This window comes from Hominilimicola sp. (assembly GCF_046972485.1).
Taxonomy (GTDB): Bacteria; Bacillota; Clostridia; order UBA1381; family UBA1381; genus Hominilimicola; species Hominilimicola fabiformis.
Map to the genome: position 1 here is coordinate 1 of NZ_JBKVWU010000009.1, position 45,893 is coordinate 45,893.

39 protein-coding genes, 1 tRNA gene and 1 other RNA gene are annotated in these 45,893 nt (G+C 36.8%); 28 read left to right on the forward strand and 13 right to left on the reverse strand.

The window, feature by feature from the left end; genetic code table 11:
* Positions 1-42: 42 nt before the first annotated feature.
* The 8 genes from ACLTU0_RS02180 to rnpB all read left to right on the forward strand — a co-directional run bounded on the left by ACLTU0_RS02180 (position 43) and on the right by rnpB (position 6,287).
* Positions 43-807: a ParA family protein gene (locus ACLTU0_RS02180; RefSeq protein ID WP_412321210.1), complete on the forward strand. Its 765-nt coding sequence runs from the start codon at positions 43-45 to the stop codon at positions 805-807.
* 30 nt (positions 808-837) lie between these two features.
* The gene (locus ACLTU0_RS02185; protein ID WP_412321211.1) at positions 838-1,722 is read left to right on the forward strand and encodes a ParB/RepB/Spo0J family partition protein; all 885 of its coding nucleotides are present in this window, start codon (positions 838-840) and stop codon (positions 1,720-1,722) included.
* Between the two features lie 2 nt (positions 1,723-1,724).
* Positions 1,725-2,231: a DUF4446 family protein gene (locus tag ACLTU0_RS02190; RefSeq protein ID WP_412321212.1), complete on the forward strand. Its 507-nt coding sequence runs from the start codon at positions 1,725-1,727 to the stop codon at positions 2,229-2,231.
* Complete coding sequence (locus ACLTU0_RS02195) at positions 2,224-2,667, forward strand: hypothetical protein (RefSeq protein WP_412321214.1); 444 nt, start codon at positions 2,224-2,226, stop codon at positions 2,665-2,667. The genes ACLTU0_RS02190 and ACLTU0_RS02195 overlap by 8 nt, the downstream gene beginning before the upstream one ends.
* An 18-nt stretch (positions 2,668-2,685) precedes the next feature.
* Entirely contained in the window at positions 2,686-3,957 is a 1,272-nt protein-coding gene (serS, locus tag ACLTU0_RS02200; RefSeq protein ID WP_412321216.1) for a serine--tRNA ligase, read from the forward strand.
* A 536-nt stretch (positions 3,958-4,493) separates the two neighbouring features.
* Complete coding sequence (locus ACLTU0_RS02205) at positions 4,494-5,162, forward strand: tRNA (adenine(22)-N(1))-methyltransferase (protein ID WP_412321217.1); 669 nt, start codon at positions 4,494-4,496, stop codon at positions 5,160-5,162.
* Positions 5,152-5,928, forward strand: coding sequence for a Nif3-like dinuclear metal center hexameric protein (locus ACLTU0_RS02210; RefSeq protein ID WP_412321219.1), 777 nt, complete (start codon positions 5,152-5,154; stop codon positions 5,926-5,928). Before ACLTU0_RS02205 ends, ACLTU0_RS02210 begins: the two co-directional genes overlap by 11 nt.
* 31 nt (positions 5,929-5,959) lie before the next feature.
* An RNA gene (gene rnpB, locus ACLTU0_RS02215) (RNase P RNA component class A) lies at positions 5,960-6,287 on the forward strand.
* Positions 6,288-7,071: 784 nt separating this feature from the next.
* Here the strand turns inward: rnpB and ymfI are convergent.
* Genes ymfI through ACLTU0_RS02230 form a run of 3 tightly spaced genes read right to left on the reverse strand, consistent with a single transcriptional unit; the run spans position 7,072 to position 11,435 of the window.
* On the reverse strand, positions 7,072-7,788 hold the full coding sequence (ymfI, locus tag ACLTU0_RS02220) for an elongation factor P 5-aminopentanone reductase (protein ID WP_412321221.1): 717 nt from the start codon (positions 7,786-7,788) through the stop codon (positions 7,072-7,074).
* A 12-nt stretch (positions 7,789-7,800) separates the two neighbouring features.
* Complete coding sequence (locus tag ACLTU0_RS02225; protein WP_412321222.1) at positions 7,801-9,912, reverse strand: RNA degradosome polyphosphate kinase; 2,112 nt, start codon at positions 9,910-9,912, stop codon at positions 7,801-7,803.
* A complete protein-coding gene (locus tag ACLTU0_RS02230; RefSeq protein WP_412321224.1) occupies positions 9,909-11,435 on the reverse strand; it encodes a hypothetical protein in 1,527 nt (508 codons plus the stop codon). Before ACLTU0_RS02230 ends, ACLTU0_RS02225 begins: the two co-directional genes overlap by 4 nt.
* 190 nt (positions 11,436-11,625) lie before the next feature.
* Here ACLTU0_RS02230 and dnaA point away from each other — a divergent pair, with 190 nt between their 5' ends.
* From dnaA to ACLTU0_RS02255, 5 genes are all read left to right on the forward strand, one after another.
* Positions 11,626-12,960 (forward strand): chromosomal replication initiator protein DnaA, encoded by a 1,335-nt coding sequence (dnaA, locus tag ACLTU0_RS02235; RefSeq protein ID WP_308457103.1) that lies wholly within the window; start codon positions 11,626-11,628, stop codon positions 12,958-12,960.
* Positions 12,961-13,231: 271 nt separating this feature from the next.
* Positions 13,232-14,365 carry a DNA polymerase III subunit beta gene (gene dnaN / locus ACLTU0_RS02240; protein ID WP_022229281.1) on the forward strand — a complete coding sequence of 378 codons (1,134 nt, stop codon included), beginning with the start codon at positions 13,232-13,234 and terminating at the stop codon, positions 14,363-14,365.
* 10 nt (positions 14,366-14,375) lie between these two features.
* A complete protein-coding gene (locus ACLTU0_RS02245) occupies positions 14,376-15,005 on the forward strand; it encodes an MBL fold metallo-hydrolase (protein WP_412274912.1) in 630 nt (209 codons plus the stop codon).
* Positions 15,006-15,008: 3 nt separating this feature from the next.
* Entirely contained in the window at positions 15,009-16,460 is a 1,452-nt protein-coding gene (gene hemZ / locus ACLTU0_RS02250; protein WP_412321226.1) for a coproporphyrinogen dehydrogenase HemZ, read from the forward strand.
* On the forward strand, positions 16,453-17,436 hold the full coding sequence (locus tag ACLTU0_RS02255; protein ID WP_412321227.1) for an ATP-binding protein: 984 nt from the start codon (positions 16,453-16,455) through the stop codon (positions 17,434-17,436). The genes hemZ and ACLTU0_RS02255 overlap by 8 nt, the downstream gene beginning before the upstream one ends.
* Before the next feature lie 214 nt (positions 17,437-17,650).
* Here ACLTU0_RS02255 and ACLTU0_RS02260 read toward each other — a convergent pair whose 3' ends face one another.
* Complete coding sequence (locus ACLTU0_RS02260) at positions 17,651-17,971, reverse strand: hypothetical protein (RefSeq protein WP_022229277.1); 321 nt, start codon at positions 17,969-17,971, stop codon at positions 17,651-17,653.
* A 170-nt stretch (positions 17,972-18,141) separates the two neighbouring features.
* Between ACLTU0_RS02260 and ACLTU0_RS02265 the strand changes: the two genes are divergently transcribed.
* Positions 18,142-19,290, forward strand: a complete 1,149-nt coding sequence (locus tag ACLTU0_RS02265) for a copper amine oxidase N-terminal domain-containing protein (RefSeq protein WP_412321229.1) — start codon at positions 18,142-18,144, stop codon at positions 19,288-19,290.
* A gap of 51 nt (positions 19,291-19,341) precedes the next feature.
* Here the strand turns inward: ACLTU0_RS02265 and ACLTU0_RS02270 are convergent, their stop codons facing one another.
* The 3 genes from ACLTU0_RS02270 to ACLTU0_RS02280 form a co-directional block, all read right to left on the reverse strand.
* Positions 19,342-19,740 (reverse strand): DUF5067 domain-containing protein, encoded by a 399-nt coding sequence (locus ACLTU0_RS02270; RefSeq protein WP_412321247.1) that lies wholly within the window; start codon positions 19,738-19,740, stop codon positions 19,342-19,344.
* Between the two features lie 260 nt (positions 19,741-20,000).
* Positions 20,001-20,076: transfer RNA gene (locus ACLTU0_RS02275), tRNA-Thr, on the reverse strand.
* A gap of 133 nt (positions 20,077-20,209) precedes the next feature.
* The gene (locus ACLTU0_RS02280; RefSeq protein ID WP_412321231.1) at positions 20,210-21,196 is read right to left on the reverse strand and encodes a DnaD domain protein; all 987 of its coding nucleotides are present in this window, start codon (positions 21,194-21,196) and stop codon (positions 20,210-20,212) included.
* Positions 21,197-21,534: 338 nt separating this feature from the next.
* Between ACLTU0_RS02280 and ACLTU0_RS02285 the strand changes: the two genes are divergently transcribed.
* From ACLTU0_RS02285 to ACLTU0_RS02305, 5 genes are all read left to right on the forward strand, one after another.
* Complete coding sequence (locus tag ACLTU0_RS02285) at positions 21,535-25,323, forward strand: DNA-directed RNA polymerase subunit beta (protein ID WP_412321233.1); 3,789 nt, start codon at positions 21,535-21,537, stop codon at positions 25,321-25,323.
* 34 nt (positions 25,324-25,357) lie between these two features.
* Positions 25,358-29,161, forward strand: coding sequence for a DNA-directed RNA polymerase subunit beta' (gene rpoC / locus ACLTU0_RS02290; protein ID WP_412321235.1), 3,804 nt, complete (start codon positions 25,358-25,360; stop codon positions 29,159-29,161).
* Between the two features lie 240 nt (positions 29,162-29,401).
* Positions 29,402-30,415, forward strand: a complete 1,014-nt coding sequence (gap, locus tag ACLTU0_RS02295) for a type I glyceraldehyde-3-phosphate dehydrogenase (protein WP_022229272.1) — start codon at positions 29,402-29,404, stop codon at positions 30,413-30,415.
* Positions 30,416-30,663: 248 nt separating this feature from the next.
* Positions 30,664-32,019: an RsmF rRNA methyltransferase first C-terminal domain-containing protein gene (locus tag ACLTU0_RS02300; RefSeq protein WP_412321237.1), complete on the forward strand. Its 1,356-nt coding sequence runs from the start codon at positions 30,664-30,666 to the stop codon at positions 32,017-32,019.
* Between the two features lie 11 nt (positions 32,020-32,030).
* Entirely contained in the window at positions 32,031-32,384 is a 354-nt protein-coding gene (locus ACLTU0_RS02305; protein WP_147514782.1) for a BlaI/MecI/CopY family transcriptional regulator, read from the forward strand.
* 20 nt (positions 32,385-32,404) lie between these two features.
* On the opposite strand, the gene folE is transcribed toward ACLTU0_RS02305, so the two are convergent.
* From folE to ACLTU0_RS02335, 6 genes are read right to left on the reverse strand one after another with little or no spacing between them, the layout of a single operon-like run.
* On the reverse strand, positions 32,405-32,983 hold the full coding sequence (gene folE, locus ACLTU0_RS02310; RefSeq protein ID WP_022229269.1) for a GTP cyclohydrolase I FolE: 579 nt from the start codon (positions 32,981-32,983) through the stop codon (positions 32,405-32,407).
* Positions 32,984-33,664, reverse strand: coding sequence for a radical SAM protein (locus tag ACLTU0_RS02315; RefSeq protein WP_147514783.1), 681 nt, complete (start codon positions 33,662-33,664; stop codon positions 32,984-32,986).
* 11 nt (positions 33,665-33,675) lie between these two features.
* Entirely contained in the window at positions 33,676-34,032 is a 357-nt protein-coding gene (queD, locus tag ACLTU0_RS02320) for a 6-carboxytetrahydropterin synthase QueD (protein WP_412321239.1), read from the reverse strand.
* On the reverse strand, positions 34,020-34,691 hold the full coding sequence (gene queC, locus ACLTU0_RS02325) for a 7-cyano-7-deazaguanine synthase QueC (protein WP_308457140.1): 672 nt from the start codon (positions 34,689-34,691) through the stop codon (positions 34,020-34,022). Before queC ends, queD begins: the two co-directional genes overlap by 13 nt.
* Before the next feature lie 13 nt (positions 34,692-34,704).
* Positions 34,705-35,175: a preQ(1) synthase gene (queF, locus tag ACLTU0_RS02330; RefSeq protein ID WP_022229265.1), complete on the reverse strand. Its 471-nt coding sequence runs from the start codon at positions 35,173-35,175 to the stop codon at positions 34,705-34,707.
* Positions 35,176-35,187: 12 nt separating this feature from the next.
* Positions 35,188-36,027 (reverse strand): prephenate dehydrogenase, encoded by an 840-nt coding sequence (locus tag ACLTU0_RS02335; protein ID WP_412321241.1) that lies wholly within the window; start codon positions 36,025-36,027, stop codon positions 35,188-35,190.
* Positions 36,028-36,198: 171 nt separating this feature from the next.
* On the opposite strand from ACLTU0_RS02335, the gene ACLTU0_RS02340 reads away from it, so the two are divergent.
* The 9 genes from ACLTU0_RS02340 to rho all read left to right on the forward strand — a co-directional run bounded on the left by ACLTU0_RS02340 (position 36,199) and on the right by rho (position 45,730).
* Positions 36,199-37,065, forward strand: a complete 867-nt coding sequence (locus ACLTU0_RS02340; protein ID WP_412321243.1) for a class I SAM-dependent methyltransferase — start codon at positions 36,199-36,201, stop codon at positions 37,063-37,065.
* 60 nt (positions 37,066-37,125) lie between these two features.
* A complete protein-coding gene (locus ACLTU0_RS02345; protein WP_022229262.1) occupies positions 37,126-37,986 on the forward strand; it encodes an energy-coupling factor transporter ATPase in 861 nt (286 codons plus the stop codon).
* Positions 37,983-38,843 carry an energy-coupling factor transporter ATPase gene (locus ACLTU0_RS02350; protein WP_022229261.1) on the forward strand — a complete coding sequence of 287 codons (861 nt, stop codon included), beginning with the start codon at positions 37,983-37,985 and terminating at the stop codon, positions 38,841-38,843. Before ACLTU0_RS02345 ends, ACLTU0_RS02350 begins: the two co-directional genes overlap by 4 nt.
* Complete coding sequence (locus ACLTU0_RS02355) at positions 38,836-39,654, forward strand: energy-coupling factor transporter transmembrane component T family protein (protein WP_118446343.1); 819 nt, start codon at positions 38,836-38,838, stop codon at positions 39,652-39,654. The genes ACLTU0_RS02350 and ACLTU0_RS02355 overlap by 8 nt, the downstream gene beginning before the upstream one ends.
* A gap of 16 nt (positions 39,655-39,670) precedes the next feature.
* Complete coding sequence (truA, locus tag ACLTU0_RS02360; RefSeq protein WP_118446342.1) at positions 39,671-40,405, forward strand: tRNA pseudouridine(38-40) synthase TruA; 735 nt, start codon at positions 39,671-39,673, stop codon at positions 40,403-40,405.
* Complete coding sequence (locus tag ACLTU0_RS02365; RefSeq protein ID WP_412321245.1) at positions 40,405-41,958, forward strand: DUF5711 family protein; 1,554 nt, start codon at positions 40,405-40,407, stop codon at positions 41,956-41,958. The genes truA and ACLTU0_RS02365 overlap by 1 nt, the downstream gene beginning before the upstream one ends.
* A gap of 12 nt (positions 41,959-41,970) precedes the next feature.
* Positions 41,971-42,621, forward strand: coding sequence for a CvpA family protein (locus tag ACLTU0_RS02370; RefSeq protein ID WP_022229257.1), 651 nt, complete (start codon positions 41,971-41,973; stop codon positions 42,619-42,621).
* A 13-nt stretch (positions 42,622-42,634) separates the two neighbouring features.
* Positions 42,635-44,299 carry a dihydroxy-acid dehydratase gene (gene ilvD, locus ACLTU0_RS02375; protein WP_022229256.1) on the forward strand — a complete coding sequence of 555 codons (1,665 nt, stop codon included), beginning with the start codon at positions 42,635-42,637 and terminating at the stop codon, positions 44,297-44,299.
* Between the two features lie 120 nt (positions 44,300-44,419).
* On the forward strand, positions 44,420-45,730 hold the full coding sequence (gene rho / locus ACLTU0_RS02380) for a transcription termination factor Rho (protein ID WP_022229255.1): 1,311 nt from the start codon (positions 44,420-44,422) through the stop codon (positions 45,728-45,730).
* Positions 45,731-45,893: the final 163 nt, after the last annotated feature.

Sequence of the window (45,893 nt, forward strand, 5' to 3'; positions counted from 1 at the left end):
ATATAATAATATATAGAAATAAATTAAAAAGTGGAGATTATTATGACAAAAATAATTGCAATAACAAATCAAAAGGGTGGTGTCGGTAAAACAACCACTTCTGTTAATCTGTCATCATGTCTTGCATATGAAAATAAAAAAACTCTGCTTATAGACTGCGACCCTCAAGGTAATTCGACAAGCGGTCTTGGTATTGAAAAAGATGATTATGAATTATCAATTTATGATTGTTTTGTTGACAGTTCTAAAACAAAAGACTCTGTAATCAAGACAAAATATAATAATTTGTATGTCATTCCGTCATCTTCAGACCTTTCTGCCGCTGAAATTGAGCTTGCATATGAAGATAAGCGTGAGTTTTTCTTAAAAAATGCCATTGATATGATTAAAGAAAACTTTGACTTCATTATAATAGATTCACCTCCTGCACTCGGAATGATTACTATTAATATCATGACTGCGTCAGATTCCGTATTAATTCCGATACAATGCGAATACTATGCACTTGAGGGTTTAAGTCAGCTTATTACCACAATTAAGACAATCAAAAAGAAACTTAATCCGCAAATTGAAATTGAGGGTGTTCTCGGAACTATGTATGACGGCAGAACAAATCTTTCAATACAGGTGCTTGACGAAGTTAAAAAATACTTTCCGGATAAGGTTTATAAAACCATTATTCCGCGAAATGTTCGTTTAAGTGAATCACCGTCTTTTGGTGAGCCTATAATAAACTATGACAGAACCTCTAAAGGTGCAGACGCATATATGGCTCTGGCAAAGGAAGTTATACGAAACAATAAATAACTTAATTAATGTCAGTAAAGGAGTGAGCATATGGCTAAAAAAGGTTTAGGCAAAGGGCTTAATTCTCTTTTTAATGAAGAAGATATTGAAGAAGTTACTTCCGAAATTACTAAATCTTCAGAGGGGGACATAAAAAAAGTGCGTATGTCCCTGATTGAGCCTAACAAAAAACAACCAAGACGTCATTTTGACGAAGAAAAAATAACGGCTCTTGCAGATTCTATTAAGGAACACGGACTTATTCAACCTATTATAATAACACCATCCGACAATAATATGTATAAAATCGTTGCCGGTGAAAGACGTTGGAGAGCCGCAAAAAAGGCAAATTTAAAAGAAATTCCGGCAGTTATACGAAAATACAGTGAAGAACAGGTTGCCGAAATTGCTTTGATTGAAAATTTGCAGCGTGAAAATCTAAATCCGATTGAAGAGGCTATCGGTTATAACTTATTGATGGACGAATTTAATCTTACTCAAGAACTTATAAGTCAGAGAGTAGGAAAGAGCAGAAGTGCAATCGCCAATTCATTAAGACTTTTGTCACTTGAGGATGAAATTCAGAAAATGCTTATTTTAGGTACTTTAACAAGCGGTCACGCACGTGCGATACTTTCGCTTGACGATAAAGAACTGCGAATAGCACTTTCAAAACGTATTATCGAAGATAACTTAAATGTAAGACAAGCCGAGGCTCTTGCAAAGCAACTTCAAAAGAAAAAGCCACAGAAGAAAAAGTCTGAAAAAACGGCTTATGACATTGAAATTGAGAAGATACAAAATACGTTATCTTCTGCAATGGGTACAAAAGTCAAAATCAATCATACCGCTAAAAAAGGTAAAATTGAAATTGAATATTACGGAAATGAAGATTTAGAACGTGTTCTTGGATTTTTTAATATAAAAGGAGAATGAGAATGAATATTGATACAAATACACTTATTTTTATCGCTCTTGCAATAATGATGATACTTATAGTTATTTGTTTCATCTGCAACAGCATTAATTCATCAAAAATCAACACACTTATGGATTATTCCGATGAAGGTGATATTATAGGTGCTTTAAAAGATTACTACGATAAAGTTGATGATTTATCAAAGACTGTAAATGATACATCCGACGCGGTTTTGATGTCGCGACTTGCAAATTGCGAAAATGATTCTAATATTTCACTAAAAAAGGTAGCTATTGTTAATTTTGACGCATTTGACGATGTTACAGGCAAACTTAGCTTTGCACTTGCTATTTTAAATAACAACAACGACGGTATCATTTTAACATCGCTTTACGGACACAATTCATGCAATACATATGTGCGTGAAATTGTAGGCGGTCAGACACCTATAAAACTTCTTGATGAAGAAAATGCTGCACTTGAAAATGCAAAAAGTAAACTAAAGAGGACTGAAAACAATGGCTAATAAGAATGATAACAAATCTATGTTTCTCTACACCGCTTTAATATTTATAGTTGCGGTATTGCTGATTATTTTTTCATTTTTAGGTCAGACAAATATGCAAAAAAATCAGCCTCAAGTTAGTGAATCACCGGATAAAGAAATGAGTATTTCCGAAAAGGCATCAATACTTAGTGAAGAAAATACAGTTTTACTTGAAAACAACAATAATCTAAAAAAAGAAAATCAAGAATTATCCGAAGAAAATATACATCTTAAATCGGATAATGAATCACTTACACAAAAACAGTCACAAAATGATTTATTACTGAGTGCAAACGGTTATTTTACACTCGGTAATAATTCAATGGCACTTGAAACACTTGATAAAGTTAATTACAACGATCTTTCAAGTGACCAAAAAATTATATACGATAACATTAAAAATAATATAAATTAAAGAAAGGATAAATTTAAGATGTTAGACATTAAAGTATTAAGACAAGAACCTGAACGTATAAAGGAGGCTTTAAAAAAGCGTTTCAATCCGCTTGATATTGAACCTGCTATAGAACTTGATAAGCAAAGACGTGCAATTCTTGCAGAAGTTGAACAGAAAAAAGCTAAACAAAACGAAATTACAAAGCAAATTCCTCAAATGAAGAAAAACGGTGAAAATACAGACCAAATATTTGCCGAAATGAAGAAATTGAGTAATGATATTAAAGCTGACAATGAGAAGGTAAGGGATATTGACGAACAGTTAAGAAACTTTATGCTAAGGATTCCTAATATTCCTAATCCTGAAGTTCCGGTAGGTAAGGACGATACAGAAAACGTTGAACTTAGAAAGTTCTCTGAACCGAGAAAGTTTGATTTTGAACCAAAGGCTCACTGGGATATCGGTACAGATCTTGATATTCTTGATTTTGAACGCGGTACAAAAATTGCCGGTACTCGTTTCACAGTATATAAAGGTCTTGGTGCAAGACTTGAAAGAGCCGTTATTCAGTTCTTCCTTAATACTCACACAGGAGAATCGGGCTATACTGAAATCTTCCCACCGTATATGGTAAACAGAGCATCAATGACAGGTACAGGTCAGCTGCCTAAATTTGAAGAGGACGCATTTAAGGTTGTAAACAACGGCTTTTTCCTAATTCCTACGGCAGAAGTTCCTGTAACAAATCTTCACAGAGATGAAATTCTAAGCGGTGACCAACTTCCTATTAAATATACTGCTTATTCGGCTTGTTTCAGAGCAGAGGCAGGCAGTGCAGGCCGTGACACAAGAGGTCTTATCAGACAGCACCAATTCAACAAAGTTGAACTTGTTAAGTTTGTAAAGCCTGAAACAAGCTATGACGAACTTGAAAAACTTACAAACGACGCTGAAAAGCTACTTCAAAAGCTTGGACTTGCTTACAGAGTTGTATGCTTGTCAACAGGTGACCTTGGTTTCTCATCGGCTAAGACATATGATATTGAAGTATGGATGCCAAGCTACGGCAGATATGTTGAAATTTCTTCATGCTCAAACTTTGAAGATTATCAGGCAAGACGTGCCAATATCAAATATAAGGAAACACCGAAGGATAAGGCTCAATTTGTTCATACACTTAACGGCTCAGGTCTTGCAGTCGGCAGAACTGTTGCCGCAATTCTTGAAAATTATCAGAATGAGGACGGTACTGTAACAGTTCCTGAAGTTCTTGTTCCTTATATGGGTACAGATAAGATTTCTAAGTAATTTTGATTTTTGTAAATAGGCAAGCCATGGCTTGCCTATTATTGTATTTATCAACATTACAAAACAGTCAAAATTAATTTTTCCACGTTTGTGTTGATAACCTATATTGTGTTTGTAATATTTTTGTAACACAAGATATAGTTGTGGTATTATGTAAACTAATTTATGGTTAAATTTGACTTATCAACACCTTAATTTTACCACTTATCCACTTAAAAATGACGTAGACAAGCCATTTATTTTGAGTTATCCACGTTATCCACACAGTTATCCACACAGTGTGTAATTATTACCGTTTATAAAAAATCGCGTAAATATGCAATTTTTTAAGGTTTACATTTTAATATTATACTATTGTTACAAATATTACACAAATACGAGGAAAAAGTGTGGATAACTGATGATAACTCACCACAAATTACGGTTTTAAAGCGTTTTTTGTTGTTTATAACACCTTGAAAGTTATCCACACCGTGTGTATAACTTGTAGGATAACCGTATAAACTAATTTATTTGAATCTCGGAGGTAATTATTTATGATTACACCACGTTTAAAATGTATAATAGACCATACAAAAGGAAATAGAATCGCCGATATTGGTACTGACCACGCATATATTCCTATTTATCTTGTTAAAAATGATTTAGCCGAATACGTTATTGCAGGCGATATAAGACAAGGACCGGTTGATATTGCAAAGGCTAATGTTGAAAAGCATAAACTTTCTGATAAAATTGAGGTAAGGCTTGGCAGCGGTCTTTCAGTTATTGAAAAAGGTGAGGTTGACACCGTTATAATTGCCGGTATGGGCGGTCAGCTTATCAGTGAGATTTTAAGTGTAGATATAGAAAAGGCGAGAGAATGTAATCTTGTACTTCAACCGATGAATGCACAATATGAGCTTAGAAAGTATCTTATTTCAAACGGCTTTTCTATTACGGACGAAGATATTGCCATTGAGGGATTTAAAGTATATAATATAATGAATGTTATAAATAAACCTCAAAAGGAATTTGATAACGATATTGAATATCATTTACCGAAATATCTTGTAAATCATAAGTATTATAAAAATCTCTATGATAAAAAACATCGTGAATTTGTCAAGGTTATAACAGGTCTTGAAAATTCAAAAGACGTTGATGAGGATAAACTCAATAAATATAAATACTGGCTAAAGGAATTGAATAAATATGAAAGCTAAAGAAATAATTAAAATAATTGAGAATATATGTCCCGAAAGATTGGCGTATTCATGGGATAATGTCGGTCTTTTGTGTGGTGATGAAAATAAGGACGTAAAAAAGGTATTTGTAACGCTTGATACAAATATCAATACCGTTAAAGAGGCTATATCCAAAAATGCCGATATGATTGTTTCACATCACCCAATACTGCTTGGCGGTATAAAGAAAATTGATTATTCCACATCTGTGGGACAAATGCTTAAATTGCTTATTGAAAATAATATACCGATTTTCGCCGCTCATACTAATATGGACACAGCTAAAGGCGGTATAAATGATAAACTTGCCGAAATGTTTGAACTTACAGACGTTAAAATACTTGACCAACATACTGATGATTCTTCGGCAGGTTTGGGACGATACGGCAGACTTGAAAAAACGATTAAATTAGGTGATTTTGCAGAATATTGTAAAAAGATACTCGGCACACCTTTTTTGCGTGTTTCCGGCGATTTTGAAAAGGATATTAATACAGTTGCGGTTGCATCGGGCAGCTGCAGTGAAATTATTCCGCTTGCATATGAAAAAGGTGCGGACGTTATTATAACGGGTGATATGAAGTATCATAATATGATTGATATGACCGAACTTGGAATATGCGTCATTGACGCAGGTCATTATCCTACTGAAATATGTGTTATGGATATATTTGAAGATATTTTGAAGGATACTGATATTGAGATAATAAAATCAGAAAATAAGGATATTTTTAAACTTGTTTGACATAATTTAAAATATATTGTATAATATTTTAAGAGTAAGTCAGATAATCGCGCCGTTTACGGTGAGGAAAGTCCGGGCTTCACAGAGCAGGGTGCCGGCTAACGGCCGGTAAAGGTGACTTTAAGGATAGTGCAACAGAAAATAAATGCCTTGATTTATTAAGGTGATTGTGGAAATGTGCGGTAAGAGCGCACAGGGAAGATGGCAACTGAATTCCCGTGTAAACCCCACCTGAAGCAACTTTGGGAATGTTAAGCTTGCTCGGCGTGTTCCCTTGAAAGGCTTGAGCGTATAGGTAACTGTACGTCGAGATAGATGATTATCTAATACAGAACCCGGCTTATAGATTTGCTCATTTTAAGAAATGCCTTTAGGCATTTCTTTTTTTATTCCACCACTCTGTCACTTCGTGACACCTCTCCTCAAGGAGAGGCTTTTGTACGGCTCCCATTGAGGGGAGCCGGTGACGCAGTTGACTGTGGGGTGGCTTGTTCGCATTTTCATATGACTGTTATTTTTTATCGTATCGTTTTCCACCACTCCGTCACTTCGTGACACCTCTCCTCAAGGAGAGGCTTTTTGTACGGCTCCCATTGAGGGGAGCCGACAACGCAGTCGACTGTGGGGTGGCTTGTTCATATTTTCATATGACTGTTATTTTTTATCGTATCATTTTCCACCGCTCCGTCACTTCGTGACACCTCTCCTTAAGGAGAGGCTTTTGTACGGCACCAATTGAGGGGGAGCCGATGACGCAGTTGACTGTGGGGTGGCTTATTCGCATTTTCATATGACTGTTATTTTTTATCGTATCGTTTACCACCACTCCGTCACTTCGTGACACCTCTCCTCAAGGAGAGGCATTTGTATGGCTCCCATTGAGGGGAGCTGTCAACGCAGTCGACTGTGGGGTGGCTTTTTATAACTTTAATACGAGCTTACTTATTTTTTAACTTGTCATAAATACATCGTTCGTATGGGGACAGCACCCACGAAGTTCCTTTTTATCTAACCTTTTTCTTTCCGTAGGGGCGGTCATTGGTCGCCCCTTTTATACTTTCACACTTGGTCGGCCAATGACCGCCCCTACGATTATTTTTACTCCACGAAAAAAAAGGGATTATCGTGGATAATCCCTTTTAATCATATCACCATACCGCCGTCAACGTTGACAACCTGACCTGTTATAAAATCCGCATTTTCGCTTGCAAGAAATCTTACCGTCTTTGCAATCTCCTCCGGTTTACCGAGTCGTTCAAGCGGTGTTTCTTCACAAAGGCAATCAAAATCTTCTTTTGTCAAATGGCTGTTCATTTCAGTTTCAATAACTCCGGGTGCAACACAATTTACGCATATACCCGACGGTCCCAACTCCTTTGCAAGTGCTTTTGTAAAGCCTATGACCGCCGCCTTTGCGGCACTGTAATGAACCTCACAGCTGCCTCCAGTAACACCCCACATTGACGAAATATTAATGATTTTACCGCTCTGTTTATAAATCATATCATTAACAAAAGCTTTTGTAACGAGATACATACTTTTCATATTCACATCAAACATTCTGTCCCAATCATTTTCAGTTATATCTGTAAACAGTTTTTGTTGTGAAATACCTGCATTATTCACAATTACATCTATTTTACCGTAATTTGTGTGAATAAATTCAGCCATATCATTTACTTGTTTAGAGTCTGAAACATCTGCTTTTACTATAACCGCACCTGTTTCATTTTTTATCTTTTCCGCCTCATCACTGCTTTTGTTATAATTTAAAAACACTCTGTATCCGTTATTTGAAAATTCATATACACAAGCCTTACCTATTCCGCGACTTCCGCCTGTTATCAAAACATTTTTCATAATCTTTCCTTCTTATTCTTCTTCCGGTTTCATTTTAGGTATAAACACCCTTGACGTCTTTTTTTCAACAACCTTGTTTGCACGTTCAACAGCCTGTTCCATACAATATTCCTGACAGTCAAGTTTTTTCTTTCCGCGTCTGTCTTTTGTATAAACACCGTCATGCTGAATATGTGCACGCATTGTATCGCTAAGCTGTACATCAAGCACGTTTATAACTTCTTTCTTCAAATTTTCATCATCAATAGGGAACATTATTTCAACACGTCTGTTAAGATTTCTCTGCATCCAATCGGCACTTGCACAGAACACATTTTCTTGACCGTCATTATAGAAATAATATATTCTTGTATGTTCAAGGTATCTGCCGACAATAGAACGAACCGTAATATTTTCCGACAAATCCTTTACACCTGCTCTCAAGGCACAAATTCCGCGCACAATCAAATCAATCTTAACACCGCTGCAGCTTGCTTTATATAAAAGTTCAATAATTTTAGGGTCAACAAGCGAATTCACCTTTGCAACTATTCTTGCTTTACGTCCTTCTTTTGCGTGTTTAATTTCACGTTCAATCATTTCTTCCGTCTTTTTTCTTAGCCATAGAGGTGCAAGAATAAGTTTGTTCCAGTGTGACGGCTCTGAAAAGCCCGAAATCATATTAAAAAATGCACCGGCGTCATCACCGATTGGTTTTGAACAAGTCAAAAGTCCCATATCGGTATAGAAATTGGCGGTTATATCGTTATAGTTACCAGTTCCGAGATGAACATATCTTCTGATACCATCCTCCTCACGTCTTACTATTTCGGTAATCTTTGAATGTGTTTTAAGTCCCAAAAGTCCGTATATAACATGACAACCGGCTTTTTCAAGTTTTCTCGCCCAAATAATATTATTTTCTTCATCAAATCTTGCCTTTAATTCAACAAGTACGCTCACTTGCTTACCGTTTTCCGCCGCACGCGAAAGTGCCTCTATAATAGGTGAATTTCCGCTTACTCTGTACAATGTCTGTTTAATTGCAAGCACATTTTCATCAACTGCCGCCTGTTTTATCAAATCAACTATTGTTGAAAAACTGTCATACGGGTGATGCAGAAGTATATCGCCCTCACGGATTTTTTCAAATAAATCAACATTTTTAAGTTCAGGTCTTACCTGTGATTTAAACGGCTTATATTTATACTTGTCAAATCCGTTCTCCGAATACAGCTTATTTAAGAAAGTAAAATCAATAGGTCCGTTGATTTTATAAATATCATCATTCTTAACTTTCAATTCTTTCTTTAAAATTGAAAGTAATTCGCTTTTAACCTTACTGTCCACTTCAAGACGGATTACACCGCTTCTTTCACGTTCCTTAAGGCTCTTTTCAATTTCGATAAGCAAATCTTCACTATCGTCCTCATCAATAGGAATATCCGCGTCACGCATAACTCTGTATGAGTATGAGCAAAGCACGTCATAACCCATAAACAGCATAGGCAAAAACTCCTGTACTATTTCTTCAAGCAGAATAAATTGTTTTTTACCGTTTTCAGACGGAAGTTTTACTATACGTTTAAATACTGACGGTATCTGTACCGTTGCAAAAGCCTGCTCCTTGTTTTCCTTTTTGATAAGTGCACAAATGTTAAGCACCTTATTTTGAATAAGCGGAAACGGTCTTGACGAATCAACCGCCATAGGCGTCAAAACAGGGTATATTTCATTTTTGAAATACTTTTCAATAAACTCCTTTTGTTCTTCAGAAAGCTGATTTCTGTTTAAGATTGATATGTTTTCAACAGCCAGCTGCGGCAGAAGTAATTTTTCATATGTACTATACTGCATATCAACCATATTATGAGTTTTTTCAGATATTTTTTCAAGCTGTTCGTGAGGTGTAAGTCCGGACGCGTCTTTTTTCTTATAGTCGGAAATCTCCATATTTTTAAGTGACGCAACACGTACCATGAAAAATTCATCAAGATTTGAGCTTGTTATGGCAAGAAATTTAAGTCTTTCAAACAACGGATTTTCTTTATCCCTTGCTTCATGCAATACACGCAAATTAAAATCAAGCCAAGAAAGTTCTCTGTTTATATAGTTTTCGCTTTTATTATAGTCCTGCATAATCATTTCAATCCTTTCTTCACAAGTACAGCTTTGATACCGAACACTTCTTCAAAAAATTCCTGTGCTATGTTAAATTCACGTTCTTCAAGACTTATATCACTGTCCGTATAAGCGGTTATCGTAAGTATTCCGTTTCTTATTGATGTTTTGATTTCGTCTATTTTTTGATTGTATTCAACATCAAGTGACTTGGCAAGTGAAAGTATTGCCGCAAGTTTTGAAATAAGCAATCTTCTGTTCTTTGAATATACGTTATATTCATTAAAATCAAAAATACCGTTTTGGAACAACACCGCACCAGATATTACTTCGTGTTCCTTTTGTGACAAACCTATAATAGGATTTGATTTTACAATGTCGTATGAGTATTTGCTGTAATCGTTTATATTTATATAGTAACCCGTATCCGCAAATATTGACGCAACTTTAAGCAATACCGCGTGACGCTTTGAAAGTCCGAACTTTTTAGAAAGCGTTGCCATTATATTTACTCCGAACTCCATAATTTTAGTATAATGGCGGTGGCTTACATCATATTTGCCTGCATAATATTTTGCACTTGATATAATATCATCTGTAAATATGTGCTTTGTATGCGTATAAGCATTTTTTTCGACATATTCGACAAGTATTCTGTCAACAAGTGATATTTCAGGTGCAATGATTATCTTATTTTTGTCTTTTGACATAAACATCTTATAGAAAAGAATTGACGGCATCATCAGCTTTGCAATATCATAAGGTACTTCGTACTTGTCCTCCACATATTGCGGACCGTATTCAGATATAATCTTGTATACATCATCTATATTTTCTTCTGTTATGCTGTCCGAACTTATACCGCAGATTTTTTTGATATATCTTACTTGATTACCCATTATTACGAAATACTTATAGTTTGGATTTTTGTAGAATACATTTTTATAGTTATTGATACCTGCCTTAATAAAATCCTCAAGCACACTTGAAAAAGAGGTTGTACTGTTTTTAACCGTTGAAAGATTTTCAAGTACACGAAGTGAACCCATAGGCAGGTTTTGAGAAAATTTAAGTTTAGACTGTTCATAATGTGATACCTGCACACTTCCCGATGCAACATCGACCAAAACAGCACCTGCTTCGATAATATCGTCAAAATAGCTGTTGTTAAGTGCAAATGCCTTGTTATGCAAAAATCTTTCCTCTTCATTCGATATAATAGTGACCTTTATCCCCGTTCTTATATTAATCTGGTCAATTATATACTCACTGTTTGACGCCTCTCTTACGGCAGTAGTTGCATAACAGACGTATTCGTCAACTCCGTAGCTTTTCATTATCCTTAAATATTCTTCAAAGCAATTACATATCTTGTCCACAAGGTTATAGCTTATTTTTCCGACTGCATACGATTCTTTGCCTATCGACAAATCATATTTGACGGTATCCAACACTGAAATGCCGTTTTTCTTTGAAACTTCCGCTATCTTCATTGTTATTTCCGTAGACCCCAAGTCTATTGCCGCAAAAACTTTATATCTCGGCACATTTCATCATTCCTTCCTATAGTTTTGTATTAATTTCATTATACATAAAACTTAAAAAAATCTCAATATTTTTCTTGATTAATTTACTTAAATTTGATATTATAGAGTGTAGACTTAAATATAATGGCGATATGTTTGATTTTAATACAATTTGTTAACAATAATGAAAAAAAGGAGGAAAATAATAGATATGGATATGTTAGAGATTTGGAATCAAGTTCTTGAAAATCTTGAAGGCAATGTATCTCCTGTCGGATTTAATATACATATAAAAACAGCAGTTCCCGTATGTTTTGAAAACTCGACTTTTACTATTTCCGTAGCTACTTCTATTAATAAAAATCTTGTAGAATACCGTTACAAAAAATACATCGAATCATCACTTGAAAAAGTTACGGGTGCTAAAATTTCACTTGCTGTTTTGGTCGGTGACGCAAACGAGTTAAAGCAAGAAATCGAATCAAAACAAAACTCGGAATACGACAACAGTGAAATAATAAGCAGTGACGGTTTAAATTCAAAGTATACATTTGAAAATTTTGTACAGGGTTCTTCAAATTTATATGCGTATACCGCCGCAGAGCAAGTTGCCAATCATCCGGGTGAAAGCAATAATCCTCTTTTTATTTACGGTAACAGCGGACTTGGAAAAACACACTTAATGCAGGCAATCGGTAATAAGATTAAAGCTAATAATCCAAATGCAAAGATAATATATGTTTCAAGTGAAAACTTTATGAATGAATTTATCACATCAATCAGAGAAAAAACAGGCGATAAATTCAGAAGTAAATACAGAGCCGCCGACGCACTTTTAGTTGACGACGTTCAATTTTTGAAAAATAAAGAGGCTACACAGGACGAATTTTTCCATACCTTTAATGAACTCTTTAATTCAAAGAAACAAATTGTTTTGACAAGTGACCGACTTCCGAATGAACTGAAAACTCTTGAGGACCGTTTAAGAACAAGATTCGGACAAGGTCTTACCATTGATGTATCTGTACCTAACTTTGAAACAAGAGTTGCAATTCTTCAGCAGAAGGCTTTGGAACATAATAAAGAAATTGATGAAGACGCATTATTATATGTAGCGGAGCATATTCGTTCAAGTGTCCGTGAACTTGAAGGTGCACTTCTTAAAATCATATCAATGTCGGAATTTAAAAAATGTAAAATAACAAAAGATTTTGCGGAAGAAGTTCTGAAAAAATTAATTCCGAAGAGCGAAACAGTAACTCCTCAAAATATTATAAAAAAAGTTTCTACTTTTTATAATATTTCAGAGTCAGATATTACCGGTAAAGTTAAGACAAAAGAAATAGTAGTTCCAAGACAAATTTCAATGTACCTTTGCCGAAAGATTTTAAATATGAACGATACAAACATAGGTAAAGAGTTTGGAAAAGACCGAACAACAGTAGGACATAACATTGAAAAAATAGAGGAAAGCATCGATACTAACAGTACGATTAAATCAGATGTAAATTACATATTAAAAGACCTAAATTATAACGAGGGATAAATGTAGGGATAAGTTGTTTATAACGTGTGGATTTCTGAATAAGGAAATTTCAGTAAAAAATAAGATTTGGATTATCCAAAGTTATCCACCGCCAATACATACGGTATGTGTTGATAAAATATGGCTTGTCTATGCACTCTGAAATGACTTTTACATCAATCCACGCTCTCTACTACTACTATTATATTATATATTATTTATATATAAATATATATGAAAAACAAAATTGCAGTGATTTGTTGATAAATTTATACACAAGGAGATAATTAAAATGAAATTAGTATGCAGTAAACCACAACTTGTTGATATAATAAATACTGTTCAAAGAGCTATTGCTCCAAAGACATCTTTACCTATACTTGAATGTATTAAGATTGATGCTAACGGTGACGGTAATGTTGTGTTTACAGGTAACAATATTGATATATGTATAGAATATAATACCGAATGTACAGTTACAGAGGGCGGTACTATTGCACTTGCTTCAAAGATGTTCGGTGAAATTGTAAGAAGACTTCCTGACGGTGATGTTACTATAAGTGTTAATCCGTCTAACTATGTTACTAAAATAAAGAGCGGTTCAAGTGAATTTAATATTCAGGGTATTGCTCCGGATGAATTTCCCGACGCACCTATACTTGAAGAAAAGTTCAGATTTTCAATTACACAGGACGTACTTAAAAAGCTTATAAGAAAGACAATAGCGTTTGTTTCTCAAAATGAGGGTAAAAAGCCTGTTTTGACCGGTGCATTGTTTGAGATTAAAAACAATTATCTTAACGTTGTTGCGTCAGACGGTCACAGACTTGCTGTTGTTAAAGAAGAAATAAATGATAATGTTGAAAACAATAAACTTGTTGTTCCGGGTATGACACTCCGCGAACTTTTGAAAATTCTTAAAGATGATGAAGAAAATGTTGATATTATAGTATCGGACAGAACTGTTTTGTTTGATTTTGGATATTATCAGGTTTATTCGAGATTGCTTGACGGCGAATTTTTGAAGTATGACGCGATTATATCGGTGGTAAATACGTTAAACGTAGTTGTTGAAAAGAGTCTTATTACAGACAGCTTGGAAAGAGCGTTGCTTTTGATTAACGATGATATATCGGCAAAATCTGAAAATAAAGTTCCTGTACGTTTTAATATTGGCTATGATAAGATTGACGTTTCTTGTATAACAGGTAAGGGACAGGTTAATGACACAGTACCTGTTGAGCTTGACGGCGATAACCTTTTGATTGGGTTTAACTGTAGATTTTTGCTTGACGCATTGAGTGCTTGTGACGAAGAAAAGGTTAAGATGGAATTTTCTGCTCCGACAAGCGGTTGCTTTATAAAGAGCGTAGAGGGTGACGACTCTTATATTTATATGATTCTTCCTGTAAGACTTTATAACTAAGAGGTGCTTTATGAAGATTAAGACAGTCAATAATTATTATACAGATGAAAATACTTATATAGTTTATGATGAAAATACAAAGAACGGTCTTGTGATTGATCCGGGATATAAGTGTGACGGAATATTGAAAGCGGCTCAGGACGACGGAGTTAATATAAAATATGTGCTTATAACTCATTGTCATTATGACCATATTTCAGATATGGAACAGCTTCGTGAAAAAACAGGCGCTAAACTTGTTTCCGGCGATAAGGCAAGCATAAATATAACAGACCCGGACATTAATTTGTCGTATTCGGGACTTGGTTATGAATTGTCGGCTAAAAAGTCTGATATTGTTTTGAAAGATAATGAAGAACTTAATATTGACGGACTTAATATCAAATGTATCTATACGCCAGGTCATACAAATTGCGGCGTATGTTATTTGATAAATAATGAAAAATTGTTTACGGGCGATACATTGTTTTTAAGAAGTGTTGGCAGAAGTGATTTGCCGACAGGTGACGGGGATATTCTTGTAAAATCAATAAAGACAAGAATATATACGCTTGATGATGATACAGAAGTTTTTCCGGGACACGGCGGACAGAGTTCTGTTGGGTATGAGAAAAAGTATAATATGTATATAAAGGACTAAAAAATGTTAATTATTCAAAACGGTTATGAATGTGATTACGAAATGAAGCTTTTTTATAAGCTTTATTTTGATATGAACGAAGATATATATGTGTATTCAAACTTTGAATATAAGGATAAAGTTATAAACGTGTATACGGAGATAATCTATAACGGCGATACATATTTTGACGATTTCTATTATGATTTTGATACTGAAAATCAAAAGGCACAGTTTATAAAAAAGATATTTACTGCGTCATGTACAAAGTCGTTTTGTCACGCAGCGGAAAAAATTAAGCATATAAATCTTCCTTGGGGAGTAATGTGTGGTATTCGTCCGGCTAAAATTGTCCGTGAACTTATGGAAGAAGGACACAGTGACAGTGAAGTTGTTGAAATATTAAAGAAAATTTATGAAGTGTCCGATGAAAAGATTGACCTTGCATATAAGGTTGCAAAAAATGAAAAGATTTTGCTTGACGAAATCGGCGAAAATTCAGTAAGTATATATATCGGCATACCGTTTTGTCCGACAAGATGTTTGTATTGTTCATTTGTTTCAACAGATATACGCGTAAGCGGAAAATATATGGATTCGTTTGTGGATAAATTGCTTTTGGAGATTGATAAAACTGCGGAAGTAATTGATAAAATGGGTGCATATGTTGAAAATATATATATCGGCGGCGGAACACCGACAACTCTTGAACCACACCACTTAAAAGCAATATTTGACAGATTGAAAGCAAATTTTGATTTTTCAAAAATAAAGGAATTTACTCTTGAGGCAGGCAGACCGGATACAATAACAAAGGATAAATTGTATGAGGCAAAACAGGGCGGTGTAAACAGAATAAGCATTAATCCGCAGACTATGAACGAACAGACTTTGAAAAGAGTCGGCAGAAAGCATACTCCCGATATGGTGCGAAAATGCTTTGAAATGGCAAGAAAAATGGGCTTTGACAATATTAATATGGACCTTATAGCCGGTTTACCGGAAGAAACAGTTGATATGTTCAAGTATAGTCTTGATGAAGTAATTAAACTTGATCCTGAAAATATAACCGTTCATTCAATGTGCGTAAAAAGAGCGGCTTCACTCAGATTTTCAGATGCGGAGCTTGCAAAAGCAAATGATATGAACGAAATGCTTTCGTATACTCAAAAACATATGGAGAAAACAGGAAGAAAGCCTTATTATATGTATCGTCAAAAAAATATTTCAGGTAATCTTGAAAATGTCGGTTATGCAAAAGACGGCTGTATGAGTACATATAACATAAACATTATGGAGGAAAAACAGACTATTATTGCACTCGGCGGCGGCGGTTCTACTAAAATTGTTATGGACGACAGAATTGAGAGAGTGTTTAATTTTAAAGACCCTCTTGAATATATAAGACGTTTTGATGAAATATTGAAGAAAAAAGACGAAATACTTGATATATTGGCAGGTGAAAAAAATGGCTGACGAACAAACTTTAAACCATATAATGAATGAGTACGAAGAACTTCGTATCAGTGCGGCTAATGAAAGAAAAAAACGTATTGAAGAAGTTAATAAAAAAATTCCGCGAGTGGCTGAAATTGACAGAGAGATTTTTCAATGCGGTATGGAGAATACTAAAAGAATATTTAAAAATCCCGATAAGGCTGATGAATATAACATGGATTTTAAAGAAAATCTAAGAAAACTCGAAAATGAAAAGAGTAATCTGTTAAAAGTAAACGGAATTTCTGACGATTATAATAAATATAAATATAAGTGTGAAAATTGCAGTGATACAGGCTATGATAAAAACGGTAAAAAATGTAAGTGTTTCAAACAGAAACTTATAAATGCTGCATATTCAGTGTCAAATATAGAAGAAACAATAAAAACACAAAATTTTGATACATTTTTGTTTGATTATTATTCAAAAGATGTCGGTGAAAACGGTGTTTCGGTGTATGATAATATGACGAAGATATATAATAACTGTAAACGTTTCTGCGATAATTTTGATAATGAAACCAAAGGCCTTGTTTTTTACGGCTCGACAGGTTTGGGAAAAACATTTTTGTCAAGTGCCATCGCAAAAGAACTTATGGATAAGGGCAAAATGGTTATCTACATAAGAGCAACAAAACTGTTTTCAATAAATGAAGATTATAAGTTTGGCAGAAATACCGACAGGTCTGTTATTGATAATATATATAAGGCTGATTTGCTTATAATTGATGATTTGGGTACAGAGCCGTTTAATAAAAATAATCTTGCGTTTTTATTTGACGTTATTAACGAGCGTACAGCGAATAATAAAAAGATTATTATTAATACTAATTTGCAAATAAGCGAAATTACAAAAATGTACAGTATGCGTTTTACTTCAAGATTGTATGAATATTTTATGATGTACAAGTTTTACGGGGAAGATATACGCATACAAAAATTAAGAAGAAGCTAAGAGGATTGATAAATTGTCTGGACCGTGCATAATATTTATAATTCAATAAAAACAAAAAGCAAGCCTATCTTTGATATACGGCTTGCCTTTGCACTTTTTTTGAAAATAAACTCTAACGTACCTATGTACGCCGACGAGTTCATTTTCAAAAAATCCAAACTAATTTCTCAACCTCTTACAGTATGAAGGGACTGCTATGCAGTCCCTTTAATGATTATTTGCCGTTGTTGTTTGCGTCATTACCGCCTACGGCGTCACTTACACCCTCAGCAACATCGGCTGCTGCATCACCGACGCCTTCGACAACGTCGCCTGCCGCATCACCAACGTCTTTAACTGCGTCGCCTGCCGCATTACCTGCGTTATCTACATCGTTTGAAACATTGTTATTGTCATTTTTATTTTCGTTATCATGATTTGTATTTACCGTTGATTCCGGTGACGGTGCAGTATTGTCATTTGTATTATTCATACCGCATGATGTAAGCATTGCGGCAGAAATAAATGATAATAAAACTAATTTTATACCTTTCATTTTTATGCCTCCATTATTTATTGATACAACCTTAGTATTGTCATTATTTTTGATTTTATAAGTTTATTAATAAAAAATTCATATTTTTTTTGGAACAAAAGTGATGTTATATACGTCTAATAAATTGCAAACAGATAAATGCAAATAATAAAAAAAAGGAGATTATAAAAATGAAAAAAAATCTAATCGCAATAATTGCACTAACAGCAGCACTTGCTGCAAGTACATCTGCTTTTGCAGACACAGTACAAATTTCAGAAGAAGAACTTAATAAGCCTGTTTCGACATATGCACCGGATGCTATGCCGACACCGGAAATTCAAGGCGACATTATGCTTTTGAACGGTGAAGAAACAGACGCAGCAGCACCTGTTGAAACTGCAAGCTATATTTCTGTAGACGTAACGGTTGTAAAAACAGACAGCGACGTTGACGGAATTATCAAAACAACAACAGACGTTAATAACAAGGACGATCAAAACAATACTGTAAATCTAAAGATTACAGATGATACACTTGTATATGACAATTTGGGTAACAAAAAGGCTCTAAGTGATTTGACTGATGGTTCAAAAATTACTGTATTTACAGGCTCATATGAACCAACTCCACTTATTCTTCCTGTTCAGTACACAGCAAATGTAATTATCATCAACGGCGACCAAGAAGGTAATGTAAATATAGATACATATCTTGCTGATGAAGAAGGCTATACAAATGCCGCAAATACTTTGAAAATTGCAACAGCTGACGATACAAAGATTGTTGATAAGGATGAAAAAGAATATAAGGGTGATATAAATAAAAATGATCTTATTGTATTCTACGATGTATCAACAAAGAGTATCCCTGCTCAAACAACACCTACAAAGGTTGTAGTTCTTGGTGAAAACGAAATTGCTCTAAAGCAGATTGAAGCTGCAAAAAATGCTACTCCGGCTCCTACAGCTTCACCTAAAGTAACAGAAGCTCCGCAAGTAAGCTATGCAGGTCTTGTAAATGTTGTAATCGGTGATAAGAATGTTTCAGATGTATATGCAAAGGATAATACAACAATGGTTCCTCTAAGAGAAGTTGCAGAAGCCGCTGGTTTCACAGTAACTTGGGATGCAGAAAACAGAGCAGTTATTCTTAATGACGGTGTTTACAGTCTAAAGATTGGTGAAAACAGCTATATTAAGGGTAAAATGATGCCACTAACACTAAGTGCCGCACCTGAAATTGTTAATGATCTAACATATGTTCCTGCTGAATTTTTCGCAGAAGTAACAGAATCAGCTACAGTTGACGGTACATCACTTGTTGTAACAGCTAAATAATTTTTGAAAATATAAAAAAAGATGTTCGCGAGAACATCTTTTTTTGTTTTATTAATTGTTTTTAAAATTAAATGTCATTTGTGCATTTATTTCGCCTGTTACATTTATTAACGGACCAACTTGTACAGTTATAGGGTTTGCAGTATCTTGCAAACTGTATGCACATTCTAATGTGATAGTTCCTCCGGGTTGTACTTCCGCCAATGAAGGTTGTGCGTCCATTACATCCGGCATCATTGTAGCTACATTACATTGTACGGAATTTTGAAAAGCATTAGCACTTACAGAAGTAAGGAATGATGCGTTGGCATTACTGTTATTTGTAAAGTTATATGTTACTATAATTGCCGGATTACCTTGAAAATCTGTTGCTGTTTTGGCAGTTACTATTTCAACATCATATTTACCGCTTACGGTTCCTTTGTTTTTCTGTTTAGGCTGTTCCGACACTCTCAAAAAGGGGGTATTTTTATGGATTACATACAAATGATATTGACAATAGCTATAACAGCATTATTAATTGAATTACTAAAAACCATAAAAAATAGTCGCCCATTCCGCCAAATGAGCGACTTAAAATATTTAGTTATCTGCGGAACGTCAAAGCCATTCCTTTATTATCTAAATCATAATACATAATCAATACAAGTATAACAATAAACAAAAAGCCCCCAAACAAAGCTATATAGCCAAATTCGGGGACAATTCCTTGGAGCTAACGAGCGGAGTCGAACCGCCGACCTCTTCATTACCAATGAAGTGCTCTGCCTACTGAGCTACGTCAGCATTATTACAATACTGTATAAAATGCGTTACACACATATTTCATCTGTGTTTTAGTAACTATATTATTATATTATACAAAAAAGAGTTTGTCAATACAAAAACATTAAAAAAGGAGATTGAATTTCAATCTCCTTTACATCTTATCACGCATTATTTCTTCAAGTTCATCATAATTAATATTATTATCATCATAAACGCTCAAATCTTTTTGAGATTTATTTTTTGTCTTAAAATCTTCGTGGTCTTTCTTTGCGTCGACAATATTATGAATATTAAGTTCGTGCCAACGTTTTAAAATTGAGTTGATATATGGAAACGAGAGTTTTGTTGTCTGCATAATGCAATACTCATATGCAAGTTCAACCATATCTTCATCCATCAAAAATTTATCGTGCCACGTTTTTAGATAATTTTCTTCTGTTTTTGAAAGGTTTCTGTTTTCAATACCGAAAAGCTTTCTGATTTTATATGCGTAGCCGTTTTTCTCTTTTTCGGCTGTTATAAATTTATCGGCAGCGTCTATAGTGAATATACCGTTTTTATTCCACGATATGGCTACTTTCTCGATATAGTTCATATTTTTTTTGCCGTTTGAAACACAGTATTCAAGCAATATTGTTATAACCTCCGGTGAAAGCTGAAGTTCATCATAAAAATAATAAAGTGTTTCAATTTCACTGTTTGTAAGTGTTTTACCGAGTATTTCCTGTGCAAGTAAGCATAAATCGGCAAGTTCTTTATTTTGAGTCATAGCATTTGAAACTTGGTCTATACTCTTTTTAATTGGACTGCTTTCTGTATTTTGAATAGGCTCGGCTTGTCTTGTGGAAATGCTTACGTTCATATTTTCTTCTTTAGCGGAAAAACTGATATTTCCGCTGTCTTTATCATATTTCAAAGCACCTTTTTTATTCCAATAGTCAAATGCGTTTATAACATCGCTTTCAAGCAAATTAAGCTGACTTGCAATACTGCTTGCGGACATTTCATATCCGTAAACCGCAAGAGACAGTGCAAGCAGGTATACTTTAACATAAGCACCGTTTGCCTCAGGCATATAATTTTCTATAAAATCCACCGATACGGGGATATAATCAATATTACAACTAAATTTAAGCATAACTAAAAATCTCTCCATATAAGTTATTTGGGCTGATGAAAAACTGTCACCGGCCTTATTTATATATTATATATCAGTTTGAGTCAAAATGCAAAGATTTATGAAAAAAATTCTAAAATAATACGGTATGCCCCTTGACATACCGTATTATTTGTGATAATATAATAAACTGTATCTTAGACTTAAAATCGGGATACTATCCAATAAATTTCACATTATCATTGTATGTATTATAGCATGAATATATACAAAATGCAACCCCAATTTTTTGGAGAGAAATTTAGGATAAAAGGAAAAATACTTAAACTACTATTATGATGATGAGGTGATTTAAGAAAATGGTGCATGAAGTAGAAGTAGGAAAAAATGTGCGTCTAAGCTATTCGAAAATTAAAGAAGTTTTGGATATGCCTAATCTTATAGAGGTACAGAAAGACTCCTATAAGTGGTTTCTTGAAGAAGGTCTAAAGGAAATATTTCACGATATTTCTCCTATAACAGACCACGCCGGTAAGCTTGTACTTGAATTTTTTGATTACAGATTGGATTACAATTCAAAGTACAGCGTTGAAGAATGTAAGGAAAGGGATACAAAGTATGCCGCTCCTTTGAGAGTAAGCGTAAGACTTATCAACACTGAAACAGGCGAAATTAAGGAACAGGAAATATTTATGGGTGATTTTCCTCTAATGACAGAGCAGGGAACATTCGTTATTAACGGTGCTGAACGTGTAATCGTCAGCCAGCTTGTACGTTCACCGGGTATTTATTACGAATTTGAACGTGATAAGACAGGTAAACCGCTTTACAGTTCAACAGTTATTCCTTACAGAGGTGCATGGCTTGAATATGAAACAGATTCAAACGATGTTTTCTCGGTAAGAATAGACAGAACAAGAAAACTGCCGGTAACAGTTCTTTTAAGAGCAATGGGACTTGGTTCAAATGCCGAAATACTTGACGTATTCGGTGAGGATATAAGACTTCTTGCAACATTTGAAAAAGATACTACGGAATCAAGAGAAGAAGGACTTCTTGAAATTTATAAAAGACTTCGTCCGGGTGAACCTCTTAACGTAGAAAATGCAGAATCACTTATAATGAATATGTTCTTCGATCCGAGAAGATATGATCTTGCTAAGGTCGGAAGATATAAATTTAATAAAAAGCTTGCTATTTCGGCAAGAATTAAAGGCAAAACACTTGCAGAACCTGTTGCAGACCCGAGAACAGGCGAAATAATCGCTAATGAGGGTGACGCAATAAGTGCGGATTTGGCTATGCAAATCGAAAGAGCAGGTGTAAATCAGGTTGAATTGCTTGTTGAAGGTAAAAAGGTAAGAGTATTCTCTAACAATATGGTTTACCTTGACGAGTATGTTGACTTTGAAGTTGAAGATTTTCCTGTTAAAAAGGTTAGAAAAGCAATTATTGAAGAAATAATTGAGAATGCCGAAACAGAAGATGAAATCAAGGAACAGCTATGGGCAAGAATTGATGAACTTGCTCCTAAGCATATAATTATCGACGATATGTTTGCGTCTGTAAACTATTGTCTAAACCTTGCTAACGGTATAGGTACTGTTGATGACATTGACCACCTTGGAAACAGACGTGTTCGTTGTGTCGGTGAACTTCTTCAAAACCAATTCAGAATTGGTCTTGCTCGTATGGAAAGAACAGTAAGAGAAAGAATGTCAACACAGGAACTTGAAATTATAACACCTACATCATTAATTAATATAAGACCGATAATCGCGACAATAAACGAATTTTTCGGTTCATCACAGTTGTCACAGTTTATGGACCAGAACAACCCTCTTGCCGAACTTCGTCATAAGAGAAGAATTTCAGCACTTGGTCCGGGCGGTCTTTCAAGAGAAAGAGCCGGATTTGAAGTTCGTGATATTCACTATTCTCACTACGGCAGAATGTGTCCTATCGAAACTCCTGAAGGTCCTAACATCGGTTTGATTACATCACTTGCAACATTCGCAAAGATTAATCAATACGGATTTATTGAGGCACCTTACAGAAAAGTTGATAAGGAAACAGGTTGTGTAACAGATGAAATCGTTTATATGACAGCCGATACCGAAGATGAATTTGTAATCGCACAGGCGAACGAACCTCTTGATGAGGAAGGACGTTTTATAGATAAAAAGGTTTCTGCCCGTTACAGAGATGAAATCTTGGAAGTACCGGGTTCAAGAATTGACTATATGGATATTTCACCGAGACAGCTTGTATCGGTTGTTACGGCTTGTATCCCATTCCTTGAAAACGATGACGCTAACAGAGCACTTATGGGTTCTAACATGCAGTGTCAGGCAGTGCCTCTTTTGACAACGGATTCTCCTATCGTCGGTACAGGTATCGAACATAAGATAGCTAAAGACTCCGGTAGTGCCGTACTTACAAAGGAAGACGGTGTAGTTGAAAAAGTTGCCGCAGACCAAATCGTAATTAAGGGTGACAGCGGTATCAGACATACACACAAACTTATTAAGTTTGCACGTTCAAACCAAAGCTGTTGTATCAACTACAGACCTATCGTTAAAGAGGGCGAAAGAGTTAAGAGAAACGACATAATCGCCGACGGTCCTGCTATGGATAACGGTGAACTTGCACTTGGTAAGAATATTCTTATCGGATTTATGACTTGGGAAGGTTATAACTACGAGGACGCTGTTCTTATCAGTGAAGAACTTGTTAAAAACGACGTATTCACATCAATTCACGTTGAAGAATATGAATGTGAAGCACGTGATACAAAACTTGGCCCTGAAGAAATTACAAGAGATATTCCTAACGTATCGGAAGATACTCTAAAGGACCTTGACGAACAGGGTATTATCAGAATAGGTGCGGAAGTACACGCAGGTGATATTCTTGTAGGTAAAGTTACACCTAAGGGTGAAACAGAGCTTACAGCAGAAGAAAGACTTCTTCGTGCAATTTTCGGTGAAAAGGCAAGAGAAGTAAGAGATACATCACTTCGTGTTCCACACGGTGAACAGGGTATAATTATAGATGTTAAGAAGTTCACAAGAGAAAACGGCGATGAATTGTCACCGGGCGTAAATGAAGTTGTACGTTGTGTTATCGCTCAAAAGAGAAAGATTTCTGTCGGCGATAAGATGGCAGGTCGTCACGGTAATAAGGGTGTCGTTTCAAGAGTATTGCCGCAGGAAGATATGCCATTTCTTGAAGACGGTACACCATTGCAAATCGTTCTTAACCCTTTGGGCGTGCCTTCTCGTATGAATATCGGTCAGGTGCTTGAAATGCACTTGGGCTACGCATACAGATGTCTAAGCTTAAAGACTCGTGAACAGCTTGAAAATACAATTATTGACGATAATTTCAGACAAAACATAGTTGACGCTAAGTCAAAGGCAAGAGAAGGAAGATTTATTAAACTTGCAACTCCTGTATTTGACGGTGCACAGGACGAAGATATAAAACTTGCATTTAAAGAGGCAGGTTTAAGACCTGACTTTAAGTCAGTCGTATATGACGGACGTACGGGTGAAAAGTTTGATAACCCTGTTACAGTCGGCGTCATGTATTACTTGAAACTTCACCATCTTGTTGATGATAAGATTCACGCACGTTCAACAGGTCCTTACTCACTTGTTACTCAACAGCCTTTGGGCGGTAAAGCTCAGTTCGGCGGTCAGCGTTTCGGTGAAATGGAAGTTTGGGCTTTGGAGGCTTACGGTGCCGCTTATACATTGCAGGAAATCCTGACAGTTAAATCTGACGATATTGTCGGTCGTGTTAAGACATACGAGGCAATCGTTAAGGGTGAAAATATTCCTAAGTCAGGTATTCCTGAATCATTTAAGGTACTTGTTAAGGAACTTCAGTCACTTGCACTTGATATTAAGATTCTTAATCATAATATGGAAGAAATCGACCTTGATGCATCATTTGAAGATGAGGACGAAGGTGTTGTAAGCGAAGAACTTGTACAAACAATGGAGGACAAGGACGGAATTACAGATACTTTTGATGAAGATGATCTTAATGATGCAAGTATGGTTTTGGATGATTCAGACGAAGATGATTTCGGCGTTGATGATTCTGATGATATTGATTTCGGCGATGACGACGAAATATAATCATGACGTGTGAATAGACTATGGAGGTTTTTAGATGTTAGAATTTAACAGCTTTGAGGCAATTAAAATCGGTTTAGCTTCTCCCGAGACAATACTAAGTTGGTCACACGGTGAAGTTTTAAAGCCTGAAACCATAAACTACCGTACTCTTAAGCCTGAAAAGGACGGATTATTCTGTGAAAAGATTTTCGGTCCTACAAAGGATTGGGAGTGTCACTGTGGTAAATATAAGAAAATCAGATTTAAAGGAAAGGTCTGCGAACGCTGCGGAGTTGAAGTAACAAAAGCAAAAGTAAGACGTGAAAGAATGGGACATATTGCTCTTGCAACTCCTGTTTCACATATTTGGTATTTCAAAGGTGTTCCGTCATCAATGGGACTTATCATTGACCTTTCTCCAAGACAGCTTGAAAAGGTACTTTACTTTGCATCATATATTGTAACTGATCCGGGTACTTCAAACCTTATGCAAAATCAGATTCTTTCAGAGGCTGAATATCGTGAGGCATATGAAAAGTACGGCGATAAGTTCAAAGCAGGTATGGGTGCAGAGGCTATCAAGACTTTGCTTGAAAGAATTGATCTTGAAGAACTTTCAAGAGAATTAAAGGAAGAGCTTGACGCTACACAAGGACAAAAGAAAGCAAGAATTATTAAAAGACTTGAAATTGTAGAGGCATTCAGACTTTCGGGTAACAGACCTGAATGGATGATTATGACTGTTATTCCGGTAATTCCGCCGGAACTTAGACCTATGGTACAGCTTGACGGCGGACGTTTTGCAACATCTGACCTTAACGACCTTTACAGACGAGTTATAAACAGAAACAATCGTTTAAAAAGACTTCTTGAACTTGGCGCTCCTGATATTATTATCAGAAACGAAAAACGTATGTTACAAGAGGCTGTTGACGCACTTATCAATAACGGTCGTCGCGGAAGAACTGTAACAGGACCGGGTAACAGACCGCTAAAATCACTTTCGGATATGCTTAAAGGTAAGCAGGGACGTTTCCGTCAAAACTTGCTTGGTAAGCGTGTTGACTACTCAGGTCGTAGCGTTATCGTTGTAGGTCCGGAAATGAAGATTTATCAGTGCGGTGTGCCAAAAGAAATGGCTATCGAATTGTTTAAGCCTTTCGTAATGAAAGAACTTGTATCTCGCGGACTTGCACATAATATAAAGAGTGCAAAGAGAATGGTTGAGAGAACAAAGCCGGAAGTTTGGGACGTTCTTGAGGACGTAATTAAGGAGCATCCTGTACTTCTAAACCGTGCGCCTACACTTCACAGACTTGGTATTCAAGCATTTGAGCCAAAACTTGTTGAAGGACGTGCTCTAAAACTTCATCCGCTTGTATGTACGGCTTATAACGCCGACTTCGACGGTGACCAGATGGCTATCCACGTTCCTCTTTCACCGGAGGCACAGGCCGAGGCACGTTTCCTAATGCTTTCAGCAAATAACTTGCTTAAACCGCAGGACGGACACCCTGTAACGGTTCCTACACAGGATATGATTTTGGGTTCTTACTACCTGACAATTCAAAAGGAACATTATGACAGAATTATTGATACAATTCTTGATGATGAACCTAAAATCAATGTATTAATCGAAAGACTTTCTGATATGGAACAGGAAGAAAACGTTGTTATATACAATGAAGAAGAACCAATCAAGAGCTTTACTGATGTAAGAGAGGCTCTTAAATATATGAGAGAGTTGCCGGAAGTTGCAATGAATGAAACAGAAATTCACGCAAATCCTGTAACTTTGGTATTACCTAATAAATCACTTCAAATTTCACTAAAGAAATTAATAAGTGAGGCTAAGAAACTTGTAATAAAGAAGTATACTACATTTGATGAGGCACTTCTTGCTTATTATAATCACGAAGTAACTCTGCACGAAAGAATTCTTGTTGAAGTTACAAAGAAGATTAACGGAGTAGAAAAGTCAAAACTTATCGGTACAACTGTCGGTAGAATTATATTCAATAATAATATTCCTCAGCATATCGGTTATATTGACAGATCAAATCCTGAAAATGAATTTGACCTTGAAATCGACTTTGTTGTAGGTAAGAAACAGCTTGGTAAAATTATTGATAAGTGTATCAGAGTTTGCGGTACTTCAGAAACAGCCGAAGTGCTTGATAAGATTAAGGCCACAGGTTATAAGTATTCTACAAGAGGTGCTATAACTGTTGCCGTATCAGATATCGAGGTTCCTGAAAAGAAACAAGTTATCCTTGCTGACGCTGAAAAGCAAGTCGAAGGAATTATGCAGAAGTATCAGATGGGTCTTCTTACAAATGAAGAACGTTATCAACAGACAATTAAAATTTGGGCAAAGGCTTCATCTGATGTCACAGACGCCATGATGGAACACCTTGGTGAGTTCAACCCAATCTTTATGATGGCTGACTCAGGTGCCCGTGGTAGCGTTAACCAAATTCGTCAGCTTGCAGCTATGCGTGGACTTATGGCGGATACACAGGGTAGAACAGTCGAAATTCCTATCCGTGCTAACTTCCGAGAAGGTCTTAACGTACTTGAATACTTCATTTCATCACACGGTGCGCGTAAAGGTCTTACAGATACAGCTCTTAGAACAGCCGACTCAGGTTACCTTACTCGTCGTCTTGTTGACGTATCACAGGATGTTATCGTTCGTGAAATCGACTGCGGTACTGATGAAGGCGAATGGGTAACTGAAATCACTGACGGTAAAGAAAGTATCGAACCGCTATATGACCGTATCGTCGGCCGTACAGCTATGCAGGATGTTATTCACCCTGAAACAGGCGAAGTTCTTGCAAAGAACGGTGAACTTATAACAGACGTACAGGCTAATAATATTGTTAATGCCGGTATCGAAAAAGTATATATCAGAAGCGTACTTACTTGTAAGTCAAAAATCGGTGTTTGTGCTAAATGTTACGGTACAAACCTTGCTACAGGTGAACTTGTTAATGTCGGTGAGGCAGTTGGTATTATTGCCGCACAGTCAATCGGTGAACCGGGTACACAGCTTACAATGCGTACTTTCCACGCCGGCGGTGTTGCGTCAGGCAGCGATATTACACAGGGTCTTCCTCGTGTCGAGGAACTTTTCGAGGCAAGACGTCCAAAGGGTCTTGCTATAATCTCAGAAATCGGCGGTACAATTACTGTAACAGAATCAAAGCGTAAGAGAGAAGTTACAGTTGCCAATGACCAGACAGGTGAAGCTAAGACTTATACAATTCCATACGGTTCAAGTATTAAAGTTCATGACGGTGACGTTATTGAGGCGGGTGACGAACTTACAATGGGTTCTGTAAACCCTAATGATATTCTTCATATCAGAGGTCCTCATGCCGTTCAGGTTTATATCGCGCGTGAAGTTCAGAGAACATACCGTATGCAGGGTGTTGATATTAACGATAAGCACGTCGAAGTTATCACACGTCAAATGTTGCGTAAGGTTAGAGTTGAAGAGGCAGGCGAAACTGATCTTCTTATCGGTTCACTTGTTGATAAGTTTGAACTTGAAGAGGCAAACGAGAGAGTTAAGGAAAAGAGCGGTACTGAATTTGCAACTGCATCTCCTGTACTTCTTGGTATTACTAAGGCTTCTCTTGCAACCGAATCATTCCTTTCAGCCGCATCATTCCAGGAAACTACAAAGGTTCTTACAGATGCAGCTATTAAGGGTAAGGTTGACCCGCTTCTTGGTCTAAAGGAAAATGTTATCATCGGTAAACTTATTCCTGCCGGTACAGGTATGAGTATGTATAAAGATATTAATATTACTATCGACGGCGAAGAAGTTGACAACGAAGAAATAGAATAAAATAATTATGAACTGCTGTGAATTTTCATAGCAGTTCATTTTGTTTAAAAAAATTATATATAAAACTGATATAAATAGGCTGCTTTTTGTGCAAAAGGAAGAATTAATCATTAAAATGATATAAATTTAACATATAGGCTTGTATATTTTATAAATTTGATGTAAAATATATATAAATGGGCATATACTATGCTCACTCAAAGATAAAAAAATATATATATTTTTTAGGAGGAATTTAAAATGGCAGTTAAAGTTGCGATTAACGGATTCGGACGTATTGGACGTCTTGCATTCAGACAGATGTTCGGCGCAGAGGGTTATGAAGTTGTTGCTATCAACGACCTTACAAGCCCAAAGATGCTTGCTCATCTACTAAAGTATGATTCATCACAAGGTAAGTATGAAAAGGCTGATACAGTTTCAGCAGGTGAAGATTCAATCACAGTTGATGGTAAAGAAATCAAAATCTACGCTTTCCCTGATGCAAATAATTGTCCATGGGGCGACCTTGACGTAGACGTAGTTCTTGAATGCTCAGGTTTCTATACATCAAAGGAAAAGGCTCAGGCTCATATCAATGCCGGTGCTAAGAAAGTTGTTATTTCAGCTCCTGCAGGCAATGACCTACCAACAATCGTTTACAACGTAAACCACGAAACACTAAAGAAGGGCGACAACATCATTTCAGCTGCTTCTTGTACAACAAACTGCTTGGCTCCTATGGCAGACGCACTTAACAAGTACGCTCCAATTCAGTCAGGTATCATGTGCACAATTCACGCTTACACAGGTGACCAAATGACTCTTGACGGTCCTCAAAGAAAGGGTGACCTAAGAAGATCAAGAGCTGCTGCTGTAAACATCGTTCCTAACTCAACAGGTGCTGCAAAGGCTATCGGTCTTGTTATTCCTGAACTAAACGGTAAGCTTATCGGCTCAGCTCAGAGAGTTCCAACTCCAACAGGTTCAACAACAATCCTTACAGCTGTTGTTAAGGGTGACGTTACAGTTGACGGTATCAACGCTGCTATGAAGGCTGCTTCAAACGAATCATTCGGTTACAACACAGATGAAATCGTTTCATCAGATATCGTTGGTATGAGATACGGTTCACTATTCGATTCAACACAAACAATGGTTGCTGAAATCGGTGACGGTCTTTACGAAGTACAAGTTGTTTCATGGTATGATAACGAAAACTCATACACATCACAGATGGTTAGAACAATTAAGTATTTCTCAGAAAATTGCTAATCACAATTTGAACTTTTTTAAACAACTGCCTTTATGGCAGTTGTTTTTTTATATTTGAAATTTTCAAAAATTTCGTAGGGGCGATCATAGGTCGCCCTATTATGCTTTAAGTTTGTCAAAAATAGTTTTATCACATACAAAACCTCGTAGCGGAGATCATTGACCGCCACTTTTTTGTCTTTTATATTGACACGAATTAAAATTTAATTTATACTATTGTTATAGTAAAAAAGAAAAAGGGGATAAGTATGAAATTGCCTGAAAAATTTGAGGACAGAATGAAAAAAATGCTCGGAGATGAGTATGATGATTTTATAAAATCAATGGACGAAACTCCGATATTTACGGGAATACGCATAAATACATCAAAAGTCGGTGCAAAAGACGCAGTAATTAAGGAATTTGGTGAACTTCAGAATGTACCTTGGTGCAGCGACGGATTTTATGCAGATAAGTCTAAAATTTCAGGTAATCACCCTTATCACCTTGCGGGACTTTTTTATTTTCAGGAGCCGTCCGCAATGTCGACCGTATCGACTTTGAATATTGAAAGTGACGATTATGTACTTGATTTGTGTGCCGCACCCGGTGGTAAGGCTACTCAGGCAGGTGCATTTATCGGCAAAAACGGATTGCTTGTTGCAAATGAAATTGTAAAAAATCGTGCAAATATATTGTCTGACAATATAGACAGATTTGGTTTGACTAATGCAGTAGTCACAAATGAAACACCTCAAAGGCTGGCTGAAAAATATGTGCATTTTTTTGACAAGATTATAGTTGACGCACCATGCAGCGGTGAGGGAATGTTCAGAAAAGAGCCGCAGGCTGTGGACGAATGGAGTGTTGAACATACGGTTTCGTGCGGTGTAAGACAGAAACATATACTTGATTGTGCAATGAAAATGCTTAAAGGCGGAGGATATATTGTGTATTCAACGTGCACGTTTGCACCGGAGGAAAATGAGCAGGTGTGTGCGTATATGCTTGAAAATTATAATGTGGAACTTGTAGAACCGAATAATCTTGATATGCTGTCTAAAGGCAGAGGAGTGTGGTCGAATTCCGACTGTGATATGAGTAAAACACGAAGAATTTTTCCGCATAAAAATAACGGTGAGGGACATTTTGTGGCACTGTTTCACAGTTTGGACAATTACGAAAGTGAAGTAAGTAAGCCTAAAAAAACAAGTATGACGGACGCCGAAAAGGTATACAGACAATTTGAAAAAGAGTTTTTGAATACAGAACTTGACGGTGAATTTTGTCTGTTCGGAGAACAGCTTTACTTGAAACCGAAATGTATTGACGTTGATAAAATTAAGGTTGTCAGAAACGGTCTTAATCTCGGAATATATCGTAAAAACAGATTTGAGCCGTCATACGCACTTTGCCTGACACTTAAAAAAGAAGATTTTAAGAATACCGTTGATTTTGAATGTGACAGTGAAGAACTTAAAAAGTATCTTATGGGTAATACAGTCGAATGTGATAAAAAAGGCTGGAGTGCCGTAACCGTAAACGGTTATCCGATAGGTTGGGGAAAAGCGTCAAACGGAATACTGAAAAATCATTTTCCTAAATATTTGAGATTGAAAAGATAGGGAGAAAAATTATGAATTTGTTTGAATCTGAACGTAAGGTTATGGACGTTTTGTGGCGTGAGGGCAGTATAACCGCAGGTGAAATTGCAAAAATACTGAATATTGATATTGGATGGAACAGAAACACTACATATACAGTGATAAATAAGTGCATAAAAAAGGGTTATATATCGCGTGGAGAGGATAAATTTATTTGTACCCCTGTTATAACGAAAGATGAAGTAAAAAACGATGAATTGGAAGAATTGATGAAAAAATATTTTGATAATTCACCCGTAAAACTGTTTACTTCCGTTGTAAATTTGGCAGATAAACAGGAACTAAAGAAAATGAAGAAGATTATAAAAAATACCGCTAATCTTTAGATATTAGCGGTATTTTAATTTTAGTCTTTTATTAATTGATAAAATTCATTACGCAATTCGTGGTCGGTGTCAAAAAGACCGCGTATAGCACTTGTGCGTGTTTTAGCACCACGAGCCTTGATACCGCGAGCTGTCATACAGCTATGCTCACCCTCAACAACAACGATTACGTCCTCAGTATCGCAAACCTTTTGAATAACTTCGGCAATATCCGAGCAGATACGTTCTTGAAGCTGAAGTCTTTTTGAAACCATATCGCATATGCGGGCAATCTTTGAAAGACCTATAACCTTGCCGTTCGGAATATATCCGACATGGCAATGCATATTGTACATAAGTGCAAGGTGATGTTCACAGTGACTGAAAACTTCAATATCTTTAACGATTACAAGGTCGTTTGAGTCAACCTCAAAGCACTTGTTAAACATTTCAGCGATTTCGTCATTGGTGTATCGCATACCCTCAAAAATTTCGTCATACATACGCGCAACGCGGTCGGGAGTATCCTTTAATCCCTCACGGTCGGGGTCATCGCCAAGTTCTGTAAGAATTGTGCGTATAGCCTCTTTTATCTTTTCGTGATTAAATTCTTTTTTCATTTAAACACCTCTTTCTTCCGGATCCCAGATAACCTTGTGAAGTTGAATTTGAAATGTTGCGTCACAAAGCACAGGCTCTTTAAGCATTATATTGACAAGTTTTTGTGCGTCATACATTCCGTAAACCGCACCGAGATAAATGTGCGGCATTTCGGTATAAACTTGTTTTAACTTCTTGACTATATCAATAGTCAAGTTCATATCTTCGTCAGAGCCTATAACGAATTTGATAACATCGCAAGGCCGTAAATTAATAAAATTATTCCAAATCATTTTGTCGGTCATACCGCTTGACGGAAGTTTGTAGTCGATAGTAAAAAACAAATTATCCGACTTCGGCACTTTGCCGAGAAAATCAACTATATCAACTGCGCCGTTCGTTTCAATATTAACATCACAGCCGATTTCGGTCAGTTTTGAAACAAGCTCTGCACTGTCGGTATGAACAAGAGGCTCACCGCCTGTAAGCGTAACACGCTTGTAAGTCATATTAACCTTTGAAATAATTTCATCAACAGTCATTTCAGTATATTCACAAGGCGTTTCTTCACCGAACAGTGAATAAACCGTATCGCAGTACGAACAGCGTAGGTTACAGCCTGCAAGGCGTATAAATGTTGCACATTGTCCTGTTCGTATGCCCTCGCCGTCAATACTGTCAAAAATTTCGATTACTTTCATTTTGATTTTCCTTATAACAGTTTTATTTTAACATCATCTTTGATGTAGCTTGCTATGTTGTTCTGACTTTCCTGTACGTCAACACGATAACAGAATGGTGCAAGCTCATCGCAAATGTATTTCGCCAAGTTTTCGGCAGTAGGATTGAACGGTACAACTTCATTAATAACCTTGTGGTCAAACTTGTCTTGAATTTTGCGTTTGATGTGTGTAAAATCAAGAACCATACCGTTTTTGTCAAGAGTTTCACTTTGAAGATATACGTCAATTATCCAGTTGTGACCATGAAAATTCGTACATTTTGAGTCGTAGTCAAGGTCTAACTTATGTGCCGCACTTATTTCAAATCTTTTCTTTACTTCGTACATTTTTTCATCTCCATATATTGTTCGTAACCGCGTCTTCTGAGCGTGCATGACGGACAGTGTCCGCAGCCTTCGCCGAGTACGCCGTTATAACAAGTAAGTGTTTCGTTGTAAATAGTGTCAAGTACACCCAAATCGTCAGCCATTTTCCAAGTTTCAGCCTTATTCAGCCACATAAGCGGTGTGTGGATAACAAAATTGTAATCCATAGCAAGATTGATTGTAACATTAAGAGATTTAACGAAAATATCACGACAATCCGGATAACCCGAAAAATCTGTTTCGCATACGCCTGTTACAAGGTCTGTTATGCCGTGAGTTTTTGCATATATAGCGGCATAGCTTAAAAATAATAAGTTTCTGCCCTCAACAAATGTATTCGGAGGTGCACCCTCCGGCTTTGTTTCCTCAACGGGAATATCTTCACGCGTAAGTGAATTTGCGGAAAGCTGATTTATAATAGGTGTCGGAACGATTTCATAAGGAATACCGACTTTTTTACAAATCTTGTCTGCACATTCAAGCTCAAGCTTGTGACGCTGACCGTAGTCAAAACCTATTGCAGATACATTTTCTTTACCAAATTTGTCTATTGCCCAGAACAGACAAGTTGTACTGTCCTGACCGCCCGATAAAACAACAAGTGCTTTTCTGTTTTTCATTTTAATCCTCCATTTATTTCAAACTGTCAAACAATCTGTTTTCAGCGATTTTTTCATATTTAGTACCCGGTTGACCGTAGTTTGCAAACGGATAAATAGATATGCCGCCGCGCGGCGTGAAAATACCTTTAACTTCAAGATATTTCGGTTCCATAAGTTTAACAAGGTCTTTCATTATAATATTGATACAGTCCTCGTGAAAATCACCTTGATTTCTGAAACTGAAAAGATACAGCTTTAATGATTTTGATTCAACCATTTTCACGTTTGGAATATAGTTGATGGTGATTTTTGCAAAATCCGGCTGACCTGTGATTGGGCAAAGCGACGTAAATTCGGGACAGTCAAACGTTACCATATAATCGTTGCCTTGGTGCTTGTTTACGAATGTTTCAAGTACCTCCGGTGCATATGTGTCCTTGTAGACTGTTTTTTTGTTACCTAAAAGTGATAAACCCTCTGTTTCTTCTTTGTTTCTCGGCATAATAAACTCCTTTTATTCCATTAACCATTTCATTTTTTGAGAGGTTGCGTGAGTCATAATTTCTTCAAGCTTTTCTCTGTCACTGTTTTCGACCGCTTCGGCAATCTTTCCGAGACTTGCCTGCATTTCGTGTATTCTGTTTACAAGCTGTTCCTTGTTTTCAACGAAAAGTTCGCTCCACATTTGAGCGTTTATAATCGCGACTCTTGTACAGTCACGCAAACTTCCCGCACTGAAAAACGTTGAACGTTCAATCATAGGATTGTCGCAAAGAGCAACGGCTACAACGTGCATAAGCTGACTTGTGTATGCGATTACCGCGTCATGTTCTTCCGGTGTTGTTGTGACAACGTGCTTACAGCCGATATATTCGGCAAGCTCACGAATAAGAGCAATATTTTCGGGTTTGTTTTTCTTTGTCGGCGTAATCAGAAATGACGCTTTGTTGAAAAGTGTGTCGGTCGAACTTTGATAACCGCCGACTTCACGTCCTGCCATAGGATGTGCGCCGATAAAGTCCACATTGTCGGGAAGTATTTTAGACATTTCATCAATCATAAAACTCTTAACACCGGAAACGTCTGTTATAACCGCACCCGGTTTGATGTGCGGCAAGTTGTTTTTTACCATATCGACATTAAGCTGCGGATAAAGACAAAGTATGATTAAATCCGCGTTATCCATTACTTCGCCTACGTCCGAACTTCCTTCGTCTATTGCACCGTCCTGCTTTGCAAGTAAGACAGTTTCGGATGTTCGGTTATATGCTGAAATTGTGCAGTTGTGAAAACCGCGAAGTCTGCGTGCGATTGAACCGCCGATTAACCCCAAACCAATTATTGCTACTTTCATTTATTTTCACTCCGTTCTACCATAATTCAAACTATATTTTATCACAAAATTCGCAAATTGTGAATATATATATTAAAATTTTATATTTTTACCTGTCGGCTATTGACGATATATATGTTGAAATGATAAAATATTAAATTGAATACTTATAATTTGAAATAGGAGATTAGTATGTGGAGTGCAGATAAATGGGAGCAGTACAGACTTATAGACAGTGCTGACGGAGAAAAACTTGAATATTGGGGAGATTATCTTTTAAGACGTCCCGACCCACAGGCAGTCTGGAGTTTAAAATCTGATAAAAAACTTTGGAATAAGGCTGACGCTTGGTATCACCGTTCAAAATCGGGCGGCGGAAAGTGGGAGTACTTGAATAAGAAACTTCCCGAGCGTTGGACTGTTAATTATCGCAATTTGACTTTTAATATAAAGCCTATGGGCTTTAAGCATACAGGACTTTTTCCCGAACAAGCTGTAAATTGGGATTGGTTTTCGGAGCTTATAAAAAAGGCGGACAGACCTATAAGAGTACTTAACCTTTTTGCATATACAGGCGGTGCAACAGTTGCGGCACTTGAAGCAGGTGCGGAAGTTGTACACGTTGACGCGTCAAAGGGTATGGTAACTTGGGCAAAAGAAAATGTTGTGTCGTCGGGACTTGGCGACAGACCGGTAAGATATATTGTCGATGACGTTGTTAAATTCGTACAGCGTGAAAACAGACGCGGTCGTCAGTATGACGCAATAATTATGGATCCGCCGTCATACGGCAGAGGTCCGTCGGGTGAGGTTTGGAAGATTGAAAATGAACTTTATCCGTTAATTGAAGAATGTATGAAAATTCTTTCGGATAAACCGTTATTTTTCCTTATAAATTCATATACGACAGGTCTTAGCGCACAAGTGCTTATAAATGTACTCTCTATGACCGTAGGCAGAAAATACGGCGGTAAAATCACTGCCGACGAAATCGGACTTACAATGAAATCAAACGGGTTAGTCCTCCCATGCGGTATCAGCGGACGCTGGCAAGAATAAAATTGCCCACAGCACTATTTTTTGCTTACAGTACAAAATAAATTTAAAGGAACAAATTAAATGATAGAAACAAAAAATCTTTCTTTTATTTACCGTGAAGAAGATATGGAAAGCGGAGAGATAAAAGAGGAAAAAGTTTTAAAGGATATTAACATTGAAATAGAAAAAGGTTCTTTTACCGCCGTACTCGGTCACAACGGCAGCGGAAAATCAACTCTTGCAAAACATTTTAATGCTATACTTTTGCCGTCGGGCGGTAAGGTATATGTAAAGGGTATGGATACGGCTGACGAAAATAATATATTTAATATACGTCAGTCGGCAGGTATGGTTTTCCAAAATCCCGATAACCAAATGGTTGCGGCACTGGTTGAGGACGAGGTGGCGTTTGCACCCGAAAATCTCGGCGTTGAGCCTAAAGAGATACGCAGACGTGTTGACGAGTGTCTTGAAATAGTCAATATGACAAAGTATGCCCAGAGTTCACCGTCAAAGCTTTCGGGGGGTCAAAAACAGAGAGTGGCGATTGCGTCGGTGCTTGCAATGAATCCCGAAATACTTATACTTGACGAGCCGACAGCAATGCTTGACCCAAAAGGCAGAAGTGAAGTTATAAAGACGATAAAAATGCTTAACGAAGAAAAAGACATTACAGTTGTGCTTATAACTCATTATATGGACGAAGCGGCACAGGCGGACAGAACCGTTGTTATTGACGACGGTGAAATTGTGCTTGACGGTACGCCGAAAGAGGTATTTAAAAATGTTGAAAAATTAAAGTCACTCGGTCTTGATGTTCCGCAGGTTACGGAACTTGCGTATGAACTTCGTAAAATGGGGATAGAAATTTCAGATGATGTGCTGACGGTTGATGAGTGTTTTGATGAAATTATAAGAATTTTGGGAGAAACAAAAAGATGATAAAAGCAGAAAACGTTAATTATATATATCAGCAGGGAATGCCTTTTGAACGTCAAGCACTTTATGATGTAAATATTGAAATTGAGGACGGTTCGCTTGTTGCACTTATCGGTCATACAGGCAGCGGAAAATCAACGCTTATTCAGCACTTCAACGCACTTGTAAAACCGACTTCGGGCAAAATTATTATTAACGGTATTGACGTTACCGCTCCGAAAGCCGATTTAAGACTTGTCAGAAAAACAGTCGGACTTGTGTTTCAATATCCCGAACATCAGCTTTTTGAAGAAACTGTATATAAAGATATTGCATTCGGTCCTAAAAATATGGGATTCAGTGATGAAGAAATTGATAAAAGAGTAAGAGAAAGTGCCGCACTTGTCGGACTTAAAGAAAAGCATTTAACGCGTTCGCCGTTCGACTTGTCGGGCGGTCAAAAAAGACGGGTTGCAATAGCCGGTGTGCTTGCAATGAATCCGAAAGTGCTTATACTTGACGAGCCGACCGCGGGACTTGATCCGAAAGGCAGAGATGAAATACTTGCAACGATAAAAAAACTTCACGAAGAAAACAAAGAAATGATAATTATATTCGTTTCACATTCAATGGAGGACGTTGCAAAAACCGCCGAACGTGTAATCGTTATGAATGACGGACACGTTGAAATGCAGGGAACGGTTGCGGAGGTGTTCGCACAAGCGGAGCATTTGCAGAAAATCGGTCTTAATGTACCGCAAGTAACATTGCTTACCGATAAACTGCGACTTGCCGGTTATGATTTGCCCGAGCATATTTATACGGTAAAATATGCCGCGGATGCAATTAAAAAATTAATCGGAGGTGGCGGCAATGTTTAAAGATATAATAATAGGACAGTACGTTCCGGGTAATTCACCGCTCCATAAAATGAATCCGCCCGTAAAAATAATAATGACGATACTTTACATAGTATTGTTGTTCATTTTAAAAAATCCGATTTCATATGTCGTATTTACGATTTACACAATAACATTAATTCTTATAAGCGGTGTACCTTTTAAAATGATATTAAAAGGCTTAAAGCCAATGCTTTGGATATTTATTTTTACGGCGGTACTTAATGTGTTTATGACGCCGGGTGATACGGTGTGGGCACTGAAGATATTTAAGTTTACTTTAAAGATTACAAAAGAGGGTATCGAATCCGGTTCACTTATGGTTATAAGGCTTTTGTATCTTGTAATGGGAACGTCACTTCTTACGCTTACAACGTCACCTTTACAGCTTACGGACGGAATAGAAAAACTGTTAAAACCTTTCAATAAAATAAAGGTTCCGTCACACGAAATTGCAATGATGATGACTATTGCAATAAGATTTATTCCGACGCTTGCCGAAGAAACGGATAAGATTATGAAAGCACAAATGGCAAGAGGTGCGGACTTTGAAACAGGAAATATAATAAGACGTGCAAAGGCTATGATACCGCTTTTGGTACCGCTTTTTGTAAATGCGTTCAGACGTGCCGACGAGCTTGCAACGGCTATGGAGGCAAGGTGCTACAACGGCGGCAATAACCGTACAAAAATGAAAGAAACGCATATGACTAAAGTCGATTTGGGAGCAAGTATCGTATTTGTTTTGGCGGCTGCTCTTATTATGGCGGTAGAATTTTTAATTGAAATTTAGTAATGGAAATGGTATAATGAGAAATATTAAACTGAAAATTCAATATGACGGTACTGATTATCACGGCTGGCAAATACAGAAAAATGACATAACAGTACAGGAAACAGTAAAAAAAGCCGTTCAGAAAATTGTGAATGAAGATGTACATTTGACAGGCTGCGGACGAACAGATACAGGTGTTCACGCCGAAAACTATGTATGCAACTTTTTCACAAATTCAAGAATACCGTCTGAAAAACTGCCGTATGCGTTAAACACATATTTACCGAATGACATTGTTTGTTTTGAGGCGGAAGATACTGACGAAAATTTTCATTCAAACAGCAGTGCGGTGAAAAAGAGATATGTTTATAAAATTTTAAACCGTGAATTTCCCGACGCGGTTATGAACAGATATTCGTGGCATTATAAATATCCTTTGGATATAGAAAAAATGCGGATTGCCGCAAAGGCGTTTATCGGTGAACATGATTTTATAGGTTTTGCGTCAAGCGGATTTTCGGTTAAAACAACTGTAAGAGAAATTTATTCGCTTGATGTTGATAAAAACGGGGATATAATAACGATTGATGTTGTCGGAAACGGATTTCTTTACAATATGGTAAGAATTATTGCGGGAACGCTTGTTTTTGTCGGCGGCGGAAAGATTAATCCGAACGATATGACAGACATAATAAATTCAAAAGACAGAGAAAGAGCAGGTATAACCGCTCCGCCGCAAGGACTTTGTCTGAAGGAGGTGTATTACTGATGAAAAACGATGATGAAATAAATGAAAGTTCAATAAGTGACCTCATACATTATGCGGAGGACGAAAAACGTAATACATTTGACGATGAACCCGAAACAGATGATGAATTGGATGATGAAATAACGGAAACAGACGATGAAACTGTATCGGATAAGGAAGAACCTGTTTCGGAAGAAGTAAGTGAGGAAACCAAAAAAACCGAAGAAGAACCTGTTTCGGAAAAAGCAGATGAAGAACCGGAAGACGAGCTTGCTTTAGAAGAAGCAGATGAAGAAAATAGTTCCGAAGAAGAAAAAACTTTAAGTAATAATGTAAATTACGATGATGATACAGATTATCCCGATTATGAAACGGATGTCGGATTTTTTGACGATTTAAAAATCGGAGACCACAAAGGTATAATCATAGGTGTGATAATAGGTATAATTGTTGTAATCGCTTTTATAATGATAGATACAGGAATAATCGGAAATTACAAAAATAATTTTTCAAACAATATATCTAAAGTATTTAAAACGAGTAAAACAGACAAAAATCAATTACCCGACCCAACACAAAAACCTGACGAACAATACAACACAGAAATAAAGTCAAATGAAATTGTTTCTTTTGAGGGTGCGAATGAAACTGAATTTGTACCGTACAAAAACGGTGTTGTATGTGCAAAAATGAATCATATGTCGTATATTGATGGAACGGGAACTGTCGTGTGGGAAATAGATACGGCGATAGTTGATCCGATATTAAAGGTAGACGGAAATTATATTTTAATTGCCGAAAAAGGCAGAAATAAAATTTGTTTGTACATTGACAATAAACTTCAATATGACGTAGACGATCCAGATACTGTTATGTCGGCGGAACTTTCTTCAAACGGTGATGTAGTGGTTGTTACGGATAAATCGTCATACAGAGGCGGTATATCTGTATATAATAAATCAGGCGAACAAATATTCTCGTGGGCGTCAGGAAGTGACGCGGTTATATGTGCCGATATTTCGGCGGCGTCGAGAAGTGTCGCAGTGGCACTTTTAAATTCCGATGTAACCGCAAAAACAACCGTACAGCTTTTTAACGTAAATGAAACAGAAAGCTATGCAAAAATCGAAATGCCCGATACCGTTGTATATGAACTTCAATTTGTGGGTGATAAGGTTAATGCGTTTGGCGACAACAGGGTTACGGGAATTTCATCGAGCGGAAAAATTGTTTATGACAACGATTTTTCAAATGTGCAGCTTACACATTCGGCAATAGACTCAAACGGCAATAAACTGTTGGCATTTGACGACGGTAATATACCTATGCTGAATTTGTACAGCAAAAACGGTTTTTTAAAGAACAGTACAACCCTTATAGGCGTTACTGACTTTATAGACATAAATAAAAAATATATACTTTATAACATAGGCAGAGATATTTACTTTGGAAAAACAAATTCAAAAGTAATGTCAAAATATACTGCCGCAATGGATATAAAAAATCTGATTATAGTATCGGATACAACCTTTGTGGTGATTTATTCAAACAGCCTTGAAGTTGTAACCGTATAAAGGGGGTATGGCATGAATATAACTCTTGATATTATTTTATTGGCAGTGCTTGTCATATCGTTTGTTATCGGTTATAAAAAAGGATTTGTAAAATCGGTTTGGAAAATAGTCGCATTGGTTGTAACGATAGTGCTTGTTCTTGCACTTAAAACGCCTACGGTAAACTTTCTTGCAGGTTCGGCTTTGGCAAATAACATAAGCACAAAGATTGCGGAAAATGTCAATATTCCGCAAGGCGGAGGTGTTGATATTGCCGAAACGCTGAATTTGCCGGAGTTTATTCAAAGTGATATGACAAATCAAATTGACAGCACCAACAATGCGGTTAATTCGATAAATGAAAAAACCGTAATGTGGCTTACAAATCTTTGCTTGACGGTTATCGCCTGCGTGGCACTGTTTATCATAATACGTCTTATACTTATGGCGGTGTATATGATAATAAACGGTATTACGGAGGCACCGATTATAAAAGGTGTAAATAAATTTATGGGTGGAATTTTTGCAACGATAAATATAATTTTTATTATATTTTTGTTGCTTGCACTTGTATCAATGTTTGCACCGGCAGAGAGCAATCTGTATGAAATGATTGACAAAACATATGCAGTAAAATATTTATATAATTATAATATATTACTTCAACTATTTATGAAAATCTAAGGAGGAAAAAGAAATGTACAGTGATATAGTAAAAAAAGGATTAGAGAAAACACCTCATCGTTCGCTTTTTAAAGCGTCCGGATTTACAGATGAAGAAATCGAAAGACCGCTTATAGGTGTTGTAAGTGCTAAGAATGAAATCATTCCCGGACACATTCACCTTGATAAAATCGCAGAGGCGGTAAAGACAGGTGTAAGAATTGCCGGCGGTACACCGTTGGAATTTCCTGCAATCGGTGTTTGCGACGGTATCGCAATGGGACATAAGGGAATGAAATATTCTCTTGCAAGCCGTGAGCTTATTGCAGATTCAATCGAATCAATGACTATTGCACACGGTCTTGACGCTCTTGTACTTATTCCAAACTGTGATAAAATCGTTCCGGGTATGCTTATTGCGGCGGCAAGATTAAATATTCCTGCTATCATAGTAAGCGGCGGTCCGATGCTTTCAATTAATTATAAAGACAAGTATCGTGACCTTAATACTGCATTCGAGGCAGTCGGTGCATTTAAAGCAGGTAATATCGATGAGGACGAACTTCTAAGACTTGAAAATGCGGCTTGTCCGTCATGCGGTTCATGTTCGGGTATGTTTACTGCAAACTCAATGAACTGTCTGTGTGAAGTCCTTGGTATGGCTTTACCGGGTAACGGCACAATTCCTGCTGTTTATTCTGAAAGAATACGTCTTGCAAAGCATGCAGGTATGAAGATTATGGAACTTCTTGAAAAGAACATTAAGCCGAGAGATATTATTACTCCGGATTCAATTTATAATGCACTTCGTGTTGATATGGCACTTGGCTGCAGTACAAACTCAATGCTGCACCTTCCTGCAATAGCACACGAGGCAAAAGCACCTATAACACTTGATTACGCAAATGAAATCAGTAAAGAAACACCGAATCTATGTCATCTTGCTCCTGCAGGCGAACATCACGTTCAGGATTTGTATGCGGCAGGCGGTGTTCAGGCACTTATGAACGAGCTTTCAAAGAAGAACTTGTTAAAGCTTGATACAATTACCGCGACAGGTAAGACTTTGGGTGAAAATATTAAGGACTGCACTGTACTTGATTATAACGTAATCCGTCCGATAGATAATCCGTACAGCCAAACAGGCGGTATTGCCGTATTAAAGGGTAATCTTGCTCCTGACGGCTCTGTTGTTAAGAGAAGTGCCGTTGCAAAAGAAATGTTGCAGCACGAAGGCCCTGCAAAGGTTTATAACAGTGAGGAAGAGGCTATTGAGGCTATTTATACAGGTAAGATTGTAAAGGGTGACGTTGTTGTTATACGTTACGAAGGTCCAAAGGGCGGACCTGGTATGAGAGAAATGCTTTCTCCTACATCTGCAATCTGCGGTATGGGACTTGATAAAGACGTTGCTCTTATTACAGACGGACGTTTCTCAGGTGCTACAAGAGGCGCGGCTATCGGTCACGTTTCACCGGAGGCTGTTGAAGGCGGCCCTATCGCATTTGTACAAGACGGCGATATTATTTCTATTGATATAGATAAATGCCAGATTAACTTTAAGGTCAGCGAAGAAGAATTGGCTAAGCGTAAAGAAAATTGGACTCCGCTTGAACCAAAGGTTAAGACAGGTTATCTAAGAAGATACTCAAAGATGGTTTCTTCTGCAATTCAAGGTGCAGTTATGTTAGACGACTAAAGAACAAATGATTATACAAAAAACGCATTTCTTATATGGAATGCGTTTTTTTGTAAGGTTGACAAATCAAATCATTTAAAATATAATGTAGGTAATATATAATAGAAAGAGAGCAAGTATATGCAAGACGGAGTTAAACTTGAACGTAAGACTAAAGATGAACTGAAACAAATAGCGCAAGGTCTTGGAATAGAAAAAATTTCAGCTTTAAAAAAAGATGAAATAATTGCATTGATTCGCGAAAAACGTGAACAGATTGCAAATGAGGAAAAACAGAAAGTGCAACCGAAAAAACGTGAACGTCCGGCAGACGCAGTTGAAGTAAAGGGTGTGCTTGACGTAATGACAGACGGTTTTGGTTTTCTTCGTATGGAGAACTATATGTCAGGCAAAAACGATATATATGTGTCACCTACACAAATAAGAAGATTTAATTTAAAGACCGGTGACGAAATTGTCGGTGATTGCCGACCGTCACAAGATGAAGATAAGTTTTCTCCGTTACTGTTTGTAAAGACTATAAACGGCGATCCACTTGAAATTGCTTTAAAACGCAGACCGTTTGAACGTCTTACACCGATATATCCGAAAGAAAAAATAAGTCTTGATACAGGTGACAGAACAAGAACTGCGTCAAGACTTATAGATTTAATCGCACCAATCGGAAAAGGTCAGAGAGGTATGATAGTTGCACCGCCAAAGGCAGGTAAAACTACTATATTAAAACAAATTGCTCAATCTATATCCGAAAATTATCCTGATATTAAATTGATAGTGCTTTTAATAGATGAAAGACCGGAAGAAGTTACTGATATAAAACGTTCAATAGACGGTGAAGTTATATATTCTACATTTGACCAAATGCCCGAAAATCATTGTAAGGTTGCGGAAATGGTGCTTGAAAGAGCGTCAAGACTTGTGGAGCAGAAAAAAGATGTGGTAATTTTGCTTGATTCAATCACAAGACTTGCAAGAGCATATAACTTGACAGTTCAGCCGACAGGAAGAACTTTGTCCGGCGGTCTTGATCCTGACGCATTGTATAAGCCGAAAAAGTTTTTCGGTGCGGCTCGTAATATAGAAGAGGGCGGAAGTCTTACAATTTTGGCAACGGCACTTGTTGAAACGGGCAGCAGAATGGATGATGTTATTTTTGAAGAATTTAAGGGTACGGGTAATATGGAATTGAAACTCGACAGAAATCTTCAGGAAAAACGAATTTTCCCTGCTATTGATATTTTGAAGTCGGGTACAAGACGTGAAGAAGATTTGCTTAATGACCGTGAAAAAGAGGCTTGCTGGATTATAAGACGTGAGCTTGGCAGAAATTCAAATACCGAAACTATTGTCAGCTTTTTGCAGTATATGAGAAGCACAAGCAGCAATAAGGATTTTGTTGAGTTGATTATTAATAATTACGGAAGAAAATAATTTTTTGAGAACTGTAACGATTTGTTACAGTTCTTTTTTTATTGTAATCGACGCAAATAGTGTATATAATAAGAAATAATCCACAATATATAGTATAATGAAAAAAACTTCAAAAAAAATGAAAAAAAGTGTTGACAAAAGGGGTAATAGAGTGTATAATAAT

Bases quoted from the DNA above. Each gene is read 5' to 3' on its own strand.
- ACLTU0_RS02180 (WP_412321210.1), top strand. From the start codon at position 43: ATGACAAAAATAATTGCAATAACAAATCAAAAGGGTGGTGTCGGTAAA.
- ACLTU0_RS02185 (WP_412321211.1), top strand. From the start codon at position 838: ATGGCTAAAAAAGGTTTAGGCAAAGGGCTTAATTCTCTTTTTAATGAA.
- ACLTU0_RS02190 (WP_412321212.1), top strand. From the start codon at position 1,725: ATGAATATTGATACAAATACACTTATTTTTATCGCTCTTGCAATAATG.
- ACLTU0_RS02195 (WP_412321214.1), top strand. From the start codon at position 2,224: ATGGCTAATAAGAATGATAACAAATCTATGTTTCTCTACACCGCTTTA.
- serS (WP_412321216.1), top strand. From the start codon at position 2,686: ATGTTAGACATTAAAGTATTAAGACAAGAACCTGAACGTATAAAGGAG.
- ACLTU0_RS02205 (WP_412321217.1), top strand. From the start codon at position 4,494: ATGATTACACCACGTTTAAAATGTATAATAGACCATACAAAAGGAAAT.
- ACLTU0_RS02210 (WP_412321219.1), top strand. From the start codon at position 5,152: ATGAAAGCTAAAGAAATAATTAAAATAATTGAGAATATATGTCCCGAA.
- ymfI (WP_412321221.1), bottom strand. From the start codon at position 7,788: ATGAAAAATGTTTTGATAACAGGCGGAAGTCGCGGAATAGGTAAGGCT.
- ACLTU0_RS02225 (WP_412321222.1), bottom strand. From the start codon at position 9,912: ATGATTATGCAGGACTATAATAAAAGCGAAAACTATATAAACAGAGAA.
- dnaA (WP_308457103.1), top strand. From the start codon at position 11,626: ATGGATATGTTAGAGATTTGGAATCAAGTTCTTGAAAATCTTGAAGGC.
- dnaN (WP_022229281.1), top strand. From the start codon at position 13,232: ATGAAATTAGTATGCAGTAAACCACAACTTGTTGATATAATAAATACT.
- ACLTU0_RS02245 (WP_412274912.1), top strand. From the start codon at position 14,376: ATGAAGATTAAGACAGTCAATAATTATTATACAGATGAAAATACTTAT.
- hemZ (WP_412321226.1), top strand. From the start codon at position 15,009: ATGTTAATTATTCAAAACGGTTATGAATGTGATTACGAAATGAAGCTT.
- ACLTU0_RS02255 (WP_412321227.1), top strand. From the start codon at position 16,453: ATGGCTGACGAACAAACTTTAAACCATATAATGAATGAGTACGAAGAA.
- ACLTU0_RS02260 (WP_022229277.1), bottom strand. From the start codon at position 17,971: ATGAAAGGTATAAAATTAGTTTTATTATCATTTATTTCTGCCGCAATG.
- ACLTU0_RS02265 (WP_412321229.1), top strand. From the start codon at position 18,142: ATGAAAAAAAATCTAATCGCAATAATTGCACTAACAGCAGCACTTGCT.
- ACLTU0_RS02280 (WP_412321231.1), bottom strand. From the start codon at position 21,196: ATGCTTAAATTTAGTTGTAATATTGATTATATCCCCGTATCGGTGGAT.
- ACLTU0_RS02285 (WP_412321233.1), top strand. From the start codon at position 21,535: ATGGTGCATGAAGTAGAAGTAGGAAAAAATGTGCGTCTAAGCTATTCG.
- rpoC (WP_412321235.1), top strand. From the start codon at position 25,358: ATGTTAGAATTTAACAGCTTTGAGGCAATTAAAATCGGTTTAGCTTCT.
- gap (WP_022229272.1), top strand. From the start codon at position 29,402: ATGGCAGTTAAAGTTGCGATTAACGGATTCGGACGTATTGGACGTCTT.
- ACLTU0_RS02300 (WP_412321237.1), top strand. From the start codon at position 30,664: ATGAAATTGCCTGAAAAATTTGAGGACAGAATGAAAAAAATGCTCGGA.
- ACLTU0_RS02305 (WP_147514782.1), top strand. From the start codon at position 32,031: ATGAATTTGTTTGAATCTGAACGTAAGGTTATGGACGTTTTGTGGCGT.
- folE (WP_022229269.1), bottom strand. From the start codon at position 32,983: ATGAAAAAAGAATTTAATCACGAAAAGATAAAAGAGGCTATACGCACA.
- ACLTU0_RS02315 (WP_147514783.1), bottom strand. From the start codon at position 33,664: ATGAAAGTAATCGAAATTTTTGACAGTATTGACGGCGAGGGCATACGA.
- queD (WP_412321239.1), bottom strand. From the start codon at position 34,032: ATGTACGAAGTAAAGAAAAGATTTGAAATAAGTGCGGCACATAAGTTA.
- queC (WP_308457140.1), bottom strand. From the start codon at position 34,691: ATGAAAAACAGAAAAGCACTTGTTGTTTTATCGGGCGGTCAGGACAGT.
- queF (WP_022229265.1), bottom strand. From the start codon at position 35,175: ATGCCGAGAAACAAAGAAGAAACAGAGGGTTTATCACTTTTAGGTAAC.
- ACLTU0_RS02335 (WP_412321241.1), bottom strand. From the start codon at position 36,027: ATGAAAGTAGCAATAATTGGTTTGGGGTTAATCGGCGGTTCAATCGCA.
- ACLTU0_RS02340 (WP_412321243.1), top strand. From the start codon at position 36,199: ATGTGGAGTGCAGATAAATGGGAGCAGTACAGACTTATAGACAGTGCT.
- ACLTU0_RS02345 (WP_022229262.1), top strand. From the start codon at position 37,126: ATGATAGAAACAAAAAATCTTTCTTTTATTTACCGTGAAGAAGATATG.
- ACLTU0_RS02350 (WP_022229261.1), top strand. From the start codon at position 37,983: ATGATAAAAGCAGAAAACGTTAATTATATATATCAGCAGGGAATGCCT.
- ACLTU0_RS02355 (WP_118446343.1), top strand. From the start codon at position 38,836: ATGTTTAAAGATATAATAATAGGACAGTACGTTCCGGGTAATTCACCG.
- truA (WP_118446342.1), top strand. From the start codon at position 39,671: ATGAGAAATATTAAACTGAAAATTCAATATGACGGTACTGATTATCAC.
- ACLTU0_RS02365 (WP_412321245.1), top strand. From the start codon at position 40,405: ATGAAAAACGATGATGAAATAAATGAAAGTTCAATAAGTGACCTCATA.
- ACLTU0_RS02370 (WP_022229257.1), top strand. From the start codon at position 41,971: ATGAATATAACTCTTGATATTATTTTATTGGCAGTGCTTGTCATATCG.
- ilvD (WP_022229256.1), top strand. From the start codon at position 42,635: ATGTACAGTGATATAGTAAAAAAAGGATTAGAGAAAACACCTCATCGT.
- rho (WP_022229255.1), top strand. From the start codon at position 44,420: ATGCAAGACGGAGTTAAACTTGAACGTAAGACTAAAGATGAACTGAAA.